41 protein-coding genes and 1 pseudogene (1 of these 42 running past the window's edge) are annotated in these 41,099 nt (G+C 62.4%); 17 read left to right on the forward strand and 25 right to left on the reverse strand.

Going from position 1 to position 41,099, the window contains the following annotated elements; all coding sequences use genetic code 11:
- On the forward strand, positions 1-164 hold the end of the coding sequence (locus ASD02_RS29235) for a peroxiredoxin (RefSeq protein ID WP_025426184.1). The gene continues 322 nt to the left of window position 1, outside the view; only the last 164 of its 486 coding nucleotides appear in the window; its start codon lies off the left edge, out of view; the stop codon is at positions 162-164.
- A gap of 46 nt (positions 165-210) precedes the next feature.
- On the opposite strand, the gene rnhA is transcribed toward ASD02_RS29235, so the two are convergent.
- The 13 genes from rnhA to coxB all read right to left on the reverse strand — a co-directional run bounded on the left by rnhA (position 211) and on the right by coxB (position 10,273).
- On the reverse strand, positions 211-675 hold the full coding sequence (rnhA, locus tag ASD02_RS29240) for a ribonuclease HI (protein WP_025426183.1): 465 nt from the start codon (positions 673-675) through the stop codon (positions 211-213).
- On the reverse strand, positions 672-1,652 hold the full coding sequence (locus tag ASD02_RS29245; protein WP_025426182.1) for a homoserine kinase: 981 nt from the start codon (positions 1,650-1,652) through the stop codon (positions 672-674). Before ASD02_RS29245 ends, rnhA begins: the two co-directional genes overlap by 4 nt.
- A 36-nt stretch (positions 1,653-1,688) precedes the next feature.
- Positions 1,689-2,696 (reverse strand): 4-hydroxy-3-methylbut-2-enyl diphosphate reductase, encoded by a 1,008-nt coding sequence (gene ispH / locus ASD02_RS29250; protein WP_025426181.1) that lies wholly within the window; start codon positions 2,694-2,696, stop codon positions 1,689-1,691.
- 3 nt (positions 2,697-2,699) lie between these two features.
- A complete protein-coding gene (locus ASD02_RS29255; protein WP_025426180.1) occupies positions 2,700-3,065 on the reverse strand; it encodes a DUF1304 domain-containing protein in 366 nt (121 codons plus the stop codon).
- Between the two features lie 154 nt (positions 3,066-3,219).
- Entirely contained in the window at positions 3,220-3,903 is a 684-nt protein-coding gene (locus ASD02_RS29260; protein ID WP_239637574.1) for an SURF1 family protein, read from the reverse strand.
- 52 nt (positions 3,904-3,955) lie between these two features.
- Positions 3,956-4,339, reverse strand: a complete 384-nt coding sequence (locus ASD02_RS29265; protein WP_025426178.1) for a DUF983 domain-containing protein — start codon at positions 4,337-4,339, stop codon at positions 3,956-3,958.
- Positions 4,336-4,830 (reverse strand): L,D-transpeptidase family protein, encoded by a 495-nt coding sequence (locus ASD02_RS29270; protein WP_057211512.1) that lies wholly within the window; start codon positions 4,828-4,830, stop codon positions 4,336-4,338. The genes ASD02_RS29265 and ASD02_RS29270 overlap by 4 nt, the downstream gene beginning before the upstream one ends.
- Before the next feature lie 99 nt (positions 4,831-4,929).
- Positions 4,930-5,808: a cytochrome c oxidase subunit 3 gene (locus tag ASD02_RS29275; RefSeq protein ID WP_025426176.1), complete on the reverse strand. Its 879-nt coding sequence runs from the start codon at positions 5,806-5,808 to the stop codon at positions 4,930-4,932.
- 64 nt (positions 5,809-5,872) lie between these two features.
- Positions 5,873-6,472, reverse strand: a complete 600-nt coding sequence (locus ASD02_RS29280; protein ID WP_025426175.1) for a cytochrome c oxidase assembly protein — start codon at positions 6,470-6,472, stop codon at positions 5,873-5,875.
- Positions 6,473-6,484: 12 nt separating this feature from the next.
- On the reverse strand, positions 6,485-6,625 hold the full coding sequence (locus ASD02_RS39305) for a hypothetical protein (protein WP_025426174.1): 141 nt from the start codon (positions 6,623-6,625) through the stop codon (positions 6,485-6,487).
- Entirely contained in the window at positions 6,625-7,581 is a 957-nt protein-coding gene (locus ASD02_RS29290) for a heme o synthase (RefSeq protein ID WP_025426173.1), read from the reverse strand. The genes ASD02_RS39305 and ASD02_RS29290 overlap by 1 nt, the downstream gene beginning before the upstream one ends.
- 98 nt (positions 7,582-7,679) lie before the next feature.
- Positions 7,680-9,368 (reverse strand): cytochrome c oxidase subunit I, encoded by a 1,689-nt coding sequence (gene ctaD, locus ASD02_RS29295; RefSeq protein WP_025426172.1) that lies wholly within the window; start codon positions 9,366-9,368, stop codon positions 7,680-7,682.
- 20 nt (positions 9,369-9,388) lie between these two features.
- Positions 9,389-10,273: a cytochrome c oxidase subunit II gene (gene coxB, locus ASD02_RS29300; protein ID WP_025426171.1), complete on the reverse strand. Its 885-nt coding sequence runs from the start codon at positions 10,271-10,273 to the stop codon at positions 9,389-9,391.
- Positions 10,274-10,628: 355 nt separating this feature from the next.
- On the opposite strand from coxB, the gene ASD02_RS29305 reads away from it, so the two are divergent.
- On the forward strand, positions 10,629-11,159 hold the full coding sequence (locus tag ASD02_RS29305) for an invasion associated locus B family protein (RefSeq protein WP_025426170.1): 531 nt from the start codon (positions 10,629-10,631) through the stop codon (positions 11,157-11,159).
- Positions 11,160-11,301: 142 nt separating this feature from the next.
- Here ASD02_RS29305 and ribB read toward each other — a convergent pair whose 3' ends face one another.
- The 3 genes from ribB to ASD02_RS29320 all read right to left on the reverse strand — a co-directional run bounded on the left by ribB (position 11,302) and on the right by ASD02_RS29320 (position 17,018).
- Positions 11,302-12,402, reverse strand: coding sequence for a 3,4-dihydroxy-2-butanone-4-phosphate synthase (gene ribB / locus ASD02_RS29310; RefSeq protein WP_025426169.1), 1,101 nt, complete (start codon positions 12,400-12,402; stop codon positions 11,302-11,304).
- 113 nt (positions 12,403-12,515) lie between these two features.
- Positions 12,516-13,616, reverse strand: coding sequence for a chorismate synthase (aroC, locus tag ASD02_RS29315; RefSeq protein WP_025426168.1), 1,101 nt, complete (start codon positions 13,614-13,616; stop codon positions 12,516-12,518).
- Positions 13,617-13,838: 222 nt separating this feature from the next.
- Positions 13,839-17,018, reverse strand: a complete 3,180-nt coding sequence (locus ASD02_RS29320) for an EAL domain-containing protein (RefSeq protein ID WP_057221513.1) — start codon at positions 17,016-17,018, stop codon at positions 13,839-13,841.
- A 297-nt stretch (positions 17,019-17,315) separates the two neighbouring features.
- On the opposite strand from ASD02_RS29320, the gene ASD02_RS29325 reads away from it, so the two are divergent.
- Positions 17,316-17,576 carry a DUF1344 domain-containing protein gene (locus tag ASD02_RS29325; protein WP_025426167.1) on the forward strand — a complete coding sequence of 87 codons (261 nt, stop codon included), beginning with the start codon at positions 17,316-17,318 and terminating at the stop codon, positions 17,574-17,576.
- Positions 17,577-17,733: 157 nt separating this feature from the next.
- Here ASD02_RS29325 and ASD02_RS29330 read toward each other — a convergent pair whose 3' ends face one another.
- From ASD02_RS29330 to ASD02_RS29345, 4 genes are all read right to left on the reverse strand, one after another.
- Entirely contained in the window at positions 17,734-18,318 is a 585-nt protein-coding gene (locus ASD02_RS29330; protein ID WP_025426166.1) for a histidine phosphatase family protein, read from the reverse strand.
- 49 nt (positions 18,319-18,367) lie between these two features.
- Complete coding sequence (fabI, locus tag ASD02_RS29335) at positions 18,368-19,186, reverse strand: enoyl-ACP reductase FabI (protein WP_025426165.1); 819 nt, start codon at positions 19,184-19,186, stop codon at positions 18,368-18,370.
- 205 nt (positions 19,187-19,391) lie between these two features.
- Positions 19,392-20,450 (reverse strand): DnaJ C-terminal domain-containing protein, encoded by a 1,059-nt coding sequence (locus ASD02_RS29340; RefSeq protein WP_025426164.1) that lies wholly within the window; start codon positions 20,448-20,450, stop codon positions 19,392-19,394.
- Positions 20,451-20,662: 212 nt separating this feature from the next.
- On the reverse strand, positions 20,663-21,115 hold the full coding sequence (locus ASD02_RS29345) for an RT0821/Lpp0805 family surface protein (protein WP_057221514.1): 453 nt from the start codon (positions 21,113-21,115) through the stop codon (positions 20,663-20,665).
- Positions 21,116-21,255: 140 nt separating this feature from the next.
- On the opposite strand from ASD02_RS29345, the gene pdxH reads away from it, so the two are divergent.
- Entirely contained in the window at positions 21,256-21,876 is a 621-nt protein-coding gene (gene pdxH, locus ASD02_RS29350; protein WP_025426162.1) for a pyridoxamine 5'-phosphate oxidase, read from the forward strand.
- A 118-nt stretch (positions 21,877-21,994) separates the two neighbouring features.
- On the opposite strand, the gene ASD02_RS29355 is transcribed toward pdxH, so the two are convergent.
- Positions 21,995-23,044, reverse strand: a complete 1,050-nt coding sequence (locus tag ASD02_RS29355; RefSeq protein ID WP_025426161.1) for a polysaccharide deacetylase family protein — start codon at positions 23,042-23,044, stop codon at positions 21,995-21,997.
- A gap of 324 nt (positions 23,045-23,368) precedes the next feature.
- On the opposite strand from ASD02_RS29355, the gene ASD02_RS29360 reads away from it, so the two are divergent.
- Positions 23,369-24,634 (forward strand): D-alanyl-D-alanine carboxypeptidase family protein, encoded by a 1,266-nt coding sequence (locus tag ASD02_RS29360; RefSeq protein WP_057221522.1) that lies wholly within the window; start codon positions 23,369-23,371, stop codon positions 24,632-24,634.
- 14 nt (positions 24,635-24,648) lie between these two features.
- Here ASD02_RS29360 and tldD read toward each other — a convergent pair whose 3' ends face one another.
- Together tldD and ASD02_RS29370 are read right to left on the reverse strand one after the other, a co-directional pair.
- Positions 24,649-26,064: a metalloprotease TldD gene (gene tldD, locus ASD02_RS29365; protein WP_057221523.1), complete on the reverse strand. Its 1,416-nt coding sequence runs from the start codon at positions 26,062-26,064 to the stop codon at positions 24,649-24,651.
- 77 nt (positions 26,065-26,141) lie between these two features.
- Positions 26,142-27,341 carry a winged helix-turn-helix domain-containing protein gene (locus ASD02_RS29370; protein ID WP_025426158.1) on the reverse strand — a complete coding sequence of 400 codons (1,200 nt, stop codon included), beginning with the start codon at positions 27,339-27,341 and terminating at the stop codon, positions 26,142-26,144.
- A 113-nt stretch (positions 27,342-27,454) separates the two neighbouring features.
- Here ASD02_RS29370 and ASD02_RS29375 point away from each other — a divergent pair, with 113 nt between their 5' ends.
- The 5 genes from ASD02_RS29375 to ASD02_RS29395 are packed head-to-tail and all read left to right on the forward strand — an operon-like array spanning position 27,455 to position 32,012.
- A complete protein-coding gene (locus ASD02_RS29375; protein ID WP_025426157.1) occupies positions 27,455-28,135 on the forward strand; it encodes an ABC transporter ATP-binding protein in 681 nt (226 codons plus the stop codon).
- A complete protein-coding gene (locus ASD02_RS29380) occupies positions 28,129-28,734 on the forward strand; it encodes an energy-coupling factor transporter transmembrane protein EcfT (RefSeq protein WP_025426156.1) in 606 nt (201 codons plus the stop codon). Before ASD02_RS29375 ends, ASD02_RS29380 begins: the two co-directional genes overlap by 7 nt.
- A 36-nt stretch (positions 28,735-28,770) precedes the next feature.
- Entirely contained in the window at positions 28,771-29,334 is a 564-nt protein-coding gene (locus ASD02_RS29385; RefSeq protein ID WP_025426155.1) for a biotin transporter BioY, read from the forward strand.
- A gap of 4 nt (positions 29,335-29,338) precedes the next feature.
- Positions 29,339-30,841, forward strand: coding sequence for a class I adenylate-forming enzyme family protein (locus ASD02_RS29390; protein ID WP_025426154.1), 1,503 nt, complete (start codon positions 29,339-29,341; stop codon positions 30,839-30,841).
- Positions 30,825-32,012 (forward strand): thiolase family protein, encoded by a 1,188-nt coding sequence (locus tag ASD02_RS29395; RefSeq protein ID WP_025426153.1) that lies wholly within the window; start codon positions 30,825-30,827, stop codon positions 32,010-32,012. The genes ASD02_RS29390 and ASD02_RS29395 overlap by 17 nt, the downstream gene beginning before the upstream one ends.
- 12 nt (positions 32,013-32,024) lie before the next feature.
- Here ASD02_RS29395 and ASD02_RS29400 read toward each other — a convergent pair whose 3' ends face one another.
- Positions 32,025-32,426, reverse strand: a complete 402-nt coding sequence (locus ASD02_RS29400) for a thioesterase family protein (RefSeq protein ID WP_025426152.1) — start codon at positions 32,424-32,426, stop codon at positions 32,025-32,027.
- A gap of 16 nt (positions 32,427-32,442) precedes the next feature.
- Here ASD02_RS29400 and ASD02_RS29405 point away from each other — a divergent pair, with 16 nt between their 5' ends.
- The 5 genes from ASD02_RS29405 (at position 32,443) to dxs (ending at position 37,848) form a co-directional block, all read left to right on the forward strand.
- Positions 32,443-33,417, forward strand: a complete 975-nt coding sequence (locus ASD02_RS29405) for a zinc-dependent alcohol dehydrogenase family protein (RefSeq protein WP_025426151.1) — start codon at positions 32,443-32,445, stop codon at positions 33,415-33,417.
- A 63-nt stretch (positions 33,418-33,480) separates the two neighbouring features.
- Positions 33,481-34,410, forward strand: coding sequence for a histone deacetylase family protein (locus ASD02_RS29410; protein WP_025426150.1), 930 nt, complete (start codon positions 33,481-33,483; stop codon positions 34,408-34,410).
- Positions 34,411-34,412: 2 nt separating this feature from the next.
- A complete protein-coding gene (locus ASD02_RS29415) occupies positions 34,413-34,664 on the forward strand; it encodes an exodeoxyribonuclease VII small subunit (RefSeq protein ID WP_025426149.1) in 252 nt (83 codons plus the stop codon).
- Between the two features lie 110 nt (positions 34,665-34,774).
- On the forward strand, positions 34,775-35,698 hold the full coding sequence (locus tag ASD02_RS29420) for a pirin family protein (RefSeq protein ID WP_025426148.1): 924 nt from the start codon (positions 34,775-34,777) through the stop codon (positions 35,696-35,698).
- 236 nt (positions 35,699-35,934) lie between these two features.
- Positions 35,935-37,848 carry a 1-deoxy-D-xylulose-5-phosphate synthase gene (gene dxs, locus ASD02_RS29425; RefSeq protein ID WP_038575941.1) on the forward strand — a complete coding sequence of 638 codons (1,914 nt, stop codon included), beginning with the start codon at positions 35,935-35,937 and terminating at the stop codon, positions 37,846-37,848.
- Between the two features lie 2 nt (positions 37,849-37,850).
- Here the strand turns inward: dxs and ASD02_RS29430 are convergent.
- Positions 37,851-38,798: pseudogene (locus ASD02_RS29430) on the reverse strand (methyl-accepting chemotaxis protein); the annotation flags it as partial.
- A gap of 115 nt (positions 38,799-38,913) precedes the next feature.
- On the opposite strand from ASD02_RS29430, the gene ASD02_RS29435 reads away from it, so the two are divergent.
- Together ASD02_RS29435 and ASD02_RS29440 are read left to right on the forward strand one after the other, a co-directional pair.
- Positions 38,914-39,684, forward strand: coding sequence for a TlyA family RNA methyltransferase (locus tag ASD02_RS29435; protein WP_025426145.1), 771 nt, complete (start codon positions 38,914-38,916; stop codon positions 39,682-39,684).
- On the forward strand, positions 39,681-40,931 hold the full coding sequence (locus ASD02_RS29440) for a class I SAM-dependent RNA methyltransferase (RefSeq protein WP_057221515.1): 1,251 nt from the start codon (positions 39,681-39,683) through the stop codon (positions 40,929-40,931). Before ASD02_RS29435 ends, ASD02_RS29440 begins: the two co-directional genes overlap by 4 nt.
- Positions 40,932-41,099 lie beyond the last annotated feature (168 nt).

Raw genomic sequence — 41,099 nt, forward strand, 5'->3', positions numbered from 1 at the left:
AGGCACTCGGCATGGATATCGATCTGTCCGCCGGCACGCTCGGCGTCCGCTCCAAGCGTTATTCGATGCTTGTCGAAGACGGCGTGGTGAAGACGCTCAATCTTGAGGAAAGCCCGGGCCAGGCGACCGTATCGGGCGCCGCCGCGATGCTGGAGCAGCTCTAGGCTTAGACGTCACTGCGAATGAAAAACGGGCCATGCGGCCCGTTTTTCATTTTGCGAGAGGATCCGGACGGCGCCCCTTCTTGTAGGGCTCCATGCCCTTGCGGGCGAGTTCGTCGGCGCGCTCGTTTTCCGGATGGCCGGCATGGCCCTTAACCCAGTGCCAGGTGACTTTATGGCGGCGGTTGGCCTCGTCCAGCGCCTGCCAGAGTTCGCCGTTCTTCACCGGCTTCTTGTCCGCGGTCTTCCAGCCGTTTTTCTTCCAGCCGTGGATCCACTTGGAGATGCCGTCCATCACATATTTGCTGTCGGTATGCAGGTCGACCTCGCAGGCGTTCTTCAGCGCATCCAGCGCCGAGATCGCCGCCAGAAGCTCCATGCGGTTGTTGGTCGTTTCCGCCTCGCCCCCGCACATATCCTTTTCCACCTCGCCGTAGCGCAGCACCGCGCCCCAGCCGCCCGGCCCGGGGTTGCCCGAGCAGGCGCCGTCCGTAAAAATATCAACGTGTTTCATGCAGAGGTCTCTTCGATCCGGAGGCCGTATTCGGCGCTGGAAACGATCGCCCGGTGGAACCGGATCTTCGTCAAATATTCGAGCGGATCCTTCTTCACCACCAAGGCGCCGGCCGGCGTCATCAGCCAGTCGTAGAGGCGCGTCAGGAAGAAGCGCAGTGCCGAACCGCGGCAGAGCAGCGGCAGGGCTTCGACCTCATCCGCCGTCAGCTTGCGCACGCTCTCATAACCCGAAAGCAGCGCCATGCCCTTGGTGATATTGTAGGAGCCGTTCTTTTCGAAGCACCACGAGTTGAGGCAGACCGCCACATCGTAGGCGAGATAATCGTTGCAGGCGAAATAGAAGTCGATCAGGCCGGAAAGCTGGTCGCCGAGGAAGAAGACATTGTCGGGGAACAGATCGGCATGGATGACACCATCCGGCAGCGATTTCGGCCAATGGCTCTCGAGATGCGCAAGCTCGGCGGAAATCTCGTCCTTAAGGCCGGTCTGCACCTCGTCGGCGCGCGCCTCGGAATTGACCCATAGCGGCCGCCAACCGCCGACCGAAAGCGCATTGGTGCGCCTCAGGTCGAAGCCCTGGCTAGCGACATGCATCTCAGCCAACGCCCTGCCGACCTCGCGGCAATGCTTGGCCTCCGGCTTGCGAAGCCACATGCCTTCGAGGAACGAAATCATGGCGGCCGGACGGCCGGACAATTCGCCCAGCAGTTCGCCGTCGGAGCGCGGCAGGGGCAGCGGACAGGAAAGCCCGCGATCGGCCAGATGATGCATCAGCCCCAGGAAGAACGGCAGGTCACCTGCGTTCACCCGCTTCTCGTAGAGCGTGAGGATATAGGCGCCCTTTGTCGTGTGCAGCAGGAAGTTGGAGTTTTCGACCCCCTCGGCGATGCCCTTGTAGGACGTCAGCTGGCCGACGTCATAGGCCTCGAGAAAGGCGCTCAGGTCGTCTTCCGTGATATCGGTGTAAACTGCCACGGTCGTTCACTTTCAAATGCGGGCAAGATATGCGGGTTATTCGCCGTTGACGAAGGCCATGTCGGCGGCGGTCAGCGGCACGTGCCGGATCTCGCGGTTGACGAGGAAGTTCTCATTTTCCTCGACGGTGTCGGCAAGTTCAACGACGGCGTCGTAGCGCTCGCGGAACGCCTCGATGATCTCGTTGACGATGACCTCAGGCGCCGATGCGCCGGCAGACAGGCCGACGGTCGAGATTTCGCCGATCGAATCCCAGTCGATTTCCGCTGCCCGCTGCACGAGAACGGACTTTTTCGCGCCGGCTTTCAGCGCCACTTCGACCAGGCGCTTGGAGTTCGACGAGTTCGGCGCACCGACAACCAGGAACAGATCGCAGCCGGGTGCCGCCTGCTTGACCGCTTCCTGGCGGTTGGTGGTGGCATAGCAGATCGAGTCCGCAGCCGGCGCAGTCAGATTGGGGAAGCGCTCATGCAGCCGCTTGATGACCCCGGCAGTGTCGTCGACGGAGAGTGTGGTCTGGGTAACAAAACCGAGATTTTCCGGATCCGGCGGCATATAGACGTCCGCATCCTCGATCGTCTCGACGAGCGATACCGCGCCTTCCGGCAGTTGCCCCATGGTGCCGATGACTTCGGGGTGACCGGCATGGCCGATCAGCACCACGTGGCGGCCCAGCCGGTTGTGGCGCATCGCCTGCTTGTGCACCTTAGAGACCAGCGGACATGTGGCGTCGAGATAGAAGAGATTGCGTGTATCGGCATCCGCAGGCACCGATTTCGGCACGCCATGGGCGGAAAACACCACCGGCTGCTTGCGATGCTCCGGCGGGATCTCGTCGAGTTCCTCGACGAAAATGGCACCCTTGGCTTCCAGCCCTTCGACCACATAACGATTATGCACGATCTCGTGGCGAACATAGACCGGCGCGCCGAATTCCTTCAGCGCCAGGACGACGATCTGGATCGCCCGGTCGACGCCGGCGCAGAAACCGCGCGGCCCGCAAAGGCGAATGGTGATCGGGGATTTTGCCGCGGATGATGCCATGGATCAGGATGCCAGTAGAACGAAAACAAGGGCTGCAATCGCCGGGCCGCCCTGGATCAACAGGATGCGCGGCTTGACGGACCACGCGCCATATATAGCGGCAACGATCACGCACACAAGGAAGAACACCTTCAACTCGAAGGCAAATGACGCCTCCGGCTGCAGAAGAGACCAGAAAAGACCAGCTGCGAGAAAGCCGTTGTAAAGCCCCTGGTTGGCGGCGAGCACCCGGGTCGCTTCCGCCTGCTCCACCGTCATGCGGAACACCGAACGTCCCTCAGGCCTCGTCCACAGAAACATCTCCAGCACGAGAAAACCGAGATGCAACAGCGCCGTCAGCGCGATCAGGATCGTCGATATCAAACCCATTCCACATGTCCCCCAACTGCGTCGGTCAGGGATAGCACGGCGCTACAGCCTGTTTCCTTAAGTCCTATTCGATTTAAGGATAAAAACATGCAGCAAATCAAAGTGCTACAGCGACCTTTGCGATAATAAGACGCGCGGCGCTGTAGAGGCCCGCCTATGGCTTGCGCCGCATCAGAAAAACGCCGCTGACGACGACCAGGGCTCCGGCAAGACCGTACCAGGTCAGCGCGTATTGCAGATGGCTGTTCGGCAGGTCGAACTGGGTAACGCCGCCGATCGGAAGCCCACCCGGATTGGGCGTAGCATCGGCGTCGACGAAGAACGGTACGACCTTCTCGGCGGGAAGCCCGACCGAAGATGCCATCGTGTCGAGGTCCTTCCAGTAAAAGATATTCTTGGCGAGGTCATTGTCCGGGACCAGCGACGACGGCTTTTCGGCGAGCTTCGGCCTTGCGAGGCCATGGATGGCCACGGACGCCGGAAGCTCGCCCGCGAGACGGGTCGACGAATCCTTCAGTTCGAAGGGAACGAAACCGCGGTTGACGAACAAGGCACGGCCGTCCTCGATATTCAGCGGCGTAAAGACATAGTAGCCGGTGCGACCGTTGTAGGTCGCGAAGAAGTGCCGCTCCTTGCTGTGGTCGAAGGTGCCGGAAACATTGACGGTGCGATAATCGATATCGCCGCCTTCGGCTGAAATCTTTTCGACCTCGGCAAGCGTCACCGGCGGCGCCGACCGCCGTTCAGCGATCGCTTGAAGCAGGCCCTCTTTCCAGTGCAGCCGCTGCATCTGCCAGGTGCCGAGCGAAATGAGGATGGCGAAGACGATAGCGAGCACGGCGAATGCGCCGAGGCGCGCAACAAGGCTGCCCTTCTTCCTGGTCTCGATCTCAGCCACGGTCGATCTCGCCGGGCCGCGCGTTGTTGCGATACTGCAGGTTGATAAGGATGCCCTTCAGCATGCGCGTCAGGCCGAGGCTGAGCACGATCGCCAGCGGTATCCAGAGCAGGAAATGCAGCCAGAGCGGTGGATTGAGGTTTACCTCCATCCACAGTGCCGCACCGACGACGATGAAGCCGACAATCAGGATGACGAAGACGACAGGACCATCGCCGGAATCGGCGAAACGATAGTCGAGATCGCAGCTGGCGCAGGCGGGCTTTACCGTCAGGAACCCATCGAACAGCTTTCCCTGGCCGCATCGCGGGCAATGGCCTTTGATACCTGCCATGACCGGGTCGACCGGCGGATAGAGGGCTTTGTCGTCACTCACGGATTGATCTCGATCGGGGTGTTGTTGGGAACCAGGTCCCAGATTTCATCCATTTCGGCATTCGTAACCGCAATGCAGCCGTCCGTCCAATCGAACATCTGCGTCATAAACGCCAGCCAGCCGAAATAATTGCGCTGGCCGTGGATCATGATCATGCCACCGGGGTCGACGCCCTTAGCTGCCGCTGCCTTGATATCCTCGGGTCTCGGATAGGAGACGTGCATCGACAGGTGATAGCCGCTCTTGTCGTTGCGCCAATCGAGGACATAGAGGCCTTCCGGCGTTCGCCGGTCACCTTCGCGTTCCTTGTGACCGATGGGATTGCCGCCAAGCGCGACCGAATACTGGCGCAGCATCTCTCCACCCCGGTAGAGCTGCAGGATGCGCTTCTCCTTGTGCACCACCACGCGGTCGGCCGGATCGCCGGCAGAGGCTGAAAAGCATCCTGCCAGAAGCCAGGCCGTCGTCACCGCAGCCACGCGAATATTCATGTCGGCTCGCCCCATCGATTCCGCCGTAATGCAAACAAAAAATAAGGCGGCTGCATGGTCGCAGCCGCCTTATCGAGAAGAGCTTGCGCTCAAATCTTCTTACATGTGAGCGACCGGCGCGCCCCAACCACCCCAGATGTAGATGGAGAAGAAGAGGAACAGCCAGACGACGTCAACGAAGTGCCAGTACCAGGCCGCCGCTTCGAAGCCGAAGTGCTGCTTCGGCGTGAAGTCGCCACGCAGCGCGCGCAGCAGGCAGACGAGCAGGAAGATCGTACCAACGAGAACGTGGAAGCCGTGGAAGCCGGTCGCCATGAAGAAGGTCGCGCCGTAGATCGAGTCCTTGAAGGCGAACGGAGCGTGAGCGTATTCGTAGGCCTGGACGTAGGAAAACAGCACGCCGAGCACGACCGTCAGCGACAGGCCGTAGACGAGGCCCTTGCGGTCGTTGTGGAGCAGTGCGTGGTGCGCCCAGGTGACCGTCGTGCCGGAAAGCAGCAGGATGACGGTGTTGTAGAGCGGCAGATGCCAGGGGTCGAGAACCTCGATGCCCTTCGGCGGCCAGACACCACCGGTGAAGGCGGCGCGGGTTGCCTGAATGGCTTCGCCCGGGAACAGGCTGGCGTCGAAGTAGGCCCAGAACCAGGCGACGAAGAACATCACTTCCGAAGCGATGAACATGATCATGCCGTAGCGCAGGTGCAGCGAGACGACGCGGGTGTGGTGACCCTCGTGCGCTTCCTTCACCGTGTCCGACCACCAGCCGTACATGGTGTAGAGAACGACTGTGAGGCCGATGAAGAAGACCCACGGATTGGCAAGGTCAGCGCCGAACAGCTTGAAGGAGCCGCCCGAGAGATAGCGCATGTAGCCGACACCGCCGAACGCCATGACGAATGCGCCGATCGAGGCAAGCAACGGCCAGGGGCTCGGGTCGATGATGTGGTAGTCGTGATTCTTCTGATGTGCATCGGCCATGTCAGTAATCCCCGATAGGTCTTTCTCTTGTCGCCCTTTCGGCATAGCCGAAACGGGCCTCCAGTCAAAGTTTGTTCTCAGTTTCGCCCGTCTTCACCTGTGCGACCGGCTTCGACGGCTCGCGTGGGTAGAAGGTGTAGGAAAGTGTCAGTGTCTTGATGTCCTTGGTCTCTACCGCCTTGACCATGTCCGGATCGACGAAGAATACCACCGGCATCTCCATCTCCTCTCCCGGCTGCAGTGTTGTCTCGGTAAAGCAGAAGCATTGAACCTTGTTGAAATAGGCACCGGCCTGCATCGGCGTGACGTTGAACGTCGCCTGCCCGGTCGTCGGCTTCGACGAAAGGTTCTTGGCGCGGTACATCACCTGTACCGTCTCGCCGATCCGCACATCGATGTCGCGTTGAACCGGCCTGAACTCCCACGGCAGGCCGCCGGAGGTATTGGCGTCGAAGGTCACCTTGACCTTTTCGTCGAGAATGACATCCGATGCCTGCTCGACGCGCTGCGTCGTGCCGTTATAGCCGGTGACGCGGCAGAACATGTCATAGAGCGGCACGGCCGCATAGGCCATGCCGGTCATGCCGACGACGAAGGCAATGCAAGTACCGACGATAGCGCCGTTGGAGCGCTGCTTCTGCTGAGGGTCCTGAGAGGTCGTCATATCGCGCTTCCCTCAGTTGACCATGCCGTTGCCGAACTTGATCAGCGTGACGACGTAAAAGAGGACGACCAGGCCAGCCAGCACGATACCGAGCGCAATGTTGCGGCCGCGGCGGGACTTCTTCTGGGCTTCGTTCAGCTTGACGGTTTCCATCAGGCAACACTCCCGGCATTCAGCCAGATATTGACGATCAGGTGATCCGCCATCAGGGCGGAGAAGATCACGAACAGATACATGATCGAGAAGGCGAAAAGCTTCTTGGCGGGCAGCATGCGCTCATCCGCCTCAGGCATGCGCAGCACGCCGATCGAATACCAAACGAAGCCCAGGCCTAGTGCCGCTGCAACCGCGCCATACCCGATGCTCGCAAAACCGAGCAAGGTGGGACAGATGCCGATCAGGGCCGTCAGGACTGCATAGATGACGATCTGCTTCTTGGTGGTTGCCTGGCCGCAGACGTTGGGCAGCATCGGCACGCCGACGGCGCCGTAGTCGCCCATCTTGAACAGCGCCAGCGCCCAGAAATGCGCTGGCGTCCACAGGAAGGTGATGAGGAACAGGACGATGCTTTCCACCGATACGCCGCCGGTCACGCACGCCCAGCCGATCATCGGCGGGAAGGCACCGGCAGCACCGCCGATGACGATGTTCTGCGGCGTCGAGCGCTTGAGCCACATCGTATAGATGACGGCGTAGAAGAAGATGGTGAAGGCGAGCAACCCGGCTGCGAGCCAATTGACGGCGAGCCCGAGGATGATCACGGAAAAGGCGGAGAGCGTCAGGCCGAAGGCGAGGGCTTCCTCGGGCAGGATCTTGCCTGCAGGGATCGGGCGCTTGGCCGTGCGGGTCATGACCGCGTCGATGTCGGCGTCATACCACATATTGAGCGCGCCTGAGGCGCCGGCGCCAACAGCGATGCACAGGATGGCGATGAAACCAATGAAGGGATTGATATGTCCGGGTGCAAGCACGAGGCCTGCAAGCGCAGTGAACACAACGAGCGACATGACGCGGGGTTTCAGAAGCTCGAAATAATCGCGTGCAGAGGCCTCGGACAGGCGCGGTGCACCACCCCTGCCAACTGCTTCGTGATTGTCGATGACCGTCATGTCTCGTCCTTGATCGTCTTTTGCCCATACGGGCCGTCTTTTGCCGGTTCTCCGGCGGGGTGAAGCCGCCGGGATCGGCGGCTTCTGTTTCTTTCCCATCACTTGATGCGCGGGAGTTGTTCCCACTGGTGGAACGGCGGCGGCGAAGACAGCTGCCATTCCAGCGTGTTCGCACCCTCGCCCCACGGATTGTCGCCAGCGACGCGCTTCTTTGCGAAGGCTTCAGCGACACAGAAGAGGAAGATCAGCACGCCGACGGCTGCGATGTACGAGCCGTAGGACGACACCATGTTCCAGCCGGCATAGGCATCCGGATAGTCGATGTAGCGGCGCGGCATGCCGGCGAGACCCAGGAAGTGCTGCGGGAAGAAGATCAAGTTCACACCGATGAACATGACCCAGAAGTGCAGCTTGCCGAGGAACTCGGAGTACATGTAGCCGGTCATCTTCGGGAACCAGTAGTACCAGGCAGCGAAGATCGCGAACACGGCGCCGAGCGACAGAACGTAGTGGAAGTGAGCAACCACGTAGTAGGTGTCGTGCAGCGAACGGTCGAGACCGGCGTTGGCGAGCTGAACGCCCGTGACACCACCGACGGTGAACAGGAAGATGAAGCCGATCGCCCAGACCATCGGGGTCGTGAAGCGGATCGAACCACCCCACATCGTCGCGATCCACGAGAAGATCTTCACGCCGGTCGGAACAGCGATAACCATCGTCGCGAAGACGAAGTAACGCTGCGTGTCGAGCGACATGCCGACGGTGTACATGTGGTGCGCCCACACGATGAAGCCGACGGCGCCGATCGCGACCATGGCGTAGGCCATGCCGAGGTAGCCGAAGATCGGCTTACGCGAGAAGGTGGAAACGATGTGGCTGACGATGCCGAAGCCCGGCAGGATCAGGATGTACACTTCCGGGTGACCGAAGAACCAGAACAGGTGCTGGAACAGGATCGGGTCGCCGCCGCCTTCAGGCGCGAAGAAGGCCGTGCCGAAGTTGCGGTCGGTCAGCAGCATGGTGATGCCACCTGCCAGAACCGGCAGCGAGAGCAGAAGCAGGAAGGCGGTGATCAGAACCGACCAGGCAAACAGCGGCATCTTGTGCAGCGTCATGCCCGGAGCGCGCATGTTCAGGATCGTGGTGATGAAGTTGATCGCGCCGAGGATCGACGAGGCACCGGCGATGTGCAGGCCAAGGATCACAAGATCCATCGCCGGCCCGGGCATGCCTGATGTCGAGAATGGTGGATAGATCGTCCATCCGCCCCCCGCACCATAGGCGCCTGCCGGACCTTCGACGAACATCGAAAGCAGAACCAGCAGAAAGGCCGGAATGATCAGCCAGAAGGAGATGTTGTTCATGCGCGGGAACGCCATGTCCGGCGCGCCGATCATGATCGGAACCATCCAGTTGGCGAAGCCCCCGATCAGCGCCGGCATGACCATGAAGAAGATCATGATGAGCGCGTGCGCGGTCGTGAACACGTTGAACATGTGCTTGCCGCCGTCGATGGCAGCATCGCCCTCGAAGCCGTAAACCATCTGCGCCAGACCGTGGAAGATCTGGATGCCCGGTTCCTGCAGCTCGGCGCGCATGAACACCGACAGCGTGCCGCCGATGATGCCCGCGATGATCGCGAAGATCAGGTAGAGCGTGCCGATGTCCTTGTGGTTGGTTGACAGAAACCAGCGCTGAAAGAAGGTCAACGGCTTGTGCGCGTGGTCTGCGTGACCATGATCGGAGTGATCATGGCGTTGGTCGTGATGAGCGGCTGTTCCAGCCATGGGTCGAGCTCCCCTTCCGATTACTGTGCGGCGTTGGCAGCGACGTCAACGGCCTTGGCCGCGCCGTCGATGGACGCCATGAGCGCCTTGTTCGCATCGCCGATATTGGTTGCGGCGGCAGCGAGCCAGGCGTCGTATTTTTCCTGCGAAACAACGCGGATGGCGATCGGCATATAGGCGTGGTCCTTGCCGCAGAGCTCGGAACACTGGCCGTAATAGAGGCCTTCGCGGTCAGCCTTGAACCAGGTTTCGTTCAGGCGGCCGGGAACGGCATCGATCTTAACGCCGAAGGCAGGCATTGCGAAAGCGTGGATGACGTCGGCAGCCGTGACGAGCACACGAACGGTCTTGCCGACCGGAACGACGACTTCGTTGTCGACGGCGAGCAGACGCGGGTATTCGGCCTTGTCTTCCTTGCCGAGACCCGCACGATCTTCTTCCTTCATCAGCAGACTGTCGAAGGAGAGCGGGCTTTCGCCGACTTCATATTCATAGGACCAGTACCACTGGTTGCCCGTCGCCTTGACCGTCAGGTCCGGATTCTGCGGCGGCGTCAGCTGCGCGGTCAGAAGCTGGAAGGACGGGATCGCCAGGAATAGCAGGATGATGACCGGACCAACGGTCCAGACAACTTCGATAGCGGTGTTGTGGCTGGTCTTGGAGGGAACCGGGTTGACGCTCTCACGGAATTTGACCACCACGACAATCAGCAGCAGGAGGACAAAAAGAGTGATCGGAATGATGAACCACAGGGTATAGTGCTCAAACCACGTGATCTCTTCCATAATGCCCGTCGCAGCCGTCTGAAAGTTCGTCTGCCAATCGACAGGCTTGTCAGCGAAGGCGCTCGAAGCAAAAAGCAGACAGGCAAGCGCTGCCATAACTGCATAAGCCTTATTTTTCACAATATGTCTCCCCAATGCGCTTGATCAGGATCAAACCGGAACGCAGAATCCCTGCGATACTGCAGCGCTTCAAACCACAGTTTGCCCAACGCCGCAACATCTGTGCAATCAACCCCATGCGGCATTTTTGCACAAATGCGACTTTTCTCACAGGCACCCCTCGGAACCCCCAGCGAATCGACTTATATGTCCCGGTCTGCGCCACTGACGGCGCTATCACGCCACATCAGCGCGACAATGGCGCTCCGCGAGCCCAATTTCCGCCATATGGCGCTGGAATGTACCCCACAGGGCTTTTCATTTTCTCCCGCGCGCTTCAAGAATAGCCCTGATGATTCGACGTTTTGAGGTTTACATGGGCCTGCCCCTTTTCTCCCGACTGTCGGCTCTTGCCGCTCTCGGATTTGCCGTCCTCGCCCTTCCTACGGCGAGTGCTGCCCAACAACCCGCTGGCGCGCCCGGAACGGTCAAGTCCAACCATGGCGCATGGTCGATCGTCTGCGATCAGCCGGCAGGTGCGTCAACCGACCAATGCGCCCTGATGCAGAACGTCATCGCCGAGGACCGGCCGGAAGTCGGCCTCTCGGTCGTCGTGCTGAAGACCGCCGACCGCAAGGCGAAGATCCTGCGCGTTCTGGCGCCGCTCGGCGTGCTGTTGCCGAACGGCCTTGGCCTCAACGTCGACGGCAAGGATATCGGCCGCGCCTATTTCGTGCGCTGCTTCTCCGACGGCTGCTATGCCGAGGTCGTGCTCGAAGACGAACTGTTGAAGACCTTCCGTTCCGGCGCGACGGCAACCTTCATCGTCTTCCAGTCGCCGGAAGAAGGCATTGGCATTCCGGTCGACCTCAAAGGCTTCGGCGAAGGCTACGACGCCCTGCCGTGATGGCACTCGCCACAGACCGATTTTCAAAGCCGCGCCTCGTGCGCGGCTTTTTCGTTTCGAACACCAAGAACCGCGCAAAAAAAGCAAAAGCCCGGATGTTCGTCCGGGCTTGCGAGGTGTGCAGACGTGCAATCGCTCAGCGTCAGATGATGTCTGTCGCGGCGATCTTGATGCCGAAGCCTTCGAGGCCGACATAGTGGCGCTCGCGTGAGGCGATGAGCCGGATGGAGCTGATGCCGAGATCCTTCAGAATCTGTGCGCCGAGACCGATCTCCAGCCACTCGCTTTCACGAGCCTGCGCCTCGTCATGGGCTTCGCGTTCATGCTTGCCCTTGCGGGCGGTCTGCGACACGCCGACGCCGACCGAGCCTTCGCGCAGATAGACGATGACGCCCCTGCCCTCTTCGGCCATGCGCTTCATGATCCGGTCGATCTGGCAGTCCTTGCCGAAAACGTCGGCACCGACATTTTCAAGGTGCAGGCGAACCGGAATGTCGACGCCGTCGCGGATGTCGCCGAAGACGACGGCGAGGTGTTGCATCGGATCCCAGGGGAGCGAGTAGGAATGTCCCTTGGCCATGCCGTAGGGTGTCTCGATGTCGAACGAACCGCCCTGCTCGATCAGCGTTTCCTTGCGCTGACGGTAGGCGATCAGGTCGGCGACGGAAACCTGCTTCAAACCGTGCTTTTCGGCAAACGCGCTGACCTGCGGGCCGCGCGTGACGGTACCGTCGTCATTGACCAGTTCGCAGATGACGCCGATCGGCGGCAGGCTTGCGAGCTTGCAGAGATCGACGGCCGCCTCCGTGTGGCCCGAGCGCATCAGAACGCCGCCTTCGCGGGCAACCAGCGGGAAGATGTGGCCCGGCCGCACAAAATCGGTCGGGCCGACATTGGGGTTGGCAAGGTTGCGCACCGTCAGCGTGCGATCGTCAGCGGAGATGCCGGTTGTCGTGCCGTGTTTGAAGTCGACCGAGACGGTAAAGGCGGTGGTGTGCGCCGAGTCGTTCTCTGCCACCATGGCATTGAGATTGAGGCGCTTTGCCTCTTCGCGCGGCATCGGCGTGCAGACGATGCCCGAGGTGTGGCGCACGATGAAGGCCATTTTCTCCGGCGTGCAATGGACCGCGGCGACGATCAGGTCGCCTTCGTTCTCACGGCCGCCATCGTCGGTGACGACGACAATCTCGCCGGCTTCGAAGGCACGGATGGCATCAACGACACGCTTCTGGTCATAGGACATCTTGTTCTTCCCGAATTACTTACAGCGGCGCGCCTGTCTAGGAGCGCAAGGGTCGCCGTAACACTTTGAGTTGCTGCATAATTTTGCCCTTAAATCGATCCCGATTTAAGGAGTTATGCAGTAAGCCGGCCGGTCTGGCCGCGGTCACGCAGGTAGTGATCCGCAATCGTGCAGGCAACCATTGCCTCGCCGATCGGCACGGCGCGGATGCCGACACAGGGGTCATGACGTCCCTTGGTGCGCACATCCACCTCGTTACCGTCACTGTCGATCGAACGACGCTCGGTGAGGATAGAAGAAGTCGGCTTGATCGCAAAGCGGGCGATGACCGGCTGGCCGGTCGAAATGCCGCCAAGGATGCCGCCGGCATTGTTGGACAGGAAGACCGGCTTGCCGTCTTCGCCGATGCGCATCTCGTCGGCATTTTCCTCGCCGGTAATTTCGGCGGCGCCAAAGCCGTTGCCGATCTCGACACCCTTGACGGCGTTGATCGACATCAGGTTTGCAGCGATGTCCTGGTCGAGCTTGGCGTAGATCGGCGCACCGATGCCGGCCGGCACGCCCTCGGCCACCACTTCGACGACGGCGCCGATGGACGAGCCGGACTTGCGGATGCCATCCAGATATGCCTCCCAGACGGGCACGATCGCCGGGTCCGGCGCAAAGAACGGATTGTTGTTGACCTCGGCCCAATCCCAGTTGGCGCGGTCGATCTTGTGCTTGCCGATCTGGACGAGTGCAGCGCGCACGACCAGCCCCGGCACCACCTTGCGGGCGATGCCGCCGGCAGCAACGCGCGCCGCCGTTTCGCGCGCCGACGAACGGCCGCCACCGCGGTAATCGCGAATACCGTATTTGACGTCGTAGGTGTAGTCGGCATGCCCCGGGCGATAACGCTTGGAGATCTCCGAATAATCCTTCGAACGCTGGTCGGTGTTTTCGATCAGCATCGAGATCGGTGTGCCGGTGGAAATCATCGTCTCACCGTCCTCATCCAGCATCACACCGGAGAGAACCTTGACGAGATCGTCCTCACGGCGCTGCGTGACGAAGCGTGACTGGCCGGGTTTGCGCTTGTCGAGCCAGGCCTGAAGTTCGCCGAGCGTGAAACGAATGCCGGGGGGGCAGCCGTCCACCACACAGCCAAGCGCCGGGCCGTGGCTTTCGCCCCAGGTGGTGACGCGGAAGAGGTGACCGAAGGTATTGTGCGACATAAGGCAACCGAACTCTGAGAAGCAACGGACGTACATGTTTCATGTACGGGCGCCCCTCTCTTAGTGCAAAGCCGGGACAGGGGGAAGTCTTTCCGACCACCGCTTAGGCACGTCGCGATCTTTCAGATCAACCCGTTGCGCTTCAGTTCTCTTGTTCCTGGGCGTGTCGCGCGAAACCGCGGCATATTTTTGCGGGACATATATCGGGAATTTGCAAGCGCCTCAGGAAGCGAGTCTCAACCCCCGATCTGTCGCAAATGCCAAGAAGTTCTCTGCGCTCAGCGGCTTCGAGAAGGCATAGCCCTGCAGCAGATCGCAGCCGAGAATGCCGAGCATCTCGGCATGTGCCATGGTCTCGACCCCTTCTGCCACCGTCTCGATGCCGAGCGAGCGAGCGATATCGATGATCGACCGGATCAACGCCTGTTCGGTGCGGGCGCCGAGAACCGGGACCACGAGCTGCCGGTCGATCTTCAACCGCTTCGGCTTGATCTTGAGCAGGCTGACGATAGACGTATGGCCCGTGCCGAAATCGTCGATCTCGATGTCGATACCGAGCTTCTTGATACCCTCGATATTGGCGGTGACGATGTCGTCGCTTTCATCGAGGAAGATCGACTCCACCAGCTCGAAGGAAATCTGCCCCGGCACGATGCTCAAGCCTTCGAGCGAGGCGAGTAGCCGCTCGTCCTGCAGGCGCTTGGCCGAGACATTGACGGAGATCTTCGGCACCCGCAGACCGGCAGCCGCCCATCGCATCTGGTCGGCCAGCGATTTCTCCAGGACGAGGCGGTCAAGCGCCGCGGTGACGTTCAGTTCATCGGCGATCGCCAGGAACTTGTCCGGCGTCAGAATGCCCTGGCGCGGATGGCGCCAGCGGATGAGCGCTTCCACACCGGAGAGTGCCAATGTCGAGGCGTCGAACTGCGGCTGGTACCAGGGCACGAACTCGTCGCGCTCGATGCCTTCGAGGATTTCATCGGCGACGCGCTTGGCGGTGACGACTTCAGCCTGGAGCATCTGGGTAAAGAACTGATAGCGGTTGCGGCCGTTTTCCTTCGCCCGGTAGAGCGCCATGTCGGCATTGACCAGCAGCTTGCGTGCGTCGGCATGCGCCTGGCGGGCCACGGCGACGCCGATGCTGACGCCGAAGCGACAGGGAAATCCGTTGTAATCGACGGGCTGGCGCATTTCCGCGATGATCCGATCGCAGAGCGCCGCAAGTTCGGCAGCGCCCGGCGCGCCGGTGACGACGACGACGAATTCGTCGCCCCCGATGCGCGCCACCATGTCACCCGGCGCCATGTTGGAACGCAGGATCTCCGACGCATGAACCAGCATCGCATCGCCGGCCGCATGGCCGAGCGTGTCGTTGATCTGCTTGAAACGGTCGAGGTCGATGTGAAGGATGGCAATGCTCTGGAGCGCATCGGTGTTCTGGCCGGTCAGACGCTCAAGCGCCTTGTCCAGCATCCGGCGATTGCCCAGGCCCGTCAGCGGATCGTGCAGCGAATTGTGCTCGATGCGGATGCGTGCCTGTTCGAGCTCGGCATTCTTGGCGTCGGCCATCGCCTTGGCGGCGCGCAATTGCTCGGTCATCACCACGTCGTCGGTCACATCAAGCGCGATGCCGACCAGTTTCCTGCGCCCCTCCGGCGAGACATGCAATTTGCCGACCGAACGAATGTGGCGGACAGCGCCCTCCGTCAGCACCACGCGGGCCTGGTGTACATAGGTTTCGCGCGCGCCGATCGCCGTGTTGACCGCCGATAGCGCGGATCCGCGATCGTCGGGATGCAGCGCGTTGAGCCATGTCGCTTCGTTCGTTGCGCCGTCGGTGTAGACCAACCCGTAGAGCTGGTGCATGCGCTCGTCCCAATAGGTGACGTTGCTGTCGAGATCCGCTTCCCACATGCCGCAGCGATAGCTGTCGAGCGCCAGATCGAGCCGACGCGACAGCTTTTCCAGATCCTGCTCGCGCTCGTAAAGCCCCATGAGGGCCTGCTCGAGCTCCAGGTTCTGCTGGTCAACCTGGGCCTTGGCAGCCCCAAGCCTTTCATTCTTGAGCACGTCATCGGTGACATCCCAGCTGATGCCGGTGATCTTGGACCGGCCATCAACCCCCTGATGGCCGGAGCCGACATTGCGGATATGGCGTATGCTGTCGTCGGCCAGCACGACCCGATACTGCGAGCGGTACTCCAGGCCCTCATCAAGGCTGCGGAAGAGCGCGTTGGCGGCGATACCGACATCATCCGGGTGCACGGTCGAGCGCCATTCATCGTAGGTCGGCTCGTCATCATGGACCGTAAGCCCATGCAGATGGAACATGCGATCGTCCCAGGAGCGCTCCTGCGTGGCCTGGTCGATCTCCCATATGCCGATCTTGGAAGCTTCGAGCGCCAGGTTGAGACGATGCGAAAGCGTCATCACCTCGCCTTCGCGCGCCCGGAGCTTGGCGATGTTGCGCTGGCGCTCGTTGACCAGCCCGCCGGCCAGCAGAATAGGAATGACAACGACGGCGACCGCCGCCGCGATCGCCAAGCGCAGGTCCCTGCTGTTTTGGGGCAACTTTTCCCAGCCGCCGATCGGTGTCGCCGCCAACTCCCAGACACCACCAGGTAGAGTGAGCTGGCGTTTGGCCGGTGCCATTCGAAACACACTGTCGTCACCGAAGAAGGCATCCTGGATACGCTCCGGTTCCGACACGTCGCGGATTGCGAGATGCACGTCGACATGACGGTGGTCGCCGGTGAATTCCGGCGTTTCGACACCTTCCTCAAGCAGGCGGGCGGATCGGTAGAGAGCCCTTTCATCGAGGATTGCTTCAACGTAGCCCCATCGCTCCATGCGCCCCTGGATCTTGGCGAAGACCGGCAGGAAGAGTTCAAAGCCGTTGCGCCCGCTCGGCAAACGGATCGGCCCGATCATGACCGGTTTTACCGTGGACGATGCGCGCTCAACGGCGCGGCGAGTCGCCCCGAATTTGTTGAAGTCGGTGCCGACGAACCATTGCTGGCTTTCGCGCGGAAAGGCGATGCGAACAACGCCGCCCGGGGCCGCCGACGCACGCACCATTTGCGGATTCTGCAGCAGCAATTTGGTCGACATGATGGTGAAATCATCGGCGGTCATCTCGGGATGGACACCAATGCTGTTGGCGAAACCGTTGAGGGCCGCAATATTGGTATTGACCTCCGACTGGAGGCGATTGGCAATGAGGTTCAGTTCATTCTCGACGTCGATCCTGAGATCACTGCGGGCGTTTTCGCGGTTTTGGCGCTCATAGACATGGCCGCCGCTAAAGACGACGATGCCCGCGATGGCGGCCGGTATCAGCGACGGTTTCGCAAATCTGGCTGCCGCCCGAATGCGTTGGCGCAGAACGTCAACAATCTTCACTCTATTCCCCTCGATCCCCAACCGAAGGTAGCGATCGAGTCTTAAGATTGGCTTTCGTCACATTTCTTTGGAAAACCCTACAATTCATGGGGATACAGTGCTGATGCACCGCCGGCTCAGCCGGCGGAATGCTTGAAAACTGCACGTTTGGCGTTCAGTCTCCATCAACCGGCCGGGCATCCCCGAAATGGAGGGAAAGCCTGTCAAAAGCTACGGTGCAAGGCAATTTTTGCCACAATCGGGGATCAAAGGGTGATGACAAGAATAATCGCAGATACATTGAAAAGGGCAAGAAAGATGCGTTTTGTCATTGCCGCGCTCATGGCTACCGCCGGCTTGCTTGCGCCTTTGTCGGCCGTTGCCGAAAGTGCCGATGTAGAGGCCGTTATTACCGGGGTCGATACCGATCGCCTCAGCCTTCAGCTCGACGACGGCAAAAGCTATCAGGCGCCTGAAGAATTCAATTTTGAAGGTCTCACCGCCGGCGTCAAAGTTCTCGTGTTCTACACTGAGGTCGACGGCAAGCGCGTGATCAACGATCTGGAAATCGTTCAGTAAGACTATTTAAGAACCCAAGTCCCGCCCCTTGAGGGGCGGGTGTGCTGACCCGGCTTCGTCAGAGCTTTCCAGGAAAGGTGCGAAGCGGTTTTCCGTCAGGAAATGCGTGGAAACAAAAAGGTAGAGCATTTCTACCGGTCCGTTCAGGACGGAAGCCTCAGATCCAGCCGATGGAATTTCCGGCAATCCGCAACAGACGATCCTGCGGGATGGCAGCAGAAGCCGCCTCATCTTCGTCCATCTCACCAAAAAGCTTGAACAGCGCACGGATGACGCCGCCATGGCTGACGCAGACCGTCGGCTTGCTCACGTCCTTGAGCCATGCGGCAATCCGCCAGGACAGGATCTCGTAGCTTTCGGCATCATTGCCGGGCGGGATGAAATCCCATTTCACTTTGCGTCGCTCGGCGATGCGCTCCGGCACGGACCGTTTCAGCTCCGGTAGCGTAAAACCTTCCCAATCGCCGAAGGAGACTTCCTTCAGCCGGTCGTCGGTGCGGTAAGCGGTGGGATCAAGACCCATGGCCCGGCGAAGGCGCTCCATCGTTTCGCGGGTGCGACCGAGGGGGCTCGCGACGAAGTCGAACTGCGCGGCGTCGGCGCCGAGGATGGCACCAAGCGCAAGCCCGTTTCCGGTCGCCTGCTGGCGGCCGGTATCGTTGAGAGGGATGTCCTTCTGCCCCTGGAGGCGGCTTTCCGCATTCCAGTCCGTTTGTCCGTGACGGATCACATAGATCAGCACAACATTTCGCTCCGGGCAGGAGGCTGTTCGGGCCGGTCGGCGGCGCCGATCAATCCTTGATGACGGAGATATCCGGAGCGTCTACCGCCTTCATGCCGACGACATGGTAGCCGCTGTCGGCGTGGTGAACCTCACCCGTGACCGAGCGCGACAGGTCGGACAGCATGTAGAGGCCGACATCGCCGACTTCCTCGATGGTGACGGTGCGACGCAGCGGTGCGTTGTACTCGTTCCACTTCAGGATGTAGCGGAAGTCGCCGATACCGGAGGCGGCCAGTGTCTTGATCGGGCCGGCAGAGATCGCATTGACGCGGATGTTCTTCGGGCCAAGGTCGACCGCCAGGTATTTGACGCTCGCTTCGAGCGCGGCCTTGGCGACACCCATGACGTTGTAGTTCGGCATGACCTTTTCGGCGCCGTAGTACGTCAGCGTCAGCATCGAGCCGCCGTCCGTCATCAGCTTTTCAGCACGCCGGGCGACCGAGGTGAAGGAATAGACCGAGATCTGCATCGTCTTGGCGAAGTTTTCCGGCGACGTGTCGACGTAGCGCCCGGTCAGTTCGTCCTTGTCGGAGAAACCGATCGCGTGAACGACGAAGTCGATCTTGCCCCAGTGCTTTTCAAGCGTCGAGAAAACCTCGTCGATGGTGGCTTCGTCGCTGACATCGCAGTGGCCGGCCATGAAACCGTCGATTTCCGCCAAGAGCGGCTCGACGCGCTTCTTCAGTGCATCACCCTGATAGGTCAGAGCAACTTCGCCGCCCTGGCCATGGATGGACTTCGCGATCCCCCATGCAATCGAACGGTTGTTCGCGACGCCCATGATGACGCCACGCTTGCCCTTCATCAAACCCGATGCCTGAGCCATGCATTGTCCCCAATACTATCTGCCGGCATCGACGATGGCCGACGCCAGACTTCACAAAATTCAAAAACGCCAGATCTGCGCTGTCAGCGCGCGTGCGGCAAATTGTCGAGAATTGCCTATGGCATAGCCGCTCCGGTGGTTCAAGCGCGGCCGGGATCAGGAACTGTTAGTCCCCGTAATATTGGTTCAGTGTGTCAGCAAACCGTCACAAATAAAAGCCGTCGCGCAGCGATTTCATGAGGTCGGTGACCTTGTCATCAGGCGTGTCGCGCAAAATGAGCCGCAACTCGACCAGCAGATCGCCGCGCGCGCCATAGGCACCCGGCAGCCCGAAGCCGTCGACGCGAATGACCTTGTCCGACCCGGACCAGGCCGGAACGACAACGGTCGCCTCACCGATCGGCGTAGCGATGACATGCTCGCAGCCCAGCACGGCGCTCTGCAGATCGACGGACAGTGTCGTGAACAGATCGAGTCCACTGGTTCGGAAATCGCCGCTCTGGTCGACGCGCAGGGTGACGACGACGTCGCCGCGTGTCATGCGGGTGACGCGATAGCCCTGCTCCGCCAGGCGGATCGTCTGTCCGTCGACGGCACCCGGCGGTATCTGGACCTTGAAGGTTTCACCGTCGGGCAATTCCAAGGACAGGCGTTGACGATCGATCAAGTCCTGGATGGTGACGGTCAGATCGACAGCGAGATCTGGAACCTTGTCGGCGGGTTTGGCCGCCCGGCCGCGAATGCGTCTGACGATGGCGGCCACCAGCTCGGCGGCGGGTGCTGCGGCACGCTGCATCAGCGGCGGCTCCGTCTTGGCGACCGCCTCCTGCTTCGGCTCAGTGACAGGCTCGGGTTTCGGCTCGGGGGCAGCGGCTGGCCTTTCGGGTGCTTTGGCCGCTGCCGGCTTCGGCGCGGGCCTGGCGGCGCTGGTACGGCTCTCTGTGCCGAAGATCCGCGAGACCGCCTCTTCGGCGGTTTCCGCATCGACCGGCTGCTCCTCCGGCTCGGGGCCGCGCATCTTCGCCTTCATCGCCTCCATGCGGCGCAGCTCGGCTTCGCGCCGGGCATAGTCGTAGCGGCTTCTCAGCTTCGGGTCGCGCAGCAGCTCGTAGGCCTTGCCTGCTTCGGCAAAGCGCTCGGCGGCAGTCGGGTCGTCCTGATTGTGGTCGGGATGGATGGCCTTGGCGACCGAGCGCCACGCCGCCTTGATTTCGTCCTGACCGGCGGTGCGCCGGACGCCGAGAATTGCATAGGGATCACGCATGGCTTGCTACCATCTTCTCTGATCGGCGGCCTCTCCCGGATGCCCGCCTTATGCCTCAAACCGGGGATCAAGTGCTGTGGCACGTCCCGTTCAGCGGCGAGGATGGGCAGAACTTGCTAAATATCGGTTAGCCGGGGCGACGACGGAGCAGGTCAAAACGACGATCGAACCGTTCCTGCCGCGGTTTGCCGAAACGTGGTTAACGCAGGATTTCAGGAGCGCGGACCGAAGCTGGTGAGATACCACTCGCCATCGCTGAGCTTGCAGGTGCTGCCGTCGAACTTGGCAATGCCCTCATAGGAATGGCGGGTCGTGGTGAAACGACGGCAAAGCATGCCGCTGGCGTTGTCTTCCTGAATGCTGCTGATGACGCCGGCGCTGCCGGACGTGGCGTTTGCCCAGGGAATAGGGTTGAGCGACCCCTGCCCGAGTTCGGCTGAGGTCACGGCGTTGCGAATCAGGACCGCATCGGAAAAGCCGTCGGAGGTTTTGGCAACGGGAACGGTACCGGTTGAAACGGTGCGATCGACACCACTGCCGAACATGTCGAGGCCGGCTCCCATGCAACCGGACATAATGAGCACGGGCAGGCAAATTGCCGCGCCACGCATCACCGAGAAGGAATACCCCTTCTTGCCATCGATCCACTTTGCTATGTCTTGCACGGCAATCCTGTCAGACTCGCAAGAGCCGCACGTTTCCCGAGGAAGTCAACAAGCAGGCTCTGACATTTTCGATGCGGAAACACCGCTCGGGCTCATCCCGAAGCGTTTCCGCGCCAGACATCACGGCGTTAGAAGGCAATATGGCGGTGAATGAGTTAACAAGCGGTGACTTCACGGAAGCAAATGAGCCCTTTTCCCTTTTCGGCACATGGCTGAAAGACGCGGAAGGCAGCGAGATCAACGACCCGAATGCCGTGGCGCTGGCGACCGTCGACCCCGACGGGTTGCCGAATGTGCGCATGGTTCTGCTCAAGGATTTCGACGAGCGCGGCTTCGTCTTCTACACCAATTTCGAAAGCCAGAAGGGCCGCGAAATTCTCGGCGCCCGCAAGGCCGCCATGTGTTTCCACTGGAAATCGCTCCGGCGCCAGGTACGGCTGCGCGGGCCTGTCGAAATCGTCTCGGAGGCCGAGGCGGACGAATATTTCAAGTCGCGACCGCGCGGCAGCCGCATCGGCGCCTGGGCTTCGAAACAGTCCCGTCCGCTCGAAAGCCGCTTCGCGTTGGAAAAAGCGGTTGCCGAATACACGGCCCGCCATGCGCTTGGCGAAATCCCCCGTCCGGAATACTGGTCCGGCTTTCGCATCCGCCCGACCTCGATCGAGTTCTGGCACGACCGGCCATTCCGACTGCACGACCGCCTGGAGTTCCGTCGCGAGACACCGGAAGGTGGCTGGGAAAAGGTGCGGATGTACCCATGATGGACGCGGTAGGCGGCGGCTGGAGCATTTCCAGGAAAAGTGTGCAGCGGTTTTCCGCCCGGAAATGCGCAAAAGTGAGAAGCTTGAGCGCTTCCGTTTCGTCTAAAGCGGAAAGATTCTAGCTTCGACCGAGCCGAAATGGAATGCCCGAGGCGAGCGCCGAAACGTAACGGGCACGCTGGAAATGGCCGTTAAGTGAAATGCGCGGCAAGGCGTCTAGCGGCGTCGCCGCCGCGACCGTGCCCGGCATGGTGGTGACCGCAACCGTAAAGCCGAGATCGGCTGCAAGCCTTTGATCGCGCGGCGAGACAGCCGGGCGATCCCCATAGGGATAGGCAAAGCTGCGCGGCCTTTGGCCGACAATGGCTTCGACGCGGGCGGCGGATGCCTCGATCTCCTGGCTTGCCTGTTCATCACCGAGCCGCGCGACGGCGCGGTGGCTTATGGTGTGCGCCCCGAGGCTGGCGAGCGGGTTTTCAATCAGGAGACGGAGACCGGCTTCGTCGAGCGTCAGCGTTTTGGTGATAGCCAACGCATCGATCCCATGTTCCAGCGCCGCCGCGTCGAGCTCGGCAACCGAAACAATTTCCTCGCGACTGTGGATGTAGGCGGCCATACGGCCAAATATCGCGTGCTTGTCGGCGCTACTTTCAGCCTTGAGTACCTCCACGCCGCTACCGAAATCAAACCGGAACTGCGTGGTTGCCGAGAGCAGATCGGCCAGCGTTTCCCACCAGAGCGTATGGGTGCGGTCGACGAACCCGCCGGTCACGAAAACGGTGAACGGCACGCCGTGCCGCGTAAAGACCGGCTGGGCATGGTCGAGATTGTTGCGATACCCGTCGTCGAGGGTGAAGCAGGCGAAGGGCGCTGCACCCTCGTCGGCAAGCGCCGTCGGCAAATCGTCGAGCGCAATGAAGCGATAGCCGTCCCGCTTCAGCCGGGTGATGGCCCTATCGAGAAACTCCGGGGTGATTTCGAGATGGGCGTTCGGATCAAAGGCCCGGGCAACCCGCGGGCGGACGTGATGCAGGGTGAAAATAGCGCCGCGCCGACGGGCATCAGGCATCAGGCCAGCGCGGCTTAGACCGTGCGCCAACTCAAGCCCACCGGCGATTGCCGCGCGCCGCGCCCTCGTCCTGATGCTTGCCGTGATCCCACCCGCCATATCAGTCCATTCAAATCAGCCTGTATCGATCACTGCAGAACTCCTTGCGCCTCGGTCGATTTACGGAGAAGATCGTCTGGAGGGTTTCAAGCGTTACAGTGTCCCTGGCGCGCCAGACCTGGTGCACCACCATGGAGGTTAATGGCGGGAGCGTTAAACCTTGCTGAAGGACGTCGGCGTTAATTTCTGGTTTACCACCCCGACGAAAGTCGCAGGAAGAAATCGCATTCTGCCTCAAAGTTGCAGCAAAGACACGGCCTTGTCACAAAAAGGCACAGCGCGCCTGTCCGACGGCGCATTTCGATGGGGACTGACATGAAAGCTATCCGCCGCCTCCTTTTGGCGATGTGCGCTCTCGCTCTGGGGTCTGCGACGGCGTTTGCCGGCAGCGCTTCGTTGGTGCTCGATGCGCGCACGGGCAAAGTCCTGTCGTCGGAGAATGCGGACACGCTGAACCACCCGGCATCGCTCACCAAGATGATGACGCTGTACCTCACCTTCGAGGCGCTCCGGCGCGGCGACATGAACTGGGACAGCAAGATCAAGGTATCGAGGGCGGCGGCGGCCCAGCCGCCGATGAAACTGGGCCTGAAGCCGGGTAGCACGATCACCGTGCGCGAAGCAGTCTATGCCATGATCGTCCGCTCGGCGAACGACGCAGCCGCCGCGATGAGCGAAAGGCTCGGCGGTTCGGAGCAGAACTTCGCCAGGAAAATGACGGCCAAGGCGCGCCAACTGGGCATGAGCCGCACCGTCTTCATCAACGCATCCGGCCTGCCCGCAAGCAGGCAGGTGACCACCGCACGCGATATGTCGACGCTCGCGGTGGCACTGATACGCGATTACCCCAGGGAATACCGGCTGTTTGCCACGCCGAGCTTCACGTTTCGCGGTCGCAAGATTCGCGGCCATAACAACCTGATGTACCGCTATGACGGCATGGACGGCATCAAGACCGGCTACACCAATGCCTCCGGCTTCAATCTCGTCAGTGCCGTCAGGGACGGCAACCGCCGCGTCATCGGCGTGGTGATGGGCGGGCGCACGGCGCGCAGCCGCGACGACAAGATGGCGGCATTGCTCAACCGCCATGTCGGCAAAGCCTCCAATGGCCGCCAGTTGGTGGCCGCTGCCAAGACGCGGAGTGCTGCTGCAGCTGAGATCGAGGTCGCATCTGCCGCCACGATGTCGGACGTGCCGCTGCCCTTCACGGCAGCCCATCGTGCCAAGGGCGACAGCGTTGCGGCATTGATCGCCGCGTCATCCACGACGGTCGTGCCGGCCGAACGGCCGACGGCCATGGTCGAAGAGGAAAACGCCGCTGTCGTTCCAGCCGCCGGCCGCTGGCAGATCCAGATCTCGGCGGCACCTTCGGCTGAAGCGGCCCGCGCGCTTCTGGCACAGGCGCAAGCAGCCGGAGGCGACATGCTGGCGGAGGCGTCTCCCTATACGGAAGCGGTGGGCGAAGGCGCCGGCACCATCTATCGCGCCCGCTTCGTCGGCTTCAGCAGCCGTGATGCTGCCGCTTCCGCCTGCAGCGCGCTGAAGAAGCGCTCCTACGACTGCGTGCTGCTGCCCTCGCGAGGCTAAGGGAGCCATCGGCCTTAGGCCTGCGTGCCGCCGACGGTGATCTGGTCCATGCGCAGATGCGGCTGGCCGACGCCGACCGGCAACCATTGCCCGGCCTTGCCGCAGTTGCCGATGCCGGTGTCGAGCTTGGTGTCGTTGCCAACCATCGTCACGCGCTTCATCGCGTCGGGGCCATTGCCGATCAGCATCGCGCCCTTGACCGGCGCGCCGATCTTGCCGTTCTCGATCATGTAGGCCTCGGTGCAGCCGAAGACGAACTTGCCGGAGGTGATGTCCACCTGGCCACCACCGAAGGAGACGGCATAGATGCCCTTCTTCACCGAGGCGATGATTTCCTCGGGCGTCCGGTCGCCGGACAGCATGTAGGTGTTGGTCATGCGCGGCATCGGCACATGGGCATAACCCTGGCGCCGGCCGTTGCCGGTCGGCTGCATGCCCATCAGCCGGGCGTTCTGCCGGTCCTGCATGTAGCCAACGAGCTTGCCGTCCTCGATCAACACGTTGTAGCCCGATGGCGTGCCCTCATCATCGATCGAGATCGAGCCACGCCGGGCCTCGATCGTACCGTCATCGACGACTGTCACACCCTTGGCAGCAACCTGCTCGCCGAGCAGGCCGGCAAAAGCGGAGGTCTTCTTGCGGTTGAAGTCGCCTTCAAGGCCGTGGCCGACGGCTTCGTGCAGCATCACACCCGGCCAACCCGAGGCCAACACCACGTCCAGGGTACCGGCCGGCGCATCGATCGCGTCGAGATTGACGAGCGCCTGGCGTAGTGCCTCGTCGGCACCCTTCTTCCAGTTCTCCTCGGTGATGAAGTCGCCGAAGCCGCGGCGTCCGCCGATGCCGTAGGAGCCGCTTTCCTGACGGTCGCCATCGCCGGCAACCACGGAGATGTTGATGCGCGTCATCGGCCTGATGTCCTGAACCCGGTGGCCATCGGCGCGCAGGATATCGACCAGCTGCCAGCTTGCGGCGATCGAGGCCGTCACCTGCCTGACCTTGGGATCGCGTGCACGCAGATAGGCGTCGATTTCCTGCAGAAGCGCGACCTTCGCCTCAAAGCTCGGCTCGCCGATCGGGTTTTCGTCGCCATAGAGCTTCGTGTTGGTGCGTTGCGGCGCTGCGGCATAGGAGCCGGCATAACCGCGCGTCACATGGCCGACTGCATCGGCGGCACGGCGAAGTGCTGCCAGCGACAGCTCACCGGCATGGGCATAGCCGACCGATTCGCCGGCGACCGCACGCAGACCAAAACCCTGGTCGGTGTTGAAGCTGCCGCCCTTCAGCCGGCCGTTGTCGAAGGAGAGCACTTCGGCCTGGGCATGTTCGAGAAACAGCTCACCATCGTCGGCGCCGGCAAGCGTCTCCGACAGAACCTTGCGGATCGCTGCCTCGTCGGCATCGAAGAGGCTCATCAGATCGGTGTTCATAGTCGTGCGCTCCCGCGTCATAAGTTCGATGGCCTCCATTTAGGAAGGCGAGCGGTTCAAGCCAAGAAAAATATCGATCAGGAGAGCGAAGCGTTCCAGCCATCGAGGCGTTCGATGCGCTCGACCCCGGCGAAGCGGGCGACGCGTTCGAGTTCTGCATCTATGCGCTCCATGCGCCCAGAGGACGGCTTGACGCCACGCTCCAGCCAGAGCCGGCGCACATCGAGACTGCCGCGCTTGCGGTCGGCCTTCATGTCGATGCGGCCGATCAGGCGATCGCCTTCGATCAGCGGGAAGACATAGTAGCCGTATTCCCGCTTCGGCTCAGGCACGAAGATCTCGATGCGATAGAAGAAGCCGAACAGCCGCTCGGTGCGATTGCGGTCGCGCAGCAACGGATCGAACGGGCTCAGCACGCGCACGCGGCCCGGCGGGTCGGGAATATCGCCAAGCTCGTCAGGAAAACCCGCAAGCGCATAGGACGACCGTGGCTTGCCGCCGTCGATCGGCTCGATCGACACGTCGATCAGTTCGTCGCGATGTTCCGCCACCCAGGCCTTCGCTTCGTCCGGAGAGACCAGATCCCAGAACGCGGCGATTTCGCCGTGGGTGGCAAAGCCCAAGCGTTCAAGGGCGCTGCGGCAGGCCCAGTCTATGAACTCGTGATGCTCCACCTCGCCATCCTGGTGGTGCGGCGGGATCACCCGCTCTGTCAGGTCGTAGACCTTCTGGAAATTCTCGCGCCTGGCGATCGCCAGCTTGCCGGTGCGCCACAGCACCTCAAGCGCAGTCTTCGACGGATGCCAGTTCCACCAGCCGCCGGACTCGTGTTCGGCCTCCTTGAGGTCGCGGGCAAGCACGGGACCGCCCTTGGCGATGCGCTCGTAGGTTTCGTCGCAGCCTTTTTCAAATCCCTCGCCGCGCCACTTGCTCCAACGGTCGACGATGGTCTCGCCTTCCCATTTGAAGCGGTGCTTCCAGTAGCGGTAGAAGCTGCTGGGGATGATCGAAGCGTCATGGGTCCAGTGCTCGAACAGTTCGCGGTCGTCTTCAAGCAGCGATGTCAAATGTTCGCGGCGATAGGTCTGGTTGCGCGAGAACAGGATCTGATGATGGGCGCGTTCCACCGTCGCGATGCTGTCAACCTGAACGAAGCCGATGTCATGGATCAGCTTCAGTAGGCCATCCTTGCCGAGCGCGCGGTGCGGCGCGCCGGAAAGGCCCTGCTTTGCGAGGAAGATGCGCCGGGCATCGCTATTGGAGAGCCGAATCGTCATGGGAGAAAGAGTAGGCTTTTATTCCCATATTTCAAACGGAACCTTGGCGCAAAGCGCATTGCCCTTGTCCGCCGACTTGGCCTATAGAGCAACCGCAAACCGCGAGGGACGGGATGGACATCCGCTTTACCGATTGCTCGGTCCGCTTCGGCGAACGGGTGGCGCTGCAGCCGCTGACGCTGACGATCACCGAAAGGCGTGTCGGCATTATCGGCCTCAATGGCTCCGGTAAGACAACCTTCGCGCGGCTGATCAACGGTCTAGTCAAACCTTCTGCCGGCAGCGTCACCGTCAATGGCCTCGATACGGTCAAGGACGAGCGCGCCGTGCTTTCCGAAGCCGGCTTCATCTTCCAGAATCCGCAGCACCAGCTGATCATGCCCGTCGTTGCCGATGACATCGGCTTCGGCCTGAAGAACCGCGGCCTCAAAGGCGAGGAAATCGACAAGCGGACGCAAGCGGTGCTGTCGCGCTTCGGCGTCGAGCACCTGGCGCGGCGCCGGGTTCACGAACTCTCCGGCGGCGAGACCCAGCTGATCGCCATGGCCAGCGTCGTCGTCACCGATCCCAAAATCCTGATCCTCGACGAGCCGACCAACCAGCTCGACCTACGCAACCGGCGGCGCGTCGCCGACACGATCGCGACACTTGACGAAGACACGCTGGTCATCACCCACGACCTGCCGCTGGTCGAAAATGTCGAGCGCCTGCTGCTCTTCCACGAAGGACGGCTTGCCGCCGATGGCGCGCCGCAGGAAACGATCCGCCACTACCACGAGATCGCCGGATGCTGACGAGCCTGCACATCGAGGGCAACAGCTGGCTGCACCGGCTGCCGGTGCGTGCGAAGCTTTTGGCACTGGTGGCGCTCAGCATCCTGCTTTTCCTCACCAGCTCGCTCGTCGTGCAGCTGATCGCCTTTGTGATTTCCGGCGGGCTCTATCTCTCGGTCGGCCTTTCCTGGCGCGAAGCGCTGAAACGCGTCGGCTTCGTCTTCTTCACGATCTTCTTTCTCGCGGCCGTGAACCTCTTCCTTCTCCCCTTGAACGAAGTCGCCGTCTTGACCCTGCGCCTGATGGCCCTGGTGCTTTTCGCCGCTGCCGTGACCGCAACGACGACGATCGGCGGCTTCATGGACGAGATCACGGTGCTGCTGACGCCCTTCGAACGCCTGGGCTGGGTGCGCGCTGCCGATGTCAGCCTGGCGCTTGGGCTCGTCCTGCGCTTTGTGCCAGACATTTTCACGCGCTATCAGGCCATTCGCGAAGCACACCGGGCGCGTGGGCTGCCGGTGCGACCGTTGACGATCATCGGACCACTGATCATCCTGACGCTCAAAGATGCGGATACGATCGCCGCGGCGATTGACGCGCGTGGTTTTCGCCGTCAATAAATTCGCGCATCCTAATAAGCAAGGAACCGGAACAGCATGAACACCAGAGATCTCGTCCTTATCGCCCTCTTTGCCGCGATCGTCGTCGTGCTCGGCCTCATTCCGCCGATCACGCTCGGCTTCATTCCCGTGCCGATCACCGCGCAGTCCATGGGCGTGATGCTCGCCGGCTGCATTCTCGGCGCCAAGCGCGGCGCTTTCGCCTTCCTGCTCTTCATTCTGCTCGTCGCCATTGGTCTGCCGGTGCTATCAGGCGGTCGTGGCGGTCTCGCCGTCTTTGCCGGCCCGTCTGGCGGCTTCATTCTCGGCTGGGTCGTTGCCACCTTCGTCACCGGCCTGATCGCGCAGCGCTTCGTCCGGGAAGGCCAGGCTGAACTGCACCAGTTCGTCGGCTTCTTCCTCGCCTCGGTAATCGGCGGCATCGTCGTGCTCTATGCGATCGGCATGCCCTGGGTATCGGCCGTCACCGGCACGCCGCTGCTCGCGGTTGCCACCGGTTCGCTCGCATTCCTTCCCGGCGACCTGCTGAAGGCCGCCATCGCGACGCTTGCCGCACGCGCCGTCTTCGCCGGCTATCCGCTGCTGCCGGTTCGCGCCTGAACCGATGCCGTTTGCCGCCGCCATTGCGCGCCACGCGGAACAAATCCCGCAAGTCCCGGCCTTCCGCATGGAAGGCCGGGTTTTCACATTCCGGGAGCTTGCGCTTTGCGCCGGCCAGCTCGTTTCCGCGTTCGGGAGATTGACGGCAGACACCGGGAATAAAAACGTCCTGCCCGCCACCACAAAGCTGATCGCACTGGAGATCGGCAACCATCCCCTTTTCGCTGCCGCATTCGTCGCCGCAACATCAGGCGGGCATTGCGTTGTTTTGATCGACCCACATCTGCCGGAGACAACGCGGGCGGCAATGCGTGAGCAATTGCGCCCCGACATCACGGTTCGCGCCGACGGCGAGGGGCTGCGGCTCGATGCGACCGCTTCCGGTCAAAGCCTGCTTTTCGCCGCCGGTTCAGACGAAGACATGACGCCGATCGCCATCGGCGCCGATGACGAGCCGTTTCTCGTCGTCTTCACTTCCGGTACCACGGGCATGCCGAAAGCGATCGTGCGCGATCGCGGGTCCTGGCGGCGCAGCCTGAAGATGGGCCAGGATTTTTTTGGCATTAACAGCGACACGCGCACCTTCGCCCCCGGCCCGCTCGCCCATGGGCTGACGCTCTATGCGTTCGCCGAAACGCTTGTTGCCGGCGCCGAATTCGTCGGCATGGCGCATTTCGATGCGGCGCGTGCGTCCGAGACCATCGCCTCGCAGGATGTCAGACGGCTCGTGCTGGTACCGACGATGCTGAGGCGGCTCTGCGCATCGCCTTCCCATGCGGCATTGGCGTCGGTGCAGAAGATCACCGTTGCCGGCGCCAAGCTGACACCCGCCGATCGCGCAGCCGCTGCGACACCGTTTTCGCAAGCTGACATCGTCGAGTATTACGGAGCATCCGAACTCGGCTTCATCAGCGTTGCCGGTCCCGGCGACACAGCATCGGCGACCGCCGTCGGACGCGCCTTTCCCGGTGTCGGCCTAATCGTGCTCGACGAGAGCGAAAAGCCGCTACCGTCAGGCGAAGCCGGCACGATCTTCGTCAACAGCGACCTGATTTCGAGCGGCTATATCGGCACCGGAGATGGTGCGGGCCTCAGGCGTGTCGGCAGGCTCGCAACCGTCGGCGACCTCGGATTCCTTAGTGCCGACGGCACGCTGCATCTCGTCGGGCGCTCCGGCGGCATGGTGCTTTCCGGCGGCAACAACATCTATCCGCAGGAGGTCGAGGCGACGCTTGTCGGGCATGCCGATGTGCATGCGGCGTTCGTTCTCGGACTGGACCATCCCGATCTCGGCAGCGAACTCGTCGCCGTCATCGAGCCGAATGGTGCAACAATCGACCGAGCGGCGCTCGACCGTCATCTCGACAGCCATCTGCCGCGCTATAAACATCCACGACGGATCTGGCTTTGCCATACCTTACCGATGACGCAATCTGGTAAGGTGGCCGCCGGGACTCTCAAGCAATGGATTGTGGACGGACATGACGCCCTTGAGCCCTTCGTCTGACCCATCGCGCACACCGGTGATCGTGGCGGCCCTGCGTACGCCTGTTGGGCGCGTGCGCGGCGTGCTCGCGGAGGTCGAGCCGGCACGGCTCGCTGCGCCGTTGATCACCCGCATCCTCGCCGATGTCGGCCTGGCGGCGGAGGCGCTCGATGACGTCATCCTCGGCAATGCCGCCAACTGCGCCGGCAACCTTGGACGGCTGGCGGCACTTGAGGCCGGACTTCCGGTATCGACACCCGGCCTGACCATTGACCGGCAGTGCGGCGCCGGGCTCGAGGCCATCACCCTTGCCGCCCGTCTCATCCAGTCGGGCGCCGGTCGCTTCTACCTTGCCGGCGGCACCGAAAGCGCCAGTCGCGCCCATATTCGCCTGAGGCCGCCGACGACCCCTGGCGAAGAGCCTCAACCGATCAAGCGTTCGCGCATGGCACCGGACGAGATCGGTGACCCTGACATGGGCGTTGCCGCCGAAAACGTCGCCACAGCCTGCAGCATTTCCCGCGAAAGACAGGATGCGTTTGCGCTCGAAAGCCAGCGACGCGCCGTCGCCGCCCAGGGCGCGGGCCGGTTTACGCGCGAGATCGTACCGATCGAAACGACTGCGGGGATCGTCGAGGCCGACGAATGCCCGCGCGCCAATGCATCGCTCGAAACCCTGCAGCGGCTGAAACCCGTCTTCGTCCAGGACGGCACGGTGACCGCCGGAAATGCCTGCCCGATCAACGACGGCGCAGCGATGGTTCTGGTGACCAGCCTTGCCGAAGCGCGACGCCTGGGGCTTTCCTTTGCGCTCGAATTCATCGATGCGACGACCGCCGGTGTGCATCCCGATCTGCTCGGGCTCGGCCCGGTGCCGGCGATGGAAAAACTGAAAGCGCGCAATCCGGCGCTTGATGTCGATGCGATTGATTTCATCGAATTCAACGAGGCCTTCGCCTCGCAGGTGCTCGGCAGCCTAGATCAACTCGATATTTCGCCGGAACGGGTCAATCTCGACGGCGGTGCCATCGCCCTCGGCCATCCCTATGGCGCATCCGGCGCGATCCTCGTGGTGCGGCTGTTCACGCAGATGCTGGCAGTCCCGCGCGAAACGCAGGCACTGGCGATGATGGGCATCGGCGGCGGCATGGGCGGCGTCGCGCTGTTCCGCAGCCTGCGGCCTACCGAATAGGTTCGTGATGGTTCAGAGAATGTAGCTGCCGAGCCATTCGCGCGTTGCGGCCGGCACCGGCAGCGGCGTGTGCCGTTCGCGATCGACGGCAACCCAGACAATCTCGAGTTCTGCCGCAAGCTGGCCGGCCGCCTCGACGCGCACGGCAAAGCTCACCGAGCTTCCGCCGATCTTGGCGACAGTAACGATGAAGCGCGCCGGCTCGTCATAGCGCAGGCCGCGATGGAAGACACAGGCCGAGCGGCGAACGAGATAGGCAGGCTCATGGACGACCGACGGCCGGTGCCGCCAGAGTTGGGAAAGTGCCGCTTCGGCATGGGCATAGTAGGCGGCATTGTGCATGTGGCCATGCATGTCTATATCGCGAAACGGAATGCGGATTTCCGTGACGTTTTCCCGCTCCCTGCCGTCCATGCGAGGTCCTCTTAGAATGCGCTCCACCCTCGTTAGCCAGTTCGGCGATCCGCGACAAGTGATTGCGCTCGTCGATGCCGAGCGAATCCCGCCGGGGCACGGCGGGGTCGAGATCGCGCTCTCCCTGTCGGCCATCAATCCCTCCGACCTCATTCCCGTCACCGGCGCCTATAGTGCCCGGACGACCCTGCCCTTCGTGCCCGGCTTCGAGGGCGTCGGCACCGTCAGCCGCATCGGCGCTGGCGTTACGACCTTGAAGCCCGGCGATCGCGTGATCCCGATCGGCGCAAGCGGCCTTTGGCAGCAATATCTGGTACGGCCGGCCGAATGGTGCTTTGCCGTGCCTGACGATATCGACGACCGCCAGGCGGCCACCAGCTACGTCAACCCGCTGACGACGATCCGGCTCATCGAAGCGCTCAAGTCCCATTTCGGATCGGTGAACGGCCAGAGAATCGGCGTGACCGCAGCGGGTTCGGCCATCGGCGGCATGCTGCTGAAGCTCATGTCGGGCGAAGGCGCAAAACCGATAGGGATCGTGCGCAGCCAACGCAGCGCCGAGCGGCTTGCGTCCGACACACCCGGCAAAATCGTCATCGCCGATAAAGGGCATATCCCTTCGGGCCTTGCCTTCGACGCCATTGTCGACGCGGTCGGCGGCCCGTTTGCCGGCGAGCTCATCGGCCAGACGCTCCAGCTCGGCGCCGCATTCATCCAGTATGGCGCGCTTAGCGGTGTGCCCGTGCCGATACCGGCAATCCAGGCTCGGCCGGATGTACGCTTCTCCTTTCTGTGGCTGAGAACCTGGGTGCACGCCGCCGGTCGGCCAGCGATCGAAGCGGCTTTTGCGCAGAGTTTTGCCGGTCTGCGCACCGGGCTTTTCTCAAGCCGGATTGCGCAAACCTACCCGCTCAGTTGCCTGGATGAGGCCTTGGCGCATCAGGCGGATCCTCGCCGCGACGGCAAGCTGCTGCTTGATACGCGCTGTTGAAAATCAGTGCTTTCGCTTGGGCGCGCCATGGACGTTGGCAGGTTGGAGCACTAGTTTCGGCGCATGACCACGCTGCTCTATGAAAATCCGATCTTCCTGGAACACGAGGTTCCGGAAGGTCACCCTGAAAGGCCGGACCGGCTGAAAGCGCTGAACCTTGCGCTCGAGCACCCGAATTTCGCCGACCTCAAGCGCATAAAGGCGACGAAGGCGAGCGAAGACCTGGTGCTGCTCGCCCATCCGGAGGAGCATCTGCGCACCGTCAAGCGCGCCATCCCCGAAGAGGGCATCGCCAATCTGGAAGCTGACACCTATGCCAGCCCGTTCAGCCTCGAGGCGGCATTGACCGGCATCGGCGGTGCGGTTGAGGCGGTCGATGCAGTTTTCACGGGCAAGGCCGACAACGCTTTCGTCGCGGCGCGTCCGCCCGGCCACCACGCCGAGAAGAACAAGGCCATGGGCTTCTGCTTCTTCAACACCGTCGCGATTGCCGCCCGCCACGCACAGGTGGCGCATGGGGCAGAGCGCGTGGCGATCGTCGACTGGGACGTGCACCACGGCAACGGCACTCAGGACATCTTCTGGGACGATCCGTCGGTGCTTTTCTGCTCCACTCATCAGATGCCGCTTTATCCCGGCACCGGGGCCAAGGACGAAACCGGCGTGAAAGGCAACATCGTCAACGCGCCGCTCTCGCCCAATGCCGGCAGCGAGCATTTTCGCGAGGCGTTCCGCTCTCGTGTGCTGTCGGCGCTGACGAACTTCCGGCCGGATTTCATCCTGATCTCGGCCGGCTTCGATGCCCACTACCGCGATCCGCTGGCGCAGATCAACCTTGTCGCCGAGGACTTCGACTGGGCGACGGGCCGCCTGCACGAGATCGCCGACCGCAGCGCCGGCAACCGCATGGTCAGCCTGCTCGAGGGCGGCTATGACCTGCAGGGACTGGCCGAGTCGGCCGGCATGCATATTTTGAGATTGATGAGAGGGTAACCATGACCACCACCACGCAACCGGACGTTTCGGCCCTCTCCTTCGAGCAAGCCGTCGAAGAGCTGGAGCGCATCGTCTCGGCACTGGAACGCGGCGACGTCGCGCTCGACAAGTCGATCGAGATCTATGAGCGCGGCGAAGCGCTGAAGAAGCACTGCGAGGCGCTGTTGAAGGCTGCCGAAGACCGGATCGAAAAAATCAGGCTCGACCGTGCCGGCAAGCCGCAGGGCGTGGAACCGCTCGACGCGGAGTAAACGACGGGGGATTGGTCAACGTCCGGAAACGCTGCGTCTTCGCCTAGCGCCTACCCGCAACGTGCGTTAGGCGCTAGGCTCAGACCATACGAACAACGGGAGCGTGCACCATGTCCTTCTTTCCAGGCCCCGACCCGCTCGCCGGCGACAAGCCCGCCTGCGACGCCATCGAACACCTGATCATCCCGCGCACCAGCGACATCGGCGGATTGCAGGTTCGCCGCGCACTACCGACAGCGAAGCGGCGGCTTGTCGGGCCGTTCATCTTCTTCGACCGGATGGGACCGGCGCTGTTGCGTGCCGGCGAGGCGATCGACGTTCGGCCGCATCCGCATATCGGCCTTTCGACCGTGACCTATCTGTTCGACGGCGAAATCAAGCATCGCGACAGCCTCGGCACCGAAATGGTCATCCGCCCCGGCGACGTGAACCTGATGACCGCCGGCCGCGGCATCGTTCACTCCGAGCGTTCACCGGAAAACCAGCGCGGGCATGAACGCTCGGTTTCCGGGTTGCAGACCTGGCTGGCGCTCCCCGACCACAAGGAAGAGATCGACCCGATCTTCGACCATACCGAACGGCACATGCTGCCGCAGCTCAATGACGGCGGCATAGATGCCCGGGTGGTGATCGGCAGCTTCGAAGGGCAGAAGTCGCCGGTCTCGGTCTTTACCGACACGATCTATGTCGACCTCAACATCGCGCCCGGCAAAAGCGCGCCGTTTGCCGCCAATTGGGAAGAGCGTGCGATCTATATCCTCTCAGGCGAAGCGATCATCGCCGGCGACCACTTCGCCGACAATCAGCTGCTGGTCTTCCGGCCTGGCGACGAAATCACCGTCACCGCCGGTCCGCTCGGCTGTCATGTCATGCTGTTCGGCGGCGCAGCACTCGGCTCGGCCCGCCACATCTGGTGGAATTTCGTGTCATCGTCAAAGGACCGCATCGAGAAGGCCAAGGAAGAATGGCGCACCGGCCGCTTCGACATCGTGCCCGGCGACGAGGAGGAATTCGTGCCCCTTCCCACCGGTTGAGGGCATCGAACAACCGCGACCGCTTGCCGCTTCCAGTTGCCGCATGCTTCCTTAAATCGATTTCGATTCAGGGAATCATACGGTAGTGTCTAGGACAACGACGCAGGAAAGCCTAATTTTGCATTCAGCAACAATTGCGTCTAAAGAGCCGCTTTAACGGTACCACCAACTATCGCGCACCCGATCCGTGCGGTGCGCATGAGGCATGCAGCGTGACACAACTGCCAACGAACCCGATGCCGGCAACCCCCTTGCTCGACAAGGTGACCTTTCCCGACGATCTGAAGAAGATCGACGACAAGGATCTGCCGCAGCTTGCCGGCGAAGTTCGTGCAGAGATGATCGATGCGGTCTCGCGTACCGGTGGCCATCTCGGCGCGGGCCTCGGCGTCGTCGAGCTGACGATCGCCATCCACAAGATATTCAACACGCCGCATGACCGGCTGATCTTCGACGTCGGCCATCAGTGCTACCCGCACAAGATTCTGACCGGCCGTCGCGATCGCATCCGCACCTTGCGCCAGGAAGGCGGCCTGTCCGGCTTCACCCGTCGCGCCGAAAGCGAATACGACCCCTTCGGTGCCGCGCACTCCTCGACGTCGATTTCCGCCGGCCTCGGCATGGCTGTCGCCGCCGACCTCGACGGCAAGAACCGCAATGTCATCGCCATCATCGGCGACGGTGCGCTTTCGGCCGGCATGGCCTATGAAGCGCTCAACAATGCGGGCGCGCTCGATGCCCGCCTGATCGTCATCCTCAACGACAACGACATGTCGATCGCGCCACCGACCGGCGCGATGAGCGCCTATCTGGCGCGCCTCGCTTCCGGCCGCACCTACATGGGCATCCGCGAAGTCGGCAAGAAACTGACGGCCTATCTCGGCAAGACGGTCGACCGGGCGATCACCCGCGCGGTCGAGCATGCCCGCGGCTACGTCACCGGCGGCACGCTGTTCGAGGAAATGGGCTTCTATCATATCGGCCCGATCGACGGTCACTCGTTCGAGCACCTGCTGCCGGTACTGCGCAACGTTCGCGACAACGCCAAGGGGCCGGTGCTGATCCATGTGGTGACGCAGAAGGGCAAGGGCTATCCGCCCGCCGAAGCCGCTGCCGACAAGTATCACGGCGTCAACAAGTTCGACGTCATCACCGGCGCGCAGGCCAAGGCAAAGCCGAACGCGCCCGCCTACACCTCGGTCTTCGCCGAAGCCCTGACGCAGGAAGCCGGTTTCGACGACAAGATCGTTGCGGTCACCGCCGCCATGCCATCCGGCACCGGGCTCGACAAGTTCGCCCTCGCCCACCCCAAGCGCTGCTTCGACGTCGGAATCGCCGAACAGCACGCGGTGACCTTTGCGGCCGGTCTGGCATCTGAAGGCTACAAGCCGTTTGCCGCACTTTATTCCACCTTCCTGCAGCGCGGCTACGACCAGGTGGTCCACGACGTGGCGATCCAGGGCCTGCCTGTGCGTTTTCCGATCGACCGCGCCGGTTTCGTCGGCGCCGACGGGCCTACCCATGCCGGCTCCTTCGACACGACCTATCTCGCGACCCTGCCCGGCTTCGTCGTCATGGCAGCCGCCGACGAGGCAGAGCTGAAGCACATGGTGCGGACCGCTGTCGCCTATGATGCCGGCCCGATCTCGTTCCGCTATCCGCGCGGCGAAGGCGTGGGCGTCGAAATGCCGGAGCGCGGCCAGATCCTTGAAATCGGCAAGGGCCGCGTGGTCAAGCAAGGCTCCAAGGTGGCGCTGCTTTCCTTCGGCACGCGCCTTGCCGACTGTTTGTTGGCCGCCGAAGATCTCGACGCGGCGGGTCTTTCGACGACGGTTGCCGACGCGCGCTTTGCCAAGCCACTCGACCACGACCTCATCCGCCAGCTTGCCCGCCATCACGAAGTGCTTGTGACCATCGAGGAAGGCGCAGTCGGCGGTTTTGCCAGCCACGTGCTGCAGTTCCTCGCAGAAGACGGCCTGCTCGACGGTGGCCTGAAGGTGCGCCCGATGGTGATGCCTGACATCTGGATGGAGCAGGCAAAGCCCGAAGCGATGTATGCCTTGGCCGGCCTCGACCGCGCCGGCATCGTTTCTACGGTGTTCAAGGCACTCGGCCAGAAGCAGGATATCGGCATCGGCGCTGCCGGCTAAGGCTACGCGATCGAAGGCAGTCCGAAACACCAAAGCCCCGGCGATGAACCGGGGCTTTTGCTTTCTTGTGTGTCGTGGCGACGATCAGAATTCCTGCCAATCGTCCTGCGCCACCGCCGCATTGCCGTAAGACACGGGGCGGGCGGCACTCGCCGAGCGTATCGGTGCAGATGGCGCCGCCATAGTGGTGCCATGGTGCGCAGATCGCTTGGGGCGGTCATGCTGTTCGTGCGGCCCGGCAGCGTGAAGCGGGCGATGAGCTCGCGCAGACGGCCGGCCTCGCTGGCGAGCTGGGCGCTGGCGGCATTGGCCTCTTCGACCATCGCCGCGTTCTTCTGCGTCACCTGGTCCATCTGGTTGACGGCGGTGTTGACTTCGCTGAGCCCCACCGACTGTTCGCGCGCCGAGATGGCGATCGCGTCCATGTGCTGGTTGATGGTGGCCACATGGCCGCCAATCGCCTTCAGCGCCTCGCCGGTATCGCGCACCAGCTTGACCCCGCCTTCGACCTCGACGCTGGAATTGCGGATAAGCTCCTTGATCTCCTTGGCGGCCTTTGCCGAGCGCTGGGCCAGCTCGCGCACCTCCTGGGCAACGACCGCAAAGCCTTTGCCGGCCTCGCCCGCCCGCGCCGCTTCGACACCGGCATTGAGCGCCAGGAGGTTGGTCTGAAAGGCGATCTCGTCGATAACGCCGATGATGTTGGAGATCTGGCCGGAGGAGCTTTCGATCCGGCGCATCGCTTCCACGGCACTCGCCACCACGACGCCGGATTTGGCAGCGCTTGAATTCGCCTCTCCGGCCACGATGCGCGCCTTTTCGGCCCGCCGCGTCGAGCTCGTGACGTTGGCGGTGATCTCGTCGAGGGCCGCCGCGGTCTGTTCCAGCGATGCGGCCTGCTGCTCCGTGCGCCGCGACAGGTCGTCAGCACTTTCGCTTATTTCGCGTGATGTGATTACTTCCCTGTCTCCTTGGGGGTTTTATCACCACGTCTTACCCGCTCTGCCGAGCAGCCGTGCAGCGAGGGGGCTTGCCAATAGGCCGCCAACCCTCCATGAGAAACACATGTCAGAAGAACGCCAGAATGAAGAACACAAGAACAGAGTCCGCCTGGACCAGCTGCTGCTCAACACAGGACTGGTGGCTAGCCGTGCCCGTGCCCGCGACGCGATCCAGCGCGGCACCGTCAAGGTCGACGGCCGCACGGTCACCAAGCCGTCGTTGGCCTTTGCCGAGAGCGTGACCATCACCATCGATGACCCGGCGCAGGACTATGTTTCGCGCGCAGCGCTGAAGCTTGCCGCAGCGCTCGATCATTTCGCGCTCGATCCGACCGGTGAAAGCTGCGTCGATATCGGCGCCTCCACCGGCGGTTTCACCGAGGTGCTGTTGAAGCGCGGTGCCGATCACGTGGTTGCCATCGATGTCGGTCATGGCCAGATCCATCCGCGGATCTCGGGCGATCCGCGCGTCACCAGCATCGAGGGCCTCAACGCCCGGGCGATGACCGAGGACGACATCGACAACCGTGAAGTGACCTTCATCGTTTCCGACGTCTCCTTCATTTCGCTGAAGCTCGCCTTGCCGCCGGCACTCGAGATGGCGCTTCGCGGTGCGCACTGCATCCTGCTGGTCAAGCCGCAATTCGAGGCCGGTCGCGATGCGATCAGCAAGGCCGGACTGCTGAAGGATCCCGACAGCGCGCCGGCGGTTGCCGCCGAACTCGAGCGCTGGCTGGTCGAAGACATGGGCTGGCAGAGCCTCGGGCTGATCCCCTCGCCGATATCAGGCGGCGACGGCAACGTCGAGTTCCTGCTGGCCGGGAAAAAGCCATGAGCACGCAGACCCTGACCATCGCCCGTCTCGGCGCGCAGGGCGACGGCATTGCCGAAACCGAGGCTGGTCCGGTCTATGCGCCCTTCACGCTGCCGGGCGAGAGCGCGGCCTTTGCGGTCAACAAGTCTCAGGGCACGCTGATCTCGCTGCGCGAAGCATCGCCTGACCGGGTCGAACCGCACTGTCGCCACTTCGGCCCGGACGGTCAGAACGGCACCTGCGGCGGCTGCACGTTGCAGCACGCGGCCGACGGCCTCTACCAGACCTTCAAGCGCGACCTGGTGATCAACGCCTTGAAGTCGAAGGGATTGAAGCCTGATGTCGCGCCGCTGATAACAGCCCAACCCGGCGAGCGCCGCCGCGCCGTGTTCACGGCGCGCAAGACCGAAAAAGACCTGCTCCTCGGCTTCAACCAGGCGGAAAGCCACCACATCGTGGCGATTTCGGAATGTCCCGTCACGAGCCCGGGCATCGTCTCGCGGCTCGCCACCATCGGCAAGATCGGCGCGGCCATGGCCGTCAACGCCGAACCGTTCCGCATCACCGTTCTCGAAACGCTTTCCGGTCTCGACCTTTCGGTCGACGGCATCAAGGGATTTGGCGATCGCGAGCGCCGGCGCACCGTCGAGACGGTTCTCGGAGAACGCGGCATTGCCCGCGTCAGCCTCAATGGTGAGATCATCGTCGAGCCGACGAAGCCGGTGATCGAATTCGGCGGCGTATCCGTCTCGCCGCCGCCCGGCGGCTTCACCCAGGCAACGCTTGCCGCTGAAGAGGCGATGGCAGCACTGGTGCTCGATCATATCGGCAAGGCAAAGCGGGTTGCGGACCTCTTTGCCGGCAGCGGCACATTCGCCCTGCGCATCGCCCGCAAGGCCCGCGTGCACGCGGTCGAAGGCGAGGACAAGGCGCTGAAGGCGCTCGACTTCTCCGCCCGCAACACGCAAGGGCTGAAGCCGGTGACGATCGAGAAGCGCGATCTCTTCCGCCGCCCGCTCATGGCGCAGGAACTGAAGGTTTACGATGCCATCGTCTTCGACCCGCCACGCGCGGGCGCGGACGTGCAGTGTCAGGAAATCGCCCGCTCCGGCGTCAAGAAGATCGTCGCCGTCTCCTGCAATCCGACAACGCTTGCCCGCGATCTCGCGATCCTCGTTGCTGCCGGCTACCGCATCACGTCGGTCACGCCGATCGACCAGTTCCTCTGGTCGGCCCATGTCGAGGCAGTCGCAACGCTCGAGAAATAGAAAAAGGCCCGGATGTCCGGGCCCTTTCTCATCGTTCAGACCGATGCACCCGACCTATGCCGCCCGCCGACGCGGCATAGCTGCCGGCGCATAGGCGCTCTGGGTATTGCCGAGGTTGAACTGGGCCAGAAGCGCATTGAGCGAAGCGGCTTCCGAAGCCAGGCCATG

The organism is Ensifer sp. Root1252, assembly GCF_001425885.1.
Taxonomy (GTDB): domain Bacteria; phylum Pseudomonadota; class Alphaproteobacteria; order Rhizobiales; family Rhizobiaceae; genus Ensifer; species Ensifer canadensis.

Coding starts and splice junctions, on each gene's coding strand:
- ASD02_RS29410 (WP_025426150.1), top strand. CDS start 33,481: ATGACCACGCTGCTCTATGAAAATCCGATCTTCCTGGAACACGAGGTT.
- ASD02_RS29370 (WP_025426158.1), bottom strand. CDS start 27,341: ATGACGATTCGGCTCTCCAATAGCGATGCCCGGCGCATCTTCCTCGCA.
- aroC (WP_025426168.1), bottom strand. CDS start 13,616: ATGTCGCACAATACCTTCGGTCACCTCTTCCGCGTCACCACCTGGGGC.
- ctaD (WP_025426172.1), bottom strand. CDS start 9,368: ATGGCTGGAACAGCCGCTCATCACGACCAACGCCATGATCACTCCGAT.
- ASD02_RS29380 (WP_025426156.1), top strand. CDS start 28,129: ATGCTGACGAGCCTGCACATCGAGGGCAACAGCTGGCTGCACCGGCTG.
- ASD02_RS29385 (WP_025426155.1), top strand. CDS start 28,771: ATGAACACCAGAGATCTCGTCCTTATCGCCCTCTTTGCCGCGATCGTC.
- ASD02_RS29440 (WP_057221515.1), top strand. CDS start 39,681: ATGAGCACGCAGACCCTGACCATCGCCCGTCTCGGCGCGCAGGGCGAC.
- ASD02_RS29420 (WP_025426148.1), top strand. CDS start 34,775: ATGTCCTTCTTTCCAGGCCCCGACCCGCTCGCCGGCGACAAGCCCGCC.
- ASD02_RS29435 (WP_025426145.1), top strand. CDS start 38,914: ATGTCAGAAGAACGCCAGAATGAAGAACACAAGAACAGAGTCCGCCTG.
- ribB (WP_025426169.1), bottom strand. CDS start 12,402: ATGTCCTATGACCAGAAGCGTGTCGTTGATGCCATCCGTGCCTTCGAA.
- ASD02_RS39305 (WP_025426174.1), bottom strand. CDS start 6,625: ATGGAAACCGTCAAGCTGAACGAAGCCCAGAAGAAGTCCCGCCGCGGC.
- rnhA (WP_025426183.1), bottom strand. CDS start 675: ATGAAACACGTTGATATTTTTACGGACGGCGCCTGCTCGGGCAACCCC.
- fabI (WP_025426165.1), bottom strand. CDS start 19,186: ATGGCTCAGGCATCGGGTTTGATGAAGGGCAAGCGTGGCGTCATCATG.
- ASD02_RS29255 (WP_025426180.1), bottom strand. CDS start 3,065: ATGGGTTTGATATCGACGATCCTGATCGCGCTGACGGCGCTGTTGCAT.
- ASD02_RS29355 (WP_025426161.1), bottom strand. CDS start 23,044: ATGGCGGGTGGGATCACGGCAAGCATCAGGACGAGGGCGCGGCGCGCG.
- ispH (WP_025426181.1), bottom strand. CDS start 2,696: ATGGCATCATCCGCGGCAAAATCCCCGATCACCATTCGCCTTTGCGGG.
- ASD02_RS29375 (WP_025426157.1), top strand. CDS start 27,455: ATGGACATCCGCTTTACCGATTGCTCGGTCCGCTTCGGCGAACGGGTG.
- ASD02_RS29280 (WP_025426175.1), bottom strand. CDS start 6,472: ATGACGACCTCTCAGGACCCTCAGCAGAAGCAGCGCTCCAACGGCGCT.
- ASD02_RS29340 (WP_025426164.1), bottom strand. CDS start 20,450: ATGCGTGATCCCTATGCAATTCTCGGCGTCCGGCGCACCGCCGGTCAG.
- pdxH (WP_025426162.1), top strand. CDS start 21,256: ATGGCGGTGAATGAGTTAACAAGCGGTGACTTCACGGAAGCAAATGAG.
- ASD02_RS29325 (WP_025426167.1), top strand. CDS start 17,316: ATGCGTTTTGTCATTGCCGCGCTCATGGCTACCGCCGGCTTGCTTGCG.
- ASD02_RS29400 (WP_025426152.1), bottom strand. CDS start 32,426: ATGGACGGCAGGGAGCGGGAAAACGTCACGGAAATCCGCATTCCGTTT.
- ASD02_RS29290 (WP_025426173.1), bottom strand. CDS start 7,581: ATGACGGTCATCGACAATCACGAAGCAGTTGGCAGGGGTGGTGCACCG.
- ASD02_RS29390 (WP_025426154.1), top strand. CDS start 29,339: ATGCCGTTTGCCGCCGCCATTGCGCGCCACGCGGAACAAATCCCGCAA.
- ASD02_RS29405 (WP_025426151.1), top strand. CDS start 32,443: ATGCGCTCCACCCTCGTTAGCCAGTTCGGCGATCCGCGACAAGTGATT.
- ASD02_RS29305 (WP_025426170.1), top strand. CDS start 10,629: ATGGGCCTGCCCCTTTTCTCCCGACTGTCGGCTCTTGCCGCTCTCGGA.
- ASD02_RS29270 (WP_057211512.1), bottom strand. CDS start 4,830: ATGAATATTCGCGTGGCTGCGGTGACGACGGCCTGGCTTCTGGCAGGA.
- ASD02_RS29415 (WP_025426149.1), top strand. CDS start 34,413: ATGACCACCACCACGCAACCGGACGTTTCGGCCCTCTCCTTCGAGCAA.
- tldD (WP_057221523.1), bottom strand. CDS start 26,064: ATGAACACCGATCTGATGAGCCTCTTCGATGCCGACGAGGCAGCGATC.
- dxs (WP_038575941.1), top strand. CDS start 35,935: ATGCCGGCAACCCCCTTGCTCGACAAGGTGACCTTTCCCGACGATCTG.
- ASD02_RS29275 (WP_025426176.1), bottom strand. CDS start 5,808: ATGGCCGATGCACATCAGAAGAATCACGACTACCACATCATCGACCCG.